This is a genomic window from Paenibacillus sp. p3-SID867 (assembly GCF_025142895.1).
In the GTDB taxonomy this organism is placed as follows: domain Bacteria; phylum Bacillota; class Bacilli; order Paenibacillales; family Paenibacillaceae; genus Paenibacillus_AQ.
Map to the genome: position 1 here is coordinate 230,685 of NZ_JAMBDM010000003.1, position 57,671 is coordinate 288,355.

The window sequence follows — 57,671 nt, forward strand, 5'->3', positions numbered from 1 at the left end:
TAGTTAGCGAGGTGCAAAAATTAAATGAGAAAAAAATTGGTTTCTCTATTAGTTATGTTTAGTATCGTGTGGACATTTGCTGTTCCAACTTCAACAATTCATGCTGACAATAACAAAGAAATAGCGGTATTTTCAACTTTAACTCATGGATTTGGATCTGGCGGTACGTAAATGTCTTTAATCTCGAATAGTTGGGTAATGGTAAGATGCTTCCGAGTCATCGGAGGCGTCTTTTATTATATCTTATAGAAAAATTAAAGGCATGTTCAGTTCATCTACTATTGACCTAACGAATGTAAAATAATAGCATGTAATTAATTATTTACTATACTAATATTTGGTTTTCCATCTGGGGGTGTTGTTACTTGGAGACGACAGCCACGATTCGCGGAGAAATAGTTAGATATTTGCAGAATCATCGTATGACGATTAACCAATTTGCCAGGATATCGGGTATTAACAGCGGGACACTTAGTAATATCCTGAATGGGAATCGTCCCATGTCCATGCACCAGTTAGACCGGATAACCGAAGGGATGGGTCTGGAAGAGGGGCATTTCTACGAACTTTACATAACGGAAAGCATTTTTCATACGACTCCGGATTGGCGAAGGCTTGGACCTTTTCTTGAGCGATGTGCAGAACTGGATAAATTGGATTGTTTGCATAGAGCTGCACGAATGACGATGGAAAACATTAACTACGCACCGATGCTTTTTGATATGGCGGAGACCTTATTCAACGAGGAGAAGCGTGAAGCCGCAGCTTTGTTATACGAATGTGTAGCCGAGTGCGAAAAGTTTCAGTATTCCGAGCGATTAGCTCTTTGTCAGTATCGATTATTCGTAATCGGATTAGGTGAGAATCAGGAAGAGAATTTACAAAAAGCAGTATACTTTGAACCCTATATCGATAGATTGGATGATATGTATCAATTGGATGCATATGTTAAGCTGATTAATGTGAATATATCTTTACAGCGGTGGGATAAAATTGATGCTCTTGGCAAAAGGATGGGACATAAAGCCATACTTCATTATCAACAAAATAGAAATATGTTTGGTACTTACGAATATCCAAAGAAACCCTTTATATTTTACATATTATATTCGTATTTAATTCAGGCCTCTTCGCATCAAGAACGTGGAGATTACGATAATGCATTTTATTATGTATCATTATATGAAAATCCTGATTGGATAAACAAACCTAGCGAGGAAGAATCACTGATTATGGAGCAGTTCAAGGAATGGGCTGAGGCTAATCGATATATGTACGGTTTATTGAGTGGACAACCAGATGCTTTAAACCGGTACGTAGATTATGTGGACTCAAGGGAAGACGAGATTTTTTTGGCGCTATGTAATATTATGATCGCAGCCAATCGCTACCAACTACATATCGATCATATATTGGATCGGTATAAGGAGCATTTGGTTTTCAAAGAGCGGCAAAATCAGCTCGGAAAGGTTAACTCTCAAGTTACCTTAAACCGGTACACCCGCCTCCTCGCCGAGTTAGGGATATACTATTTAAATGCTAAACAGTATGATCGGGGGTTATCCTATATCCTGGACAGCCTCGAGTATTCGATCAGAACCAAAAGTGATAACGGGATGCTGCGGTGCATGGGAATCTTTGAGCAGTTCCGTCAGTACGCATCCGAGGAAATACAGAAACGGTATAATGAATTCATTCGTGATGTCCAAAAGTTATCCGTGTATGCTTGGAGCCCGCTTGTGTAGGGCTCTATACGTGCGTCTACAGGTTAATGTACAACGCTGAATAGGCGACAGACTGGCCCTAAAAGCTGCCATGAAGCTTCCCGAGGCTATAGCCTAATATCCGGGTTTGTGATAAACTCGGATAAGTTTATTTTTACATATCGCTTGAAAGTAAGGAGTTCATGTCATGACATCAAGAACATCAATAGATCAAAACACAACTTCCGCCGGGCGCACATGGATGATGTTTGCAGGTATCATCCTGATTGCCATTAACCTGAGAGCGGCGATTACATCGGTCGGCCCGCTGATCGGGATCATCCGCGACGATACGGGAATCTCGAACACGTTGGCGGGTATGCTCACTACACTGCCGCTATTAGCCTTTGCTTTATTGTCGCCAATGGCACCGGCCATGGCTAAAAAATGGGGGCTGGAGACTACTCTTTTACTAAGTATGGTGGTGCTGACATTCGGCATCGGCATCCGCTCGATATCATCCCCTTATACGCTGTTAATCGGTACCGCATTTCTCGGAATGGCTATAGCCGTTGGGAACGTGCTGCTTCCAAGTTTAGTCAAGCGGGATTTCCCGCGGCATATCGGATTGATGACGGGGACGTACTCTGCCTCGATGAACCTGCTCGCCGCGATCGCATCCGGGATCAGCGTTCCGCTGGCTACCCAAGCTGGGCTTGGTTGGCAAGGGGCTCTATTAATCTGGGGTTCGTTATCCGTCTTGGCTCTGATCGTATGGATCATCCAGCGCCGGAGCTCCGGAAGAACCGCTGAGGTCAGTTCGGCTGCTGCCAAACATCAGAGTGTGCTGAGGTCACCGCTTGCTTGGTATATTACTTTATTCATGGGTCTTCAATCGTTTACGTTCTACGTGAACATCTCATGGCTGCCCGAGATTCTAAGAAGCCAAGGCATGGATTATAGTGCCGCGGGCTGGATGCTCTCGATTCTCCAATTTGTCAGCCTGCCATTCTCCTTCATTATTCCTGTTCTGGCTGGCCGGAATCCCAATCAGCGTATGCTGGTGACGATCTCTGCCTTGTCTATGCTGACCGGATATGCAGGCTTATTTTCTGGCCTGACTTCATTAAATCTGCTATGGGTGATGCTGGTAGGTATTTCAGGCGGGGCCAATTTCAGTTTATCCCTGATGTTCTTTACCCTTCGTACGAAATCGGCTCAAGAAGCTGCCGCTTTATCCGGTATGGCCCAGTCGCTGGGTTATTTATTGGCTGCAGTAGGTCCGCTGCTCATCGGTTTCCTGCATGATGCAACAGGGGGATGGAAGGTGCCTCTGGCGGTACTATCCGCCATTGTCGTTGTATTGTACATTTTTGGTTTTGGCGCTGCGAAACCAGGGTATCTCTCCGTGCCGAACGAAACGAAGCCGGAGGCTTAACGTTATACCAGTCACATTATAGTGACGCATACATTCAATATGAACATAAGAGCGATCCATGGACATAAGTTCAGTTGGGTCGTTCTTTTTTTAGTACATGTACCGGAATTTCACACGATATCACTCAAAATTCTTTAGATTTTACATAGCGTTTACATAAATGGGTAGATTGATCATGAGAGTTTGGTATACTCTGAAATTTGATAAAGATGACCTGTATACTTAAGGGTTAACGGGTTTACGATTTCTATTACATGACACTAAGCATATGGGGAGCGATGAATATTGAATCCGGAGACAGACAAAGAACAAGTTCAAGTTCAAGTTGGCAATAGGCAGCCCTCTGGCAGGTGGCGTGCCCTCGGCGAAACCTGGTGGACCGCTCTGCAACTGGGGCTTACATCGTTTGGCGGACCGATCGCACATCTTGGATACTTCCACCAAACTTATGTGCGCCGCAAGCAATGGTTGGACGAAAAAAGCTATGCGGATCTGGTGGCCCTGGCCCAATTTCTTCCCGGACCCGCCAGCAGCCAGGTGGGTATTGGAGTTGGGATGATGCGAGCGGGCATCTGGGGCGGCATCGTCGCCTGGCTTGGCTTCACATTACCGTCCGTGCTCATGCTTATGATCTTCGCCTATTTGATGCAAACCTTCGATCCCGGCTCGGCAGGCTGGATTCAAGGGCTGAAAATTGTCGCAGTGGCCATCGTGGCGCAGGCGGTTCTGGGTATGGCAGGAAAGCTGGCCTCAGGCCCTGTAAGGGCTGCTATAGCTTTAATAGCCATGGCAGTCGTTCTGCTGTGGCAGAGTCCCATTTCTCAAGTGACGGTCATTGCTCTTGCCGGCATATCAGGACTGTGGTTGTTCAAGCGTCAAGCGAACGAAGAAGCAGCACCCGAGATAAAGATGCCGATCGGACGGAGAGCCGGACTCTTTTGCTTGGGCATGTTTGTTGTGTTATTAGTGGGTCTGCCGCTCCTTAAAGGGTTGACCGATAACGGTTGGGTAGCCATGGTGGACAGCTTCTACCGAGCCGGATCGCTTGTATTCGGCGGAGGGCACGTCGTTCTCCCACTGCTGGAGAATGAGACGGTGCTGAACGGCTGGATGTCTAAAGAGGATTTCCTGACGGGTTACGGAGCAACACAGGCAGTACCCGGTCCGTTATTTACTTTTGCCGCTTACCTCGGGGTCTTGATTCAGGGGATTCCTGGAGGTGTCGTGGCTACACTGGCTATCTTTTTGCCTGGATTTCTGCTTATCGTAGGGGCCATGCCTTTCTGGAACAGCATCCGCAGAAACCCTAAGCTGCAAGGCTTGCTGACAGGCATGAATGCGGCAGTGGTCGGGATTCTATTGGCTGCTCTGTACCATCCCATATGGACATCCTCCATCCACAGTCCGCTTGAATTTGTGATTGGTGCGGGGCTGTTCGGGATGCTGATGTTCTGGAAGAGCCCTCCGTGGCTTGTTGTGATTGCCGGTGCATTAGCCGGACAGCTTCTCCTGTGATTCATTGGTTTGGACCTCGGCGCTTTGTGCCGGGGTCTATTTGATTTTACAGGAGTAAATCACGGCAGATTGGTTAAATATTTAGGGTGTACCTCTCTTCTTGAAGTAGATCTTGAAGCAAAGAGTTCCTGCGTTTATTTCGATATAGAAATGAGTGGATAAACCTACATGTTGGATACCGAAGTGAAGGATTGCATTATCATTGGCGGCGGAATTGCAGGTCTGCAGGCGGCTATACAGCTGGGGCGGTATTCTGCCTATGATGTCCTGGTGATCGACCGGGGAACGGGGCGGTCCACCATCTGCAAGAGCTACCGCAATATCCTCGGATGGCCAGATGGGGTCTCTGGTGAAGAGCTCAGGGGGCGGGGACGTCAGCAGGCGGAATCTGTCGGGGTTACATTTGCGGCCGATGATATCCGGAAGGCGGAGCGGGATGAAGCGGAGTATTTTGTGTTAACCGGTAAAGAAGGAGTTCGGTACAGGACCAAAACCTTGCTGCTCGCAACAGGCGTGATGGACCGTTTTCCCAAGCTGCCAGGCCTGATGTCCACGCTGGGCACATCCGTCTTTGTATGCCCCGATTGCGATGGTTATGAAATTCAAGATCGCAAGACCGTCGTAATGGGATCGGGCGATCCCGGTGCCAGCATGGCCGTGCTGCTATCGGAGAGGACCCAGGATATCATCTACATCAATCATGAGGGGGAGCCGGCTTCTTCCGAGCATATGTCCCAATTGGCGGATCTCGGGATTCCGTATATAGAGAAAAAGGTATCGGAAATTCGTGAGGAGGGCGGCATCCTATCGGCCGTTGTGTTGGAGGATGGGAGCATCGTGCCCGCGGAACGGGGGTTCATATCTTTTGGCGGGAATATGATCTATTCCGAATTGGCCGAGCAGCTGGGGGCAGAGCTGGAGCACAACCGTCATGTCAAGACCGATCCAAGGTCCAAAATGACAAGTGTCGAGTTACTCTGGGCGGCGGGTGATCTGGGCGTCCATTCCGAATTAACCACCGTGGCGATGGGGGAGGGCGCGACGGCTGCGATCTGGATTAACAAGACACTGAAGAAGATGACTAGCGGAGCCGTTACATGATGGTGTTATTGAAATAGATCAGAACAATTCATAAAACCTCGGTACATCCAGTCGATGGAGTAATAAAAAACCCGCCTGATCAAAACGGCAAGTAGTGAGAATGGCCGTGGATCAGGGCGGGTTTTGTTGTCTTCTGAAAAAGTACGCCGATCCGCGTTTACAGACCGAATCGGGTGATATGATCTTCGAGCCTATATTTTTGCAATAATTCGGTTTGCTTGGGGCCGATCAGATCAAAATGAGGGTAAGCCAATCGGTAATGGATATATTCCGGATTAAGTCCGTTGGATACACACCAGTCCTCAAGGCGCTGGATGTTCGAGCAGCCTACTTTGGTTACGGTATTAAACTCCGGAAACCGCTTGTCGTACCAATAATGGGTCAAAAAAGCGATGTCTCCTTGTGCAACCTTCTGCTTCCATTGCTGCAATTCCTGTCTCGAGATGCCGAATGCCATGTTTGTCTCATCCTTATAAGTGTATTCATGCTTCTCATTATATCAGCATATACTTGACTGCACCTACTTGTTTTCCTAGGATGGCGCTGCCATATACAAGCGTTACATTTTACCGTTGATCGGATGGATATCGAAGAGGGGGATACGATATGATACTGGAATCAGCGATTCTTTATATCAAACCAGGGCTGGCAAGCGAGTTTGAAAGTGCTTTTCGGGAAGCATCCGGCGTTCTGTTATCGAAAAAGGGATATGTAAGCCATGAGCTTAACAAGTGCGTGGAGAACCGGGATGAATATATATTCCTCGTCCGCTGGAGCGGGATTAAGGATCACCTGATCGGCTTCCGCGGGCATCCGGACTATAAGCTATGGAATGCGTCTCTGGAGCCGTTTTATGCCCGGCCGCCTGAGGTTAAACATTATATCGATATCCGGATCGATCGTCGCGAGCAGGCTGAAGCGGAGCTGACCAAACTATTGATTCCAGAAAGCAGGACGGATTCGACTTCATCCCAGGAAGAAAGGACGGCAGAATAATCATACTTTTAAATATCGGATGATCCGTCCATAGGGTGCACTTTCGGAAGCTGTCCTTGGACAGCTTCTTGCCGTATTTGAAAGGACGGGGGAGCCGAATATCCGGCAATTGATCTTATTTTGTCCCGAATAACAGGAATTATGGGATGTCATGACGAACTTTGTTGTAAAGTTAAACTACATAAGGAGTGGTTACAATTACTATAGATTATCATGGCGTTCGCCGTCTTGCCGACGACATTCGAGCAAACGTTTCCAAAGTTATGGTAGGTAAAGAGCAGCTGATTGACAGACTATTTATTGCCATGGTCACTTCTGGTCATGTTCTGTTGGAGGATGTGCCGGGTACAGGCAAGACATTGCTGGCCAAATCCATCTCGAAGTCGATTGATTGCACGTTTAAGAGAGTACAGTTCACGCCGGATTTGCTGCCGTCGGATCTGAGCGGCATCTACTTCTATAATCAACAATCAGCGACGTTTGAATTCCGTCCGGGTCCTCTGTTTACGAATATCCTTCTGGCCGATGAAATCAACCGGGCGACACCTCGTACGCAGTCCAGTTTATTGGAGTGCATGGAGGAACGCCAGATCAGCATTGACGGTGTAACCCATCAGCTGAAAGAGCCGTTTTTGGTGATCGCGACGCAAAATCCGCTGGAACAGCAAGGAACGTTTCCGCTGCCGGAGGCGCAGCTGGACCGCTTTCTGTTCAAACTGAATATGGGATACCCTACCTCAGAGGAAAGCGTGAATATTCTGAAGCGATTTAAAGATGATCAACCCTTGGAGTCTCTAATGGCGATTGCAACGTCTGAGCGGATTGTACAAGCCAGACATATCGTCAGCAAAGTACATGTCAGTGATGTGATATTATCCTATATCGTTGCGCTTTCCGAGCATTCAAGACGGGATGAGGCGGTTGCCTCGGGCGTAAGCCCAAGGGGCTGCCAAGCCTTATTGAAGGCGGTGCAAGTACAAGCCGTCCTGAAGGGCAGGGAGTTTGTTACCCCTGATGATGTGAAGGAATTGGCTGTGCCGACATGGGCGCATCGGCTGAAGCTTCGAGGGACGCTCCACAGCCGCGGCGGTGCGGCCGCAGCGGAAGAAGTGATCGAACGGCTGCTGCAGCAGGTTCCCGTACCGACAGAAGAAGGCATTTCGTCGTAGGGGGCGGATGGCGATGGGAGCCTATTGGATATTGTTAATCGCCGCTGTGGTCATCGTTGTGCAGGGCAAGATTTTCAAACGGACGGCACTCAAAAAGCTCAACTACAGCCGTTCCTTCAAGGTGTCAACCTGCTATGAGGGAGATTCCGTGGAATTGATCGAAATCATTGAGAACCGCAAAGCGCTGCCTGTGCCCTGGTTAAGGGTAGAATCCCAATTCCGCTCGGGGCTGGCATTTGATAATCAATTGAACCTGGATATCAGTGAGGGGCAATTCAATCAGAACCACAAGAGCTTCTTCAGTCTTCTGCCATGGACCAAGATCCTTCGCAGACATCGGATTACCGCTAAGCGCAGAGGTCTGTACAAGCTGGGTACGGTATCGATGACGACGGGGGATCTGGTCGGAATGGAGTCGATTGTCCAGAGCAAGACGTTGTCCGGCGGCATTATCGTGTACCCGATGCCGATGGATGTGTCGGACATGGCCCTCCCGGTCCAGACCTGGATGGGCGAAATGCTGGTTCGAAGATGGATCTTGGAGGATCCTTTCCTGATATCGGGCGTGCGCGAATATCGGGACGGCGATCCGCTGAAGGATATTCAATGGAAAGCGACCGCACGGACGGGCATCTTGCAGGTCCACAGGCGGGATACCACAGCGGACAGCCGACTCTTGATCTATCTGAATATAGAAGATCATGAGCAGATGTGGAGCAAAGCGACGCGGCCCGAGCCGATCGAGTATGGCATCCGTCTGGCAGCGGGTATTACAGCTCATTTATTATCGCAGGGCATGGAGATCGGAATGGGGACAAACGGAACGCTTGGCGAGGATTCAACCGATGAAGCATTCGTCCCGGTTGCAGGCGGCATGACACAGCAGCATCTAATATTTGAAATGCTGGCGAGACTGGAGCTTACCCGAAAGGCTTCTTTTCATGATTATTTGGCCTCTGAACTGTCCCGGCATGAAGAGGCCAGAGATATCCTCATTCTAAGTACTTACGTCAGCCCCAGGCTGGAAGAGATGTTTCAGCGTTTTCGGGACCATGGGCACACGATTCAGGTATTTCCTCTCGGTGAAGCGCCATCTCCTGCGAAGGAGGTGTCTGCATGACCTCTCGAGACACTGGATTTATAAAAACGTTCTTGCAGGGATTCGTGGAATGCGTGCTCTATTTTCCGGTACTCTTTATTCCGGCATTCTATCTGCTGCCTGAATCGCACCGATGGGTATGGCCTGCCCTAGTATTAGGCGGATACTTACTTGGCTACACAGGTGCGCGATGGTTCAAGCTGGACCGTCAGTTTAAGGCAACCTTATGGGCGTGCCTGGTTTCCATTACGGCAGCCATCGCATTTGTAGGCGTTGATATTACCCTTGCATATTTCATCCCCCTTATATTTATTTCCAGTTATCGTGGCAGCCGAATGGAGCAGGCAAGCTGGAATCTGATGTTTCCGGGGACGTATTTCTTAATAGGATTGATTTTGTTCGGGGTCAGCAGTTTTATATTAAGTTTTATGGATTCATTCCAGGGTGGTATATCCTCTCTGACCTGGATGGGGGCAGCGGCGTTAGGATTGACTCTGTTGCTTGTCAATCGGCAGTTGGTGTTGGATGAAACACTGCCAGGCAACGATCAGCCCGTGTTGGAACGGCGGGTTCTGCGCTACAATCGCTGGTTTATCCTCGTATTGCTGCTTCTGGTTGCGGTGGTCGCCTTCTTGCCGCAGCTGCAGCAATGGGTTTCTGATATGGCGAGAGGGATCGCTGCATGGATCTCCGGATGGTTCAGCCCCGGTGCAGAGCAGACTCCGGAACCGCCTTTGTCGTCGGAGCCTCCTCCCGAAATGTCGTTTTTTGATGAAGAAACCAAGCCGCCGAGCCCATGGATGAAAGTATTGGAGCAAGTGCTGATCTATGGCGTGTTCACCGTGATCGGGATCGGAATGATATATGTTTTGTTCAGGTTTAGCAAAGTACTGCCTAAACTATATAGAAGATTCTCTGCATGGATGAACAGGAGGATGAACAGACAGAACGTTCAGCCCTCGTTAGGTTATGAAGATGAAGTGGAGAATATTGAACACGACCCGGCATCCAAACGACTAAAACGGATGTTGTCCGGTATTCGTATCGGCGGAAAGTTTCGGGCGGGAGAAGGATCGGAGCATTTGAATGAGAAAATTCGCCGAATGTATCGGATGATACTTTCCCGAAGTATCAGGGAAGGCTATAATTGGAAAGCATCGCTAACGCCGCGGGAAACCGAAAGCGATCTTAAGGAATGGAACGGACGGAAGGATCGTATTCCACAATCCTTGATTGAGCTTTACGAGGAAGCCCGATATGGTAACCGTACCATTACGGAAGAAGAAGTTGAACGGGTACAATTGGATAGGAAGCATACATGAGGAGTGAACATCTTGTCGGTACAAAAAGAAAGCAACGCTGTTATTCACTACGGAGATCCCGCGGTAACCGGGGGAGTCTCCGTCTTTGATAAGGAATTTGACAAGCTATTTTATTATGATGGAACGGATCTGGGTTTAACCTACCAACCTGAAGAGTCCACGTTTCGACTGTGGGCACCGACGGCTAGCGAGGCATACATTCTGCTGTATCCGGATTGGCAGTCAGCAGAAGCACGTCGTTTCGCGATGACTCGTGATGTGAAGGGAACTTGGCTGCTGAAAGTAGGTGAGAATCTTCAAGGCATGTTCTACACCTACCAGGTACTCATCGGGGATCAATGGAACGAAGCTGTCGATCCCTATGCTGCTGCAGTAGGCGTCAATGGAGATCGTGCTTACATCTTGGACATGGCCTCGACCGATCCTAAGCACTGGACAGAAGACAAACCGCCGCTTCCTAGCCCTCTAGATGCCGTGATCTATGAGCTGCATGTTCGTGATTACACCATTCATCCGGACAGCGGAGTGAAGCATAGAGGCAAGTTTAAAGGTCTGGCGGAGACAGGTACCCGAGGTCCCGGAGGGATTCGTACAGGGCTTGATCATATTGTTGAGCTTGGGGCTACGCATGTAGAACTGCTCCCGATCTACGATTTTGCGACGGAAAGCGTGGATGAAACCAGGCTTCATGAGCCGCAGTACAATTGGGGATACGACCCGAAGAACTACAATGCTCCCGAGGGCTCTTATTCTACGGATCCGTATGTGCCGGAAGTTCGGATTCGTGAATTGAAGCAGTTGATTCAGACATTCCACGATCAAGGGCTACGGGTCATTATGGATGTGGTGTATAACCACGTATATGACGGGTATCTGATCAATTTCACGAAGCTGGTACCCGGATATTACCTGCGTTATACGAAGGACGGCAAATTTTCCAACGGATCCGGGTGCGGTAACGACACGGCATCCGAGCGTCCGATGATGCGGAAATTCATTGTGGAATCCGTTCTGCATTGGGTGAAGGAGTACCGGGTTGACGGTTTCCGATTTGACTTGATGGGATTGCTGGATGTGGAGACGATGAATGAAATCAGGACGCGCCTGGACGAGATTGATCCGTCGATCATCACGATCGGCGAAGGCTGGGTCATGAATACCGAGCTGGATGAGAAGAAGCGAGCGAATCAGCAGCAGGCAGCCATGATGCCTCGAATCGCGCATTTTAACGACGGTTTCCGTGATGCGGTTAAAGGAGATATTTTTCATTTTGAATATAAAGGCTTTGTGAGCGGCGGCAGTGGATTACTTCATAAAGTGAAGCAAGGCATCGTGGGCGGCATCCCGTATTCCAAAGATGTTAAGGCGTTTGCTTCTGAGCCGGATCAGTGCGTAAATTACGTGGAGTGCCATGATAACCATACCCTATGGGACAAAATTATGCTGTCGACCAAAGGGGAAAATGATGCGACACGTCGCGATATGCACCGGCTGTCATCGGCCATGATTCTAACCAGTCAAGGAATCCCTTTCCTGCACGCCGGTCAAGAGTATTACCGCTCCAAGAACGGAGTGGAGAACAGCTATAATGCTAGTGATGAAGTGAATCGGCTGGACTGGGGTACGGCATCGGAGCACCAGGATGGAGTGAAATACATTCAACGGCTCGTTCAGCTCCGGAAGAATCATCCGGCATTCAGATTGAGGGATGCCGCGTCGATTCGTAAGCATCTTCGGTTTGAACCATGTCCTGAGCATGCTGTCGCTTTCACGCTTCGTGATCATGCGGGCGGTGATCCAGAGAAACATATCTTTGTGCTCTATTATGCCGGACGGAAAGAGTCCTCCCTTGCTTTACCTGAGCTGGGCGAATGGAAGATTCTGCTTGGCGAAGAGCATATTACGCGTTTAACCCGGGATTCCCTTGTTGTAGAAGGGATCGGTGCGGTTATCTTATCCTGTTAAATCTATACCGGCAGCGAATATTACCAAGAAATGAATAATGCCTGATTCTATGATCATCTGATATGCTGATGGTATCAGATGATAGAATAGAATCGAGGCGTCCCTTTGAAGAAATATTTCCTGTCACTTTGTTTGCTGTTGTCATTTTCATCGTTTTTTGGCCATTTTCAGGCATCAGCGGCTCAAGCTCCAAGTCCGACCGATTTTCACGATATCTCGGCAAGCTTTGCCAAAGACGCGATCCAGCGTCTGGCCAAGAGAGGTATCGTAAGCGGGGATGGCACAGGAGCTTTTTTGCCGCGAAATCCGGTTACCCGGGCTGAATTTATTGCCATGATTGCCAGAATGCTCAAGATGGAACCCGTTCCAAATGATTTGTCCGCGTTTCGGGATGTTTCCAAATCCGCATGGTACTACGGCTGGATTCATGCAGGACTTAATCTATCCATTGTTGAGGGGAATGGTTACCGGTTCTACCCGAATGCTTCCATAACAAGGCAAGAGGCTGCCGTGATGGTGATTCGTGCTATGAAAGAAAATGGATACTACAACGGAAATACGACCAACTATTATACGGATTCTGCTTCCATCGCGGAATGGGCTTGGAATGCGGTGGGTAAAGCGACGGATACAGGCTGGCTGCAGGGAAGCAAGGGACAGTTCAGACCACAGGACGCAATCACCCGGGAAGAGACGGCAATGCTGCTGGACCGGGTCTTGCAGTCGGGAAATGTGCTGACCCAAATTAACCTTCAAACTCCTGCAAATGTTCATATGGGCTGGTTGTATAATGGTACGACCCAGCAATACATCACCTATGCCAAACGGGCCGGCTTGAATGTTCTGGTACCGCGCTGGTACTACATGGAGGCAAACGGTAAGGTGACGGACCATACCGACAAGGAGTTGTTGAATTGGGCTCGCAACAACAGTCGGCAGGTGTGGGCTATGGTGGGGAACCGCGGGAATGCGGAAGGAACTCACCAAGTACTGAGCAGCGCTCAGGCCCGGAAGTCTGTCGTTGATCGTATTGCAGCGAATGTATCCCGGTATCGATTGGACGGAATCAATATTGATTTTGAGAACGTCATGCCTCAGGACCGGCAGAATCTGACGGCCTTTATCACGCAATTATCCATAGAGATGAGGCGGCTCGGAGCCAAGCTATCCATCGATGTTTCACCTGATCTGAATACGGATTGGACGGCTGCATTCGATTACGCAACCCTTGGCACACAAGTGGACTATATGGTGCTCATGAGTTATGACCAGCACTGGGGCGGTTCACCAAAAGCGGGCTCCGTTTCCTCGCTCCCTTGGAGCGAATCCGGACTGAGCAAGCTGCTGACCCAAGTTCCGGCGAAGAAGAGCATCATCGCGTATCCGCTGTACACGAGAGATTGGAAGATCGCTTCGTCGGTATCCTCGCAGGACATCAGTTTGGCTGAGCAAGGACATCGCATTCGCCTGAACAAGGCTTCATTCACATGGAATGAGAGCGTGGCGCAGTATGAAGCAGCTTATAACAGCGGCGGCATTCCGCATCGCATATGGACCGAGGAATCACGCTCTTTATCGATGAAACATCTCATGGCCGCCAAATATCAGATTGCCGGTTATGCCTACTGGTATCCGGGCGCTGAGACGACGGACGTATGGCAGGCCATTCATAACGCGGAGCGTTATGCTTATTATTCGTTCCGGATCTAAACATCAGACATGTTGGAATTAAGACCAGCCTCGAAGAGTGAGGTTGGTCTTTTTTTTACTTGTAAAAGGGTCATTCCGTGATACAATAGTTGAAATTTAGATAGAATATATTTCCTGTAGGAGTGATCACATGACCGTTCATGCCGAGGAACGTTTGAAGCAGCTGGGTATCAGCCTGCCTAAAGCAGGCTCGCCAGCAGCCAAGTATGCCAACTATGTTATTGTTAACGGGTTGATGTATGTTTCAGGTAAGGGTCCCTCAGGACAGCCGAGAGGGAAGCTCGGAGAGCATTACACAACAGAACAGGGGTATGAATATGCCCGTCTGACCGGGATTGAAGTTCTGGCCGTATTAAGAGAAGGGCTGGGATCACTTGATAAAGTGAAGCGCGTGGTCAAGGTGCAAGGCTTTGTTAACGCAACAACCGACTATGAGGAGCATCATAAGGTGTTGAATGGATTCTCGGACTTGATGCTTGAGGTATTCGGGGATCAAGGAATTCACGCCAGATCCGTATTCGGAGCCGTATCCTTACGGGATCAGATGCCCGTCATTGTAGATTCGATCTTTCAAGTGGAGGAATAGGCATGGGACTCGTATTAAGGGAGCTGCAGGTGCTGGAGGATGAAAGTCTGCTGTTCATGGTCCAGGAAATCGGCCAGGGCGGGAACGGATTCGTTAATGGTCTAAATAGCGGGAGCATGGAAGAGTTCGCTTCCAAGGTGCAGCGCAATTACGAAATGGCGAGAGGCATCGATCTGCCGGAGCAGTATGTTCCCCAGACGATATATTGGTTATACGATAACGACAAGCCCATAGGATATGGTAAGCTGAGACATCGCTTGAATGACAATCTGCTAGAGCTAGGGGGACATATCGGGTATGTCATCCGGCCGTCGGAGCGAAGGAAAGGATATGGCACGCGGCTGCTGGCGGAGTTGGTCAAGAAAGCCAATGAGAAGAACATAAGCCGGGTCCTTCTGACCTGCGATGAAGCCAATCTGGCTTCCCGCAGCATCATTGAATCGAATCACGGTGAGTTAAGTTCCATTACGAACGGGACCTGTAAATACTGGATTGAAACGGCTGCTGGGCACAACTAGGCCGAAGAAATGCCAAACAAATCATGTGCTTGGAGAGAAATAAGTAGAAGGAGAGGAGAGCTCCTCAATTTCTACTTATCTCTTCAACCAGTCGAACATTCGGTTGATCGCCGCTGCATGCTGCGGCGATGGGAAATGATGCCCAAGCCCTTCGTACAGATGGGCTTCCGGCTGGTGCCCCTGTTCTTGAAGCTTGTCCAGCATCCGGTAACTATGCTCCACCAGAACCTGCTCGTCCCGCGTCCCATGGACAAGCAGGACGGGACATCGGATACGGTCTGCATAATGGATCGGTGATCGAAGAAGATACTGCTCAGGTACTTTGGCAGGCGTTCCGCCAATGACGCGTTTCATCATTCTGCGCAGATCTATCCGTTCTTCGTAGGTTTGTGCCAGATCGGAGACGCCGCTCCAGAGAATCATTTTGGATACATGTGGTGACAGAGCGGCAGCCACGGCAGCATTGATTGCACCGCGGGAAAAGCCCAACAGATGAATACGACGGTTATCTATCCAGGAAATGCTCGATAGCCATTCAATTGCGGAGATCACATCCATCGTATCGGCACCGCCGAATTCATCCCTGCCCTCGCTGCCTTCATTCCCGCGATAGGCCGGAGCAAACACGGCATATCCTTGCGCAGCGAATTCTTCAACCCACTTCAACCTTACAGCGCCAACCCGTCCAATGCCGCCGCGGCAATACAGGACCAAAGGAAGCTTAGGCTCAATTACTGGCTTAGGTGGTTCGTGTGAAACAGGATCCAAGTTCAAGGAGCATGCCAGCGTGCCGGTTATTGTAACGCCGTGAATTGCGTTGAACGCTTTGGACATCTCATGGGCGACCGTACGGGGCAGTTGCGGCGGCAGACCAAGATACCCCATGACATGCAATCCCTCTGAGACATAGTCAATATGATAGATCATCGATGTGCTTCCTCCCGTGCTTATATCATCATGTTGTATCGAATAAGGGCGCTATTATCTGATAGTTGGAATCAAGTAAGTATAGTATGTTCTTTCCGTTGAAATCAAGAATAGGATGTAAGAAATTACAATTTGCCAAACAGCTAAATATCTGATAAATTATTATTTCGGGCATATCCAATGCTCATTGTCATGGCGGTCGTGGCGAAGGGGTTAACGCACCGGATTGTGGCTCCGGCATTCGTGGGTTCAAGTCCCATCGATCGCCCTCAAAGTAAGTATACATAATGAGAAGGAGAGCCGAGAGGCTCTTTTTTTCGTGGTTATCACCAAGCAGATATAGATGCCAGGTCCTTCATAAGATGATATAATAATGTGCAAATCGAGGTGAATGAACATGGCAAAAAAGAAACAAAAGTCCCCCTTGCCGCGAACCGAGGCTGCCGATAAACCCGCGACTTTAAAGGATATGCTGGACCCTCAAGTTCTGGCGAAGTTGAAGGCAACAACCGAATCCTTGAAAGCCAATGAAGCCGAGCGGCTTGAGAAGGAAAGGCAGGAACGGGAAGCTGTGCGCAAGGCTGAACAGAAGCGGCGCGACAATGATTTTGAATATTTACTGGAACATAGCGAGATGGATTGGAAAAAATACAAGTGACAGGCAGCGTTATGCTGTCTGTTTTTTTATTATCGCGGTCTGTCTTCTGTGATCGTACGGCGGGAACGGGAGATGTTGTTCTGTAACGCAGGACCTTTCAACTTACTTGGATCGGTTGTATAATAATGGAACCTATACATTGGACATACATACGGAGGAAGATGAAAGGATGGATATGGAGCATAGGCAGACTTTAATGATCGGGATTGGCGGAGGTTCGGGGAGCGGTAAGACAACGCTAAGTCTTAAGCTCAAGGAGAGGTTAAGCGAGTACCGGGTGGCGATCTTCCATATGGATAAATATTATAAGTCCATTAGACCCTTGGCCAAAGCGCCCTTCACCAATCAAATATTTGAGGATTTTAACCATCCGGATGCAGTCGATATCGAGTGTCTGACCGAGGATTATAATCACGCCGTCCATAATGGCAAATACGACATAATTGTCATTGAAGGATTTCTCCTGTATCAATTCGAATCCCTTCGGAACTCACTTGATTTGAAGCTGTTCGTAGATTGTCCCGCGGATGAAAGAATGCTTCGCAGAAACCGGTGGTTTATAGAAAAGGGGCATAGCGAGGAAAGTGTGCTTCAGGAATATTTGCAGCTTGTGAGATACAGGCACGATGAATATGTTGAGCCTACCCGTTGGCATGCGGATCTGGTGTTGAATAGTTCCCTGAAGGGAAATCATGGTTTTGAGGTTGTGACGGATTGGATTCTTGCCAGATTAGAGGAGAACACCAAACCCGCTTAGATAACCGGCGTGTTCGTACTCGGTATCCTGAACATTCTTGCAAGACCTTTCCATATTCATGTGAAGTGTTGATGTCATGCTGAAAGCGGGTTACAATAAGTAAGTTAGCATTAATGCTCGCTAGGAGGCGAAAAGAATGAAAGTAGAAATATGGTCGGATTTTATGTGTCCGTTCTGTTATATTGGTAAACGCCGTTTCGAATCGGCTTTGGAGCAATTCCCTAATAAAGATCAAGTTGAAGTGGTTTATCGCAGCTTTGAGCTTGATCCCGGTGCATCGTATAAAGCCGGGGTTTCCATGGACGAGATATTGGCATCCAAATACGGCATGAGTATCGAACAGGCCAAGGCTGCGAACGCCAACGTGACCCAGCAAGCGGCAAGCGTCGGGCTAACTTATCACATGGATCGCGTCATCCCGGCCAATTCGTTTGATGCACACCGCCTGGTTCATTTTGCATCCGGGCATGGTAAAATGAAAGAAATGACGGAGCGGTTGTTCCGTGCACACTTTACAGACGGCCAGAATCTTGGTGATAAGAATCGATTGGCCGATCTGGCGGCTGAAGTCGGCCTTGACCGCAATTTGGCTGCGGCCGCGCTCGAGAGTGACGATTTCCAGTCCGAAGTAAGGGCAGACGAAGCAGCTGCAGCAAATTTGGGAATTCGGGGAGTGCCATTCTTCGTGTTGGGAGGCAAATACGCCGTGTCCGGTGCGCAGCCACTGGAAGTGTTCACAGACGCTTTAGATAAAGCTTATCGTGAAGCGAATCCGCTAGTGATGGTGAATGACTCCGACAGCAGCGACGGCATGTGCGCCGATGGCTCTTGCGATCTGCCGGGCAGCGCGAAATAAAACATACACAGCAAGTAAGAGCCCGAAGCATCAGTAAGCGATCTTCGGGCTCTATTTATCCAGTTAAGAATGCACTAGTTATAATACATAGGAGGCAATATGCGGCATCTTCCATCTGAGGAACTTATCCAACGAATTCAAGCTTCGGAAACGGATTATATGTTGGATCGAATGAAAGCAATCGAAGGTCGGACCGGAAATCCCGAAGGGATCGAAATGAAGCGCTTCGGCCATGCGCTGTGTTTGTACAGCAAGACGATGCCTTGGCTTTCTTTTAACACGGTGAAAGGACTGCGTTCAGAGGATCTATATAACTTGGACGATATCATCGACTTTTATCAATCGAAGGATCGCAAATTCCAGTTCGAAATCGTACCCGGCCTGGTAAATCAGGAATTCCTGGCTGCGCTTGCCGAACGCGGATTCTATCAATCTGCTTTTCATAATTCCATGTATATGAACCCGCAGGAGCTGGAGGGGGTGCAAGGTAATGGAATTGTGATCAGAGCAATAGACAAAGATGAATTTGAGGATTATGCTAAAGTTCATTGCCGTGGAACAGGATTGCCTGATCAAGGAATTCCATCTGTAGCCTCGAATAACCGTGTATTGTATTCACGGCCGGGATGGAGCTTCTATATGGCTTATGTAGAAGATGAGCCGGCCGCAGCTGGCGTTATGTACGTAAATCAATCGACAGCGTCACTAACATTTGCCGCAACACTCCCGGAGTATCGTAGACAAGGCTTGCAGTTGGAGCTGCTTCGCAGGAGAATACAGGAAGCGAAGCTTGCAGGGTGCGATCTTGTTGTCTCGCAGTGCGCTTTCTTATCACAGAGCCATCGTAACATGGTATCGGTCGGCATGAAGCTGGGTTATGTTCGGACGACGTGGACCGAGCGCTAACCTGTAAGTTCAGAGGAGTGAGGCAGGTGGAAACAGCCATGCAAGAAAACATGGATTTTCTTAACTTGGAATACTTACGTCTGGGCTCCGATAAACAGAAGCAAGCAGCCATGGTTATAGACGAGCTTAGACTATGGGATCATCTGAAACCCTATAACCCGATATTGGTGGGCACGATTCCTATCGGGATTGACATCGAATCAAGCGATCTCGATATCATATGCCATGTGACGGATTTTGCCTGCTTTGAACGAGAGCTCAAGACGCGTTATATCGAAGATGTTACGAATTTCACGTGCTCATCCCGTACCGTCAACAACGTGGATCGATCGGTAGCGCGATTTCGGTACAAAGGATGGGAATTCGAGGTTTTTGCACAGCCATTACCTTCAACGAGTCAGAATGGTTACCGTCATATGATTGTCGAATACAAGCTTTTGAAGCGGCTCGGTGAAACTGCAAGACAAGGGATTATCGAGCTGAAGAGGTCGGGTTATAAGACGGAGCCTGCCTTTGCGAAGCTGTTGCGTATCACGGGCGATCCTTATGAGGAGCTGCTCCAGATATATCATTGGCCGGAGGATCGACTTGACACCTATATTAAATCTTATATGGACAAGGAGAATGGATATGAGTGACAAACAGCAGCTGCTGAATGAGTATTCCGCATGGATCGGCAAAGTGAGAGAGTTCGCGGTACAGGAAGAGGGATTCTGGAACACCCCGATGGCAGAGGGGAAATGGACCGTACGTGATGTGGTGTGCCATATCATGCGGTGGGATGAGTATTTTTACAATGAAGCCATTTTCAAAATTTCCACAGGGGATGTTTTGACTGTCCGCCATATAGATTATGACACTTTCAATGAAGAGTCGAGACAATATGCCACGACGTTATCAACGGAAGCGCTGGTGGATCAGACGATAGCCGCAAGGGAGAAACTGATTCGGGCGATCGAAGCCTTGCCTGAAACGGCATATGAGATGCGGTATACGGACGGGGACGGGCATCCCTTTGAGGTGGCGCAATTTATGCGGGATTTCATCTGGCATGACAACCACCATCTGGCTCAGCTGAATCAGGTGCTTCAGGTCGGCTAGTCGGCAAACTTAGCAGAAATGGGTGAAGTCATTGATTGGCTACTTGGACATCATGTCTTACTTTACAGAGAGCAACCTGGAATGGTTATTGGACCAATTTAGAGCATTAGGCCCGCTGCCGGGCATCCTTCTGACGTTCCTGAAATCCTTCATTCCACCGATGCCCACGATCGTGATCGTGGGTGTGAATGCGGCGGTGTATGGGCTTTGGGCAGGGTTCCTTTACTCCTGGATCGGTATGGTGGCAGGATGCTTAACGACCTTTCTCATCGTGCGCAAAATCTCCGGTGCACCCCTGATCGAACGCTGGGCAAAAAAACCTAAAGTTCAGCGTGGTATGCGCTGGATTCAGCGCAACGGTTTCAGTTACGTTTTCCTGCTTGGCATACTTCCCGTTGGACCGTTTGTCGCGGTCAATGTGGCCGCCGGGCTGGCCAGAATGAACCTGATGTCCTATCTGATGGCTGTTACCTTGGGCAAGGGGATTATGGTGTTCTGTGTCTCTTACATCGGTGCCAACCTGTCCGATTTTATTACGGAACCTTTTAAATTGTTCGGAGTCCTTGCCTTTATCGTACTGTCCTTATGGGTCAGCCGGAAGCTGGATTCATACTTTATAAGAAAACAATCGGTACACGATCAACAAGCAGAGCTTGAGTCCAGTTGAATAGCATGATTGAAAAGGAGCAAGCGTTATGACCAAATTGGCCTCATCCATTCTGGAAATGATTCGAATGATGATCATTATGATGATCTTTGTCATGGTTCTGGGCAACATAGAACATCAAATACTGAAGAGCTGGATACCCTGGAATGGACTATATTGGCTGTTCCTGTTCGCGGGGAATGTATTGTGGTTTCTTGTACTCTACCGGAATCGCCTGCAGTTCAGCGGCTGGTATCGTTCAGCCGCGACCCAGCACAAGCTGTCCAGAAATACGACGAGGATTGTCATGGCGATGGGCATGGTCCTTATCGGTGCGCCCATAATGATCACGTGGTTCATTGAAATAGTTTTAATCCATTGGTCATAGGTTAAAACGTTCGGATATAAAGGGGCAGTTCCAAAGGTGTATTGACCTTTGGAACTGCCCTTGTTTGATAATTACAGCCTTGTTCGTTTATACAACGTCACGAAGAGACAAGAGAGAAGCAGCAGTACGATTGATACGCCGGCGTACAAGGCCTCCTTGGCACTTCCTTGTTCCTCGGCAGCCCCGTTTGACCCCTCGCCCGGCCGGCCCATTCCTGGGCCTCCCTGCATTTGACCGCCAAACTCGCCGCCGAATCCGTTCCCCATCTGCCCCTGAGGGAAATCCTGCATCTGGCTTTGCCCATTCTGGCCGGGAGTCTGAGGCATGGTTGGTTGATTGTCATCGGAAGGGGGCTGCTCCGACGATTGGGTTTGATCTTCAGGGAGCTCCGCTGCATTTGGTGATGGTTCCGTAGTTACGGCTGGAGCAGCATCAATCGCTGTTTTTTCGTTGGAACTGCTAGTGCTCGATCCGACAGACGATACGACGGACAAGGAAGGTTCGTCCCCTTCAAGCGCGGTGTCAAGATCTCCTTCAGCTTTGCTATTGGTAACGTCGGCGCTACTTCCCGACGCGTCGTCAGAAGAATCATGGGCAGCACTGTCGTTGTAGGCAGGCGTGTTCCCGCCAGAGATGCCTCCGGCCGGGGCATCGTTAGGGGGAAACGATCCGGCTCCATTCGTCTCGCCGCCAGGTCGCATGCCGCGACCACCGCCGGGACCCATACCGCCACCGCTGCCGCTTCCATCGCCAGCGGAGGGGAGCGTTCCATCCAGCTGCTGCTGGAGGTTATCCATTGATTCTTGAACGTATGAGGTGAGTGTCGGGATGGATTGCTCATACTCCTCATAGGAATAGAAAGGTCGTGGGTCTTGCTTTACGTGCTCGGAAATCAAGTCTTGTAATTGCGCAACTCGTTCATTGAACGTTTCCTGCTGCATGTAGCCCTCCAGCATCTCCGAGAGGATGGCGTGATAGCGTTCCTTATATTCGTCAACCTCGAGCAGCTTGGCAATCAGGGGCCGTTCCGCCAAAGCCCCCTGGGTTGGCTCGTCAATGAGGATGCTGGAGCCCCCAAGCCCCCCGAATGCCATATTATAATCCCAAGGGAGGACGGAGAAAATGCCGTTGTTCTCATATAAATAATAGTTCTGTTTGTTCGATCCCAGATAACTGTCCATATTGGAGGCAACCACGTTCAAGGCAACGTACTTGAGCACATTATCGACATCCAGCACCTTCTCATAATCGGTGCCGTTATTAAGCTCATCCAGCATGTCGATCAATATATCGTCATTGGATGATTTGGATTTCATGACAAGCCCGGTGTAGGAATCGGGATCATTGCCAAGCCACGTCAGATCGCTGCCTGCCCCGGTCATTTCTGCCTTGTACAACGCGCCGTAGGAATTATTGAAATGACGCTGCAGATAGGAGTCGCCAATCTGTTCAATCGCGAGGTAGAACCCCCATAATTCATCGTTAACATATACGTTGACGTAGGAAAAGCCGGGCGTCGGCAGTCCTACGGAATCCGCCAGCTCGTAGGTCAGGAATTCCCGCATATACGAGGCGTCGCTGTAGTTGTTGTTCAGATTGATTTTGCTGATTCCATTCAAGGTCTGATTAAGGTATTCGTCAAAGGATATTTTGAAGCTGTAGCGGTCGGAGTCCGAATTCACCACGCTGCGCAGGCTTAAATTGCCTTTGGTGCGAATGCCGACATGATCAAATTGCATGCCGTTGTAATTGACGGATGCTTCTTTATATTCTTCAGCGCTGGCGTTGTCCAGCATATCCTGAAAATCAGCTTCGTTAATCGTGATTTTTACATCAATAACCTTATCTTTCGGAAAAACCGTTGAATCCATTTGCTGCTCCTGCTGAGCATCGCTCTCGGTGCTGCTTACCGTCCCGGCGGCCGTGGGTGTCCACTCGCAGCCTGAGATTAGTAGGATTATGGCCGTCATTCTTTTTTTTATCATCTCTGACCACCGCCTGACTTAGGATACATAGTCGCCACTGTAACTGATCAGAACCGCGTTATGAACACCTGGCAACTGGGACAGCTTGTTCACGAACTGGCCTTCGGCGTCGCGCAGCCTTACTTCCAGTGTCAGCTCGATGCTGCCTGGGGTCACGGTTTTTTGCTTCAGATTATAACGCTTCACGGCTTGACCGATTTGCTCTTTTACGGCTTGCTCGCTCTGTTCATTCTCGCAATGAATCACGAGCAGATAAGGCGTATCCACCGTTGCTTTTTTAATGAAGAAGAACAGGATCAGACCGACTACGATGGAGCCCATGGCAGCCAGCGTGTAGAACCCGGCTCCGGTTACGATCCCGGCAACTGCGGCCCAGAACAGGAAGATCAGATCGGTTGGGTCCTTGATGGGCGTACGGAAACGGACAATGGAGAGTGCGCCGACCATACCGAGTGAGAGCACGAGATTGGAGTTAATGGCTATGATGACAACGGCCGTGATCATGGTCATCCCGATCAGAGACACGTTAAAGCTTTTGGAATACAGCACGCCGCTGAAGACTCTTTTATAGAGCAGATAGATGAATAACCCGATAACAAAGGCAACGGCCAGCGTAATCAGAATTTTGGCGATGCTGATATCGGATACGAAATTTTCCATCACGGATTTTTTGACGATATCCGAAAAATTGGTGGTGCTCGTATTGCTTGAAGTCGATGTGGTATTCATGAATTATTGATCCTCCCATGTGTTATATTTCAGAAATTTACGGCACATCACGTATTTGGAGGCCGATTGACGGCCCAGTCCTTCCAGTTGCAGCGCGATTTTGATGTAATCCGGGATGTATTCGTCATATTTGACCTCGAGTATAATCAGATTCTCATCGATCGCCCGGATGGGCAGCAGATTCCGATTGAACAGATCCGTGGAGTGCAGGCCGGTTCGAAGCTCCTTGTCAAACGTAATTCGGACATTTCCGTTGGCGCAGACATACGGCTCGCGGACATAATCGACAATGACCTTGGGCCGCAGCAGCTTATGCTTCATCTCGTGATACAGCTCCATCATCAATGGCTTGTCCGGCTGATAGAGACATTCGTATTGACCGGCCATGATCTGATCGGCCATCTCCCTTGTGAGCGGCTCCTTCAGCTTGGCAATGTAATCCCGGAATTTGATTTTTTTCTCAAAATGAATGGTGTTGTCGGTTACGTTGTAGATACGGATGCGGTATTTCACCCGGTCCCGAACCCCAGCAAGCTTCTCGTATAAGGCTTTGTTGTTGATATCGTCAAAGTACAAGCTTCGAATGTGATATTCCCCGCCGGGCCCTGCATGCTGATCGCAGGTCACCAGATTTCTTAATCGTTGACGGATGATTCGGTACTGGTGAATATTCACAAAAAATTTAAGCTCGTTCCGGTATTTTAATTGGGTTGTCATGGTTCCACCTCGTTTCTCTCTATCATTCGTGTGCTTGATTGCTTACGAAATCTATCCTATCAATCGTTCCTGATATCTTTCTTAAATGCGGCTGAATGTAAACTGAATGTTTTCGCTATGTAAAAATCGAAGTATCGAAGCAAGACAAAATTCATGATTTGATGGGATCCGACTTGTTCGTGGAGGCAAGCTAAGAGGTCCCGCTGCCGTAACAATTGTGGTAGGATGAAAATATATTCGCAAAGAGAATGGACGATGCGTCATGATATATTATGTGGTAGCGCTTTGGAGCGCGGCGGCTGTGCTGCTGTTCAACCAGCCTCGGAGCGAGGTGAACCGCTGGGCGGCTTTTTTTCTGTGGAGCGCAGGCATCGGCGGTTTGACAGATTTGCTTGTGCCTGCGGGGTTTATCGCGGCCCGGTACGAGCCGTGGATTCAATTTCTCAACCATACGTTGACACCGTACGGCGTGTTAATATTTTGCATGGTGTATACCCGGAGGCCCGAGGATCATAAGAGAATGCGCGATTTCAAATAGGTTTGTTTCTGCCGGTGCTCGCGATGCTGGCCCAGGTGCTTTTGACGGAAGCTTACCGAATTCATTATGGCTGGTTATTCGTGTGGACGGTTCCCTATTATGTGGCCGCATGTGCCTTGCTAATTCGCGCGTTGTCGCACGAGATGAATCCGCAAAAACGCAAAGGCATGTGGATCACCACCTGGATTATGGTGCCTACCCTGCTCGGCGTGATGCTGCTGATTAATGTGGGAAATCTGATCTCGCCCGGTTATGATTCATTCCGGTACGTGTCCCTGTTCATTCTGTATTCGCTGGGCGTTGCCGTCATTTGTACCTTTGTGTACGGCGTCCTGGGTGTACGCCTGAAATTCGAGCGCGATCCGCTGGATCGCACGATGCAGGCCGTCAGCTCGGGGACATCGATGCTGAATCATACCATTAAGAACGAGATCGGGAAGATTGCGATGAGCACGGAAAATGTAAAGCGGCTGCTGCCACAGGACAACGGCGTTGCCATCGAACAGCTTGAAGTCATAGCGAATTCATCCGAGCATCTGCTTGCCATGGTGGGACGCATGCAGCAGCAGATGAAGGCGTTTAAGCTGGTGGAGCAGCCAGTCCGCGTGGATCAGCTGCTTGCAGAACTGCAGCTCCGCGAGCAGGATCTGCTGCGCAGGCATGGCGTCGAATTGAACGTAATCTGCCGCCAGCGGCCGTGGCTGCTCGCGGATACCGTCCATTTGAAGGAAGCGATCAGCAATCTCATTCGCAACAGCGTGGAGGCAATGCCTGAGGGTGGGCTGATTACGATAACGATAACGGCTGACCGCAAAGGAGCGGCGATTACCGTTAAAGATAACGGGACCGGCATTCCAAGAGCGCAGCAGGAGCTTGTGTTTGAACCTTTTTACAGTACCAAGGGCAACAATAAAGATAACTTCGGGCTTGGTTTGTCGTATGTTTATAACGTGATGAAGAAAAGCGGTGGTTCCGTAAGTCTGGAGAGCCGCGAATCGGTTGGTACGGAGATTTCGTTATATTTTCCGCGTAGTAAAATCATTCGTTTATCCGGGAGGGAAGAAGCTTGAACCGCATACAAATCTTCTTGGTAGAGGATGATCCGGATTGGGTTAAATCGATGACCGTTTTTCTGAATGCGCAGGAAGACATGATCGTTGTCGGCACGGCCGAGTCGCCCGAACAAGCGATTGCGATGGCGCAAATTCTCTCCTTTGACATCGTGCTTATGGATATTCAGCTGACTGCAGGCCGACTTGACGGGATATACACGGCTGCCGAAATTCTTGAGCGTAAACAGCAGGCCAAGGTCATCATGCTGACCTCGCTGGGGGACGAGCTGGTGATCATGCAATCCTTTACGGCTGGAGCCGTCAATTATATTGAGAAGCCAAGGTTTAAGGAGCTTCCGGCAGCGATCCGAAGCGCCGTGCTTCATCCGGGGTCGATGGAGGTGCTGCTCAAGGAATTTGCCCGCCTCAAGCGCGAAGAGCAGCTTCGCGGCTTAACGCCTGCGGAGCGTGAGGTGTTTGATCTGTTGGATGAAGGGTACACCCATTCCCAGATGGAGCAGAAACTGTTCAAAACCGAGAGCACGCTCAAGAACCAGATCAATAAAATTTTAAAAAAGCTCGGGGTAAGAAGCAGCAAGGAAGCCGTGGAGAAGGTCCGCCGGAAAGGGATTGTAAGAGAGAATGACAACTAGCACCGGTGCGGATTAAGACTGGATCATATCGAAGGATCGGAAGAGGTACTACGAAACGTAGTACCTCTTCTTGGTATGTTCTACAAAAGTGAGGTCTAACGGCGAGTCCCCGGCGGCTGTAAAATGACTTGTAGATAGAGAGGTGTCCGGCTTAAGAAACTAGGGGACATCCCGAGGGGAGCTAAGCGCATGAAGAGAAATCCGATCTATGTTGAACTCGATATCCAGACGGATATGGATAAACTGTGGACGTTGACGCAAAAGCCTGAGCTGCATCAACAGTGGGATCTGCGATTTTCCGAGATTCATTATGTACCGGAGGCTGATTCGGATATTCAGCGGTTTTTATATAAAACCCGCATTGGGTTCGGACTGGAAGTGACAGGGGCGGGAGCCACGAAAACGGCTGTTCACCCGAAGACGGGGAAACGGATCTCGGTGCTGCGATTCGGCTCGGATCAGCGCAGCTCCCTCATTCGGGAGGGAAGCGGCTATTGGAAGTATGCGGACAAGGGGAGCGGGGGCATACGTTTCTCTACCCAATACGATTACAAAACGCGGTTCGGCCTGGCGGGCGCCTGGTTTGACCGTTTGTTGTTCCGGCCTTTATTCGGCCTGGCGACGGCTTGGAGCTTTGATGTGCTGCGATTGTGGGCAGAGAAGGATATTCCGCCCTCGGTAACGATCCGGAAGGCATTCATCCATGCCTTGAGCGTGATGATGCTGGTCGTTCTATGGTGTTATGAGGGGTTGGTACCGAAGCTGTTGTTCCCGGAAGCCGGGGAGCTTGATCTGTTGAGGCAGTCGGGCTTGGCTGGAGAGCAGGAGGGGTTGGTGCTAACCTTACTCGGCATGGCCGAGATCGGCGTCAGCTTATTAACGCTGCTCTTTCACAAGAGTCGGTATTGGTACAGGCTGCAAATTATCTTGCTTGCGATCTTGATGCTTGGCGCATGGATAACAGATCCTCAGTTAATGAAGGCTCCGTTCAATCCGTTAACGCTTAGTGGATCCATGATGGGGTTTTGCTTGATGGCTTCGCTGTCCGCTGCAGATTTACCAAGCGCCTACCGCCCGGCACGAAAACCCGTCCCCGGGGATAAATCCCGCAAAGGAGGGGAAAGACGTGACCTCGATCTATGAACAAGCGCTAGGCTCGCAATTTCAAATGCTCCATCCCAAAATTCGGGAGCGGTTCGGGTTTGACAGCAAGGATCACATCGCTTCGATTGGCGAAGGCGTCATGGAAGAGATCTGGTACGCGCCTTGGGCTGCACTGCCTCTCTATATCGGCACGATGCGGCATATTATGTTTCCGAATCGAGGGAAAGGGATCCCGTTTCGGATTGAGAATTATGCTTATCGTGACGAATGGGGAAGAGAAACGGTTACTTGGTGTCGCAGCTTTGATTTTCCGGGTGTCCAAAGGCGGTTTGATGCCACGATGATCTATAGTACGCAGCGGAGCCGAGTTGTGGATTATTTAGGGAATAAACAGCACTTGGCGGTCGATCTCCGGATAGCCGCGGGGGAGAGCGGCGGCATTTGCATTCAATCGGGGGAGCAGAGATTTTATGAGGGGCTCTTGCAGTTTCGATTTCCCCGGTGGTTCACCGGAACAGCCGATGTAAACGAATGGTATGATGACGGGAATCAACGATACCGGATATCCGTTGAGGTGCGCAATCCGATATTGGGGCCTGTCTTCCGGTACAAGGGAAGTTTCCAGGCCCGGACCATTGCTGTGGCCGATGGAGCCGTTCCGCAACATGTAAAACCTCTGCGAGTTGAGGCTAGAGAGTAGCGGCGGTATCGGAGGAGGAGAGGCTGCTGCTCTTGCGCTCACGGAACATTCGGTAGTATAGAAACGAAGATACAACATAAAGCGTTCCGGTAATGCAAAATGTGATCGCATACCCCCAATAGCTGCCGTAAGTGGTGACGAGTTTGGATTGTACGGGTCCCATGGTGGCCCAGCCCAGCATGAAGGCCGTTTGCGTAACCGAATTGGCGATTCCTCTTCGGTGATCCGGTACGCGGTCGATCAGAATCGAGGATTGTATCGGATTGGCGGCATTCATCAAGGCTTGGCGGAACAGGAAGCCGACCGATGCAATGAGGAGTACGTTCGTGAACCCGGTTAACAGCAGGAAGGGCAAGGATAGGACTTGAAAGAGCACAACGGCCCTGACGGCTCCCACCCGATTTACCAGCGTTGGTCCGATCAGCATCGATACAATCGTCATGACTTGTCCGAGTGATATCAGAATGCCGACTGCCGATAACGATACCGAGAAGCGGTTGGTAAAGTACAAATTCAAATAAGGCACGACAAGCCCTGAGCCCAGGCCGATTAATAATTGGGCAAGCGCGAACTGCCCGATGATTTTGTAATCCCCCAAACCGGAGGCGTTTACTGCTCTTCCTGCCTGAGCCGGTTGATGATCAGGAAGCGGTGCATCCAGTGCCTGTATGTCTTCGGCCTTCTGATCGGCTGTGAATAAGAGCGGGATAAATGCCGCCAAGGTAGCCAGGCCGCCTATGAATAGCACGGTTTTCAAGCTGCCGACCTTATTCATACCAACGGCCTGCAGGGCATCCGCCAAGAATCCGCCTCCCATGCTGCCGAGCACTTGAGAAGCAAGGACAAGCGAGGCGTGAATGCTGAAGATCCGCATGCGAGCCGATTTCGCCGTGTTTTCCGCTAGAAAGGGGATAGCCAGCACCTGAAAAAAGGATGCGAACAGACCGGTATATACCGCAAGACCAAGCAAGCTGAACTCGCTCTCCAGAAAAGAGCGCGCGATCAGCCCCGCACCGCTTAACAATGCCCCCAGGACGAGGATTCGCTTACGGCTGCCGCGGTCTCCGATCAGGCCAATCGGAATGAACATTAATGCCGTTGCCAGGGATTGAATACTGACCACTGTTCCATTCATGGAGTCATTATACCCAAGACCTTGTATGTACAAATTGTAGAGCACGCTAAACATGCCGGTACCGATCTGATACAGCACGTTGGCTAGAAAAAACAGCTTGATGTTGCGCGGCCAAGAACGCATTTCTTTTGCCGACTGTTGGATGAAACTCATGATGATACCCCCTAAATTTTACAGCAGCAACCTCTATTCTAGCAGGTTCTACAGAAGGGAGGAAGAAATAATATATCGAAATGAAGTGTGATTGACATGCTATAGACAAAAATATAAAATGTCTATATAAATTACTAAATGAAAAGTGGTGTTTGCATTGGATCCGAACGAGCGTTTCTGGAATGCTTCTATAGATGAACTTAAGCAAGGTTATATCGACGAAGGTCCCGTATGGGTATGCCTCCTGTGCGGCAAGACGATCGAGAAAGGGATCATCTATCCGGACCAGGATGTGTTATATGAGTCAGAACGATACATGACCATTCATATCCGCCGGGAGCATGGCTCCGTATTTCAGTATCTGTCAGGGCTCGATAAGAAGCTGACTGGATTAACCGAGCATCAGAATCGATTGCTGCAGCTCTTCTATCAAGGCATGAACGATAAAGAGGTGCAACAGGAGCTCGGCATAGGCAGTGCTTCGACGATTCGCAATCACCGGTTTGCCTTGAAGGAGAAGGAAAGACAGTCCAAAGTTCTGCTGACTTTAATGGAGCTGCTGAAGGAAAAGGATGACCATGCACCGGCATTTGTGGAGATTCCCAAGCGGGCCAAGATGGTGGATGAGCGCTACAATGTCACCGAAGAAGAGCGGCAAGCGATCCTGGCCAAGGTGTTTCCTGAAGGGACCGATGGTCCGCTGAAGACATTTAAGCTCAAAGAGAAGCAGAAGTACGTCGTGTTGCGAGAAATCGCAGCTCGTTTTCAACCGGACGTCAAATATACGGAGCAAGAAATCAACGATACGATCGGGAGGGACCATCCCGATTATGTGACGATTCGCCGGTATTTGATTGAATATGGTTTTTTGGATCGCAAGGATGATGGAAGCGAGTACTGGTTAACGACGTAAACGCTAAGATTAGGAGGGTTTAACGCGATGAATCGCAGACAGGAACTAAATCAAATGTATAAGGAAATCAAGATCGAAGCAGGCGTGTATCAAATTCGAAACACAAAGAACGGCAAAGTGTTTGTGGCCGGAACGAATAACTTGAAGACCATGAACGGCAAACGATTCGAGCTGCAGATGGGAACGAGCTACAATAAGACGCTTCAGCGGGAATGGAATGAGTATGGCGAGGATGCTTTTGTCTTCGAGATTCTGGAGACCATGGAACCGAAGCAGGATCCGTTCTATGATCTGAAGGACGCGGTCAGCAAACGGGAGGCATATTGGATTGAACAGCTGGAACCTTTTGGAGAAAAGGGGTATAACGCAGAGCGAAAATAAGGCTTTTGTGTGGCGAACCGATGTGCAGCCATGAAATCACAATCCTTTCGTTTGCAATACGCTGTAAGGGTAAGATATGATGAATTTAGCGGCTTTAATCGCTTCCTTTCCTACTTCTTACTACACGAAAGCGAGACGTGAATACGATAATGAGATCCATAGCATGGGTAACCGACAGCACGAGTACGATCGATCCTGACTTCGCCAAGGAAAATCATATTTATATTGTACCTTTGAGGTTGATACTTGGACAGGAGGAGTACAGGGAAGGAATTGATATTTCGGCTGAGGCCTTTTATGAAAGAATGAAAGATGAACCGAAAGTCAGCAGTTCACAGCCTCCAATCGGTGAATTCATCGAATTATATGAATCCTTGAAAGTGAAGTATGATGATATCATCGCCATTCACTGTTCATCCGAGCTCAGCGGTACCTTGAATTCATCTATGCAGGCGGCAGAGATTGCCGAGGTACCCGTGGTTGGCATCGATTCCCAAGCGGGAGCGTTTCCGGTACGTGAAATGATCATGTCCGGGATACACTGGCATAGCCAGGGGGATACCGTGCAGGTGATAAAAGATAAAATCCAGTCCATGGTACAAAATATGTCGTTCTACCTTATTCCGGCAAGTCTGCACCGGCTTCATAGCAGCGGCCGGGTATCCGGCACCCAGCTTCTTCTCAGCAACCTGCTCCGCATTCATCTGCTGCTCCGTTTTGATGAAGGCAAGGTCATTGTGGAAGAGAAAATCCGGACGTTCAAGAAGGCCAAGTCACGAATGCTGGAGCTTATGAAAATGGATTTGCAGAAAATTAAAAAGGTCTGCATCATGCACGCGAACAACGTAGAAGAGGCCGAGGAGATCCAGAAGGAAATCAGCGGAGCCCATCCGGCGTTGAAAACGGAAATCATGACCTTTATTCCCGTTGCGGGTATTCATGCCGGCGAAGGCACCATTGCCATGGCGTGGATTAAATATCATCCTGCATATTCCTAGTTATAGTACAGATCCTGCCTGCAGATACTATCTGCAGGCTTTTGCTTGTGATTCGATTCGATATGATCTTTGATGGTTGTATATGTAGTAGGAGATGGTTCCAAGGAAAGGAATGACGTGAATATGAAGGTGATTATCACGCAAGCTGAAGCGATGCAAAAGAATATATGGGATGATATTATGCTGATGTTCGGAAGAACGGATGAGGATGAAGTGTGGGACACAGAGCAGTTTATATTAACAGAGGAGCAAGCCCGTAAGCTCGGCTTGCTTAAATAGGCGAAGAAGGGTCGCTATTGACGCGGCTCTTTTGTACTTCAAGCGGGCAGCTTCAGCTGGTTTGGACTGTATGGAAATCATGTTATGATGGAAGGACTCTATGGAACAGAGGACGAATATATGTAGTGTGAATTTGAAGGAAGGTGACAATGTTGAGGCGTAAGACAAAATGGATGTGCTTAACGATGCTGGTTGTCATCTTGCTATTGGCTGTGACAGGTTGTCGGGGCGGAGCCGAACCGGGCAACCCCGGGGACAACGGACAAGGAGCTTCGCCGTCGGAGGAAATACAGGAGCCGCAGACCCCGTCTCCAGCTGATGAAGACGGGACTCCGGGTCCATCTGGCAGCTCGGACAACAAAGGCGAGGAAGGGGATCTGCCCGAGAACGGGACTGAAGATGCGGTAACGGAGCTTCTGAATAGCATGACCGTCAAGGAGAAGATCGGTCAGTTGGTGCTGGTTGGAATCGAAGGGACTACCATGGATGATACCTCGCGCAGATTGCTGGAGGATTACCATGTAGGCGGTATAATCCTTTTTAAGGATAATATCGAGAACGCCAAGCAGTCGGCAGACCTGCTGAATGAGCTGAAAAAAGCAAATGCTGCGAATCCGGTTCCGCTCTGGCTGAGCATTGATGAGGAGGGCGGACGGGTTACCCGTTTTCCTGATGAATACGTGAAGCTGCCGTCAAGTGGTAAAATTGGGAGGAGCGATGATCTTACCCTGACCAAGCAAGTTGGCGGTCTTATCGCGCAGAAGGTGTCGGGAGTCGGAATCAATATGGTTTTTGCTCCGGTGCTGGATATTGATAGCAACCCGAACAATCCGGTCATCGGTGATCGATCCTTTGGCACAACGGCCGAAACCGTAAGCACGCATGGAATCGCCTCAATGAAGGGGATACAGGAGAATGGTGTCGTTCCTGTAGTGAAGCATTTCCCTGGGCATGGCGATACTTCGGTCGATTCCCATCTTGGGCTGCCCGTTGTTGACCATGATCTGAAGCGACTGCATGAATTGGAGCTGGTACCGTTTCAACAAGCGATTGATGAAGGAGCCGATGTGGTCATGGTTGCGCATCTGCTGATGAAGAGCATCGATCCGGATACGCCATCCTCCTATTCGAAACCCGTTATCAACGATTTGTTAAGGGAAGAAATGGGGTTTAAGGGTGTCGTTATAACGGATGATATGACAATGGGGGCGATTTCCGGCAGCACAGACGTAGGAGAGGCTTCCGTGAAGTCCGTCGTAGCAGGGAGCAACATGATTCTGATCGGACATGAATATGCATTGGAAGAAGCCGTCATTCAGGCATTAACCGAGGCTGCCCATAGCGGCGTGATCCCGGAGGAGATGCTGAACGACCGGGTGAGGGCAACGCTTGAACTAAAGCACAAATATCAGCTGAGCGATGAGCCCGTGAAGGCTCCCGATGTGAAATCGCTGAATCAAGAAACGAAAGCGGTACTAGATCAGCTTAAGTAAACGTAGCATATGTAGTGTAAGAAGATGAAGCATATAAAAACCCGATCTCAGCCTGAGATCGGGTGAACAGAACTAGAATATATTAGAAGTTGATATAGTGTGAAAAATATGCTAGAATGAAGGATAAATAACTATTGGCTTAATGTCATAATAACCTAATGCTAGATTAGCATGAAAATATGGGATTGTCAACAGGGGGGCATAGAATGGAGAACCGTCAAAGTGCGGATTTTGCATTGGAACGAGAGGTTACGGAAACAGAGAAAGCGGCTAATTCTCCGACAGAGGATTTTTCGGTTCATGACGATCTCTCACTTCCACCAGGCATCAAGATTAGCGATCCGGTTCGCATGTACCTGAAAGAAATCGGTCGTGTTCCCCTCCTTACAGCCGATGAAGAAGTGGAACTGTCCAAACGAATAGAGGAGGGAGATGAAGAAGCGAAACGCCGTCTGGCCGAAGCGAATCTTCGTCTCGTTGTAAGTATAGCAAGACGCTATGCTGGCCGGGGAATGCAGTTCCTGGATCTGATACAGGAAGGCAATATGGGCCTGATCAAAGCGGTGGAGAAGTTCGACTACTCCAAGGGATTTAAGTTTAGTACGTATGCCACTTGGTGGATTCGCCAGGCGATTACCCGCTCGATTGCTGACCAAGCAAGAACCATCCGGATTCCGGTGCATATGGTAGAGACGATTAATAAGCTCGTACGTGTCTCCAGGCAGCTCCTTCAGGAGCTGGGACGCGAACCGACACCGGAAGAAATCGGTAAAGAGATGGATATCTCGCCGGAAAAAGTACGTGAGATCCAGAAGGTATCCCAAGAACCTGTGTCTCTGGAAACGCCGGTCGGCGAGGAAAGCGACTCCAACCTGGGTGATTTCATTGAGGATCAGGACGCATTGGCGCCGGCAGATGCCGCAGCGTTTGAGCTGCTGAAGGAACAGCTGGAGGAAGTGCTGGATACGCTCACCGAGCGTGAAGAGAATGTGCTCCGGCTGCGCTTTGGACTTGAGGATGGACGGACCCGCACCCTGGAGGAAGTAGGCCAGGTATTCGGCGTTACGCGTGAACGCATTCGGCAGATCGAGGCGAAGGCGCTTCGTAAATTGCGTCATCCGAGCCGCAGCAAACGTCTCAAGGATTTCCTTGAATAAATCCTGGGGGACAAATAAAGAGATGATGAATGAATCCTTGGTTACGGTCTACGGGCTGTAATCCAGGGATTTTTTGCTATTTCGCCTGGAGTCTGCTCCAGATTGACACCACCTAAGCAGTTGGATCATAATGATGTAACATCCCCACATTTAGTAAGGAATGTTGTGCCTAATGTGAAGAATAGGGAGTGACATGTCTACGATGACTTTACATACATCTGCTATCGACCGATTGTGCAAGCGCAATGTGGAGCTGTCTGCTTTTTCGACGTATGGGATCGGCGGCTCAGCCAATTATCTGGCCATGCCTGAAACGGCAAATGACCTGGCGGATCTCCTGCAGGACTGCAGGAGACGCGGGATGCCATGGTACATCTTTGGAATGGGCTCCAATATTCTGTTTCCGGATGAACCGAAACATGACCTGGTGTTTATATCGCTCAAAAACCTGGTGGAGCTGCGGGTGTCGGGCGATAAATGGTACGTTTCATCCGGCGCGCCGATGTCGTTGTTGTCCTTGATGGGGTTAATGGGTGGAACGGATTTGCTTGATTTTACTTTTTTGCTGCCAGGCTGCGTAGGGGCCGGCATCTATATGAACGCTAAATATAATGCACGTCAAATCTGCGATATTCTGGACACCGTCTATTATATCGATACGACGGATCCGAACTTAAAGGTACGGTCCATTCCCGTAGCGGACTGTTTATTTGCATACAAGCAATCCATCTTCCAGCAGCATCCGTGGATCATAGTAGGGGCCGATCTTAATATTCCGGTCAGTTCGGAGGAACAGATCAGCATGACGTCTGAACTTCTCACGGAGTGGAAGACTCGCGGAAGCCATCCATCCTCATTGCCATCGTTCTTCTCATTCTTTCTGGGCGAGGTGCACGCGCTGGCAGGAAGGGGAATAGAGACGCCACAGTCGATGCTTGACATCATCAAGTACCGGACGAGTAAACGCCATTTCGACTACCCGTCCTGCGGTTCCGTATTCAAAAATAATTATGATTATGGAGTAGCCGTCGGCTCGCTCGTGGATCAGCTGAATATGAAAGGAACCGAATATGGCGGCGCGATCATCTCTCCGCATCACGGCAACATGATTCTGAACCAGAAGCATGCGAAGGCAACGGATATCCTCTACTTGATGAATCTGATCTCGGAGTCGATTAACAACCATTTTGGATTCGTTCCGGAACCGGAAATTGTATTGGTATAAACACGGTCTGAAAATAATCTCTGTAAAGGAATTGGAATAAGTAGAATTTAACGATATAATCAGATAGGTGATCATCTGTTTATTGATATAAACGATGAAATTTATGTTGCGAGAGGGGCATTATATATGGCAAAAACATTAATTTTTGGACACAAAAATCCGGATACGGACACAATCTGCTCTGCTATTGCTTATGCTGATTTGAAGAACCAGCTCGGCCTTTCCGCCGAGCCCGTACGTCTTGGAGACGTTAACGGTGAAACGCAATATGCGCTCGATTACTTTAGGGTCGAAGCTCCTCGTTTCGTTGAGACGGTTGCAAACGAAGCCCAAGACGTTATCCTCGTGGACCATAACGAGCGTCAGCAAAGCGCAAGCGACATTGATCAGGTTCGCGTGATTGAGGTTATCGATCATCACCGCATCGCGAATTTTGAGACAAGCCACCCATTATACTACCGTGCGGAGCCTGTCGGCTGCACAGCTACCATTCTGAACAAGATCTACAAGGAAAAAGGTATCGCCGTTCGCAAAGAAATTGCTGGCCTGATGCTGTCCGCCATCATTTCGGACTCCCTGTTGTTCAAATCCCCAACCTGCACAGACGAAGATATCGCTGCAGCTCGCGAGCTGGCTGAGATCGCTGGCGTGGATGCAGACAGCTATGGGTTGGAGATGCTCAAGGCAGGCGCCGATCTGAGCGACAAAACCATCGCACAATTGATCTCCCTGGACGCCAAGGAATTCCAAATGGGCGGAGCCAAAGTGGAAATCGCACAGGTTAACGCGGTGGATACCAATGATGTATTGTCCCGCCAAGCCGAACTCGAAGATGCAATTCAAGCGATTATTGCCGACAAAAACCTGGACCTGTTCGTCTTCGTAGTGACAGATATTCTGAACAACGATTCGATCGCTCTTGCACTCGGTAAAGAGTCCAAGGCCGTTGAGAAAGCCTACAATGTGTCCCTGTCGGAGAACAAGGCTCTTCTTAAAGGCGTGGTTTCCCGCAAATCGCAGATTGTTCCTGTCCTGACCGAAGCATTCAATCAATAATTTTTGTGTGAATCTAAACAAGCCTGACCATCGACTGAGGAATCAGCGGGGAGGGCTTGTTTTTTATTTGGGATGTTTCCCGGTTCGACATAGCGTACGATCCTTCATCGTCCCGTATTTAAGCGCTTCCGAAGATTGAAATATTGTAATGAATTTACATCAAATTGACATCCATTTTACCTAGTGGGTCCTTATAATAAAGTTATGAATGATAAAATACATATACGTTTCAAATATCCAGGAATTGGGTTACTAATATGTAATGCGCGATAAGCCGGGTTGGGTTCACGAGCTGAATCCATTTAATAGAAGATGAAGAGGGAGCGATGAGAAGATGAAGAAGTCGGCTTGGAAATTGGGAGCAATGATGCTGCTGGTACTGATCATGATGACAACCGTTGGCGTAGCCTCAGGCAACAATTATGAGCCGGTTCCGAAAGCTTCGAATCAGGAAGCTGTCTATATTAACGGGCTTGAGATCAGAGACGGCAAGGTCTATCTGCAAGTAGATCCGATTGAATGGTACGAGGGCGAGGAAGCAAATCAGGTATTCCGCGAACGGGAGCAGGACCCTGAGATGACGGAAGCACCGGATGGTTATTATATCGTAAATGATACGGAAGAACAGATTGAACTTCCTGTGGCAGATGATGCCGAAGTGCTGCTTCAGTTGTACGATCATACCGGAAGGTATGAGGATGCTCAGATTTCCTGGAACCAGATGGTGAGCCTGGACAAATTCACGAATATCTACGAAAATGATGATATCGTAGACTTGAAATGGTTTCCATTTCATATCACCGTCGAAGATGGCGTCGTAGTGAAGATGATCCAGCAATACGTGCCTTAAATGGATGTTAAATAGAATAAACGGACGATAAAGAGCCGCTTCATGGGTTATTCCCCGATGGAGCGGCTCTTGTGTTTAGAGACAAGAAAGCATAAACATCCGAGGCTTAGCATCCTTATCTCGCAAGATTAACTTCCGCATAAATGCGGTCTGTCTACTGGGAAAGTACGTCGATAGACGTTTTTCTTATTCAATGACAAAAGGTTATGCGTTAAGCGGGCACTTTACCGGCTGTGTTTCATCGGTTTGAGTTTACCATTCACCACATCGCTCACGAACGGAGCAATTCTGGATTTGCGCTCCTCGTATTCTTCCTTCGTCAGTTTGCCTTCGGTCAACTTCTGATCCAGGCGCTTCGTGAGTGCCTGGACTTGTTGATCAATGACGGACTGGACGGGCACGTCTTGCTCCTTCGCGATCTGTGCCAGCGATTTTCCGGATTGGAGCGACTGCTTGAGTGCTTCCGGCGTCGTCTTCAGAAGTTTGGCCAGTTCGTCGCTATCCGAGATCAGCCGGCCATGACGATGATGCATCCGCTGCTTCTGCCACCCGCCTTTGGCATCAAGCAGCTTGTCCGCGGCAGCGGAGTAATCAATGGATTTGCCCAGCTGCTTCGGATGCGAGGAGATTTTATCCTTCAACAGCTCAACGATCTTGGCTTTTACGGCCTCTCTGGATACACCTTGTTCCTTGGCTATTTCCGCGAGTGTCGAGGTTTTGAGTTTATCTCGAAGAACTTGCGGTTCCAGCTTCAGAAATTCGGAGATTGCCTTGAACATATGACCGGGTTTATGTTGCCCGCGTTCGTCCTGGGAAGAAGGAACAGCCGATGATTCTGTTTGCTGTCCGATCGGTTCCGCCGAGACCGAGTCGGGAAGATAAGCGAGGCCCATGACTACAGCGATGGCGACAAGCACCAGCCGCTTCACTGACTTCAAGTGGGTTGTCATTGTTGTTTACCGCCTTTCTTGATGTTGGTCTTACAGTCCATCATTCTTTCCCGCTAAACTGAATTCATCCTTAAAATAACCTTAAAATAGGATGAAAATACATAAATTTCATATCAGGCGATGAAAATTGACCATTCTATGAAACTATCGACTCTTCTATGCTAATATGGTATCATGGAGTCTTGATAACGTACTAAAGCGAAAAAGCAGTATTTGCATCTGATGCGAATTCATTTGCATCCAGAATATAGCTGCGTTTAATGTCTACAAGGGGGATTTTTTGGTGAAAAAGATAGCATCAGTATTAGCAGGTTTCATGCTGTTATTAACCGTAGTCGGCTGTTCAAGCTCAGCAAGCGGCGGCAATGAGCTGGTTGTCGGGATCGATGACAAGTTCGCGCCCATGGGCTTTCGTGACGAGAGCAATGAAATTGTCGGCTTTGATATCGATTATGCCCGTGCAGCCGCTGAGAAGATGGGCAAGGAAGTCAAGTTCCAGCCGATTGACTGGAAATCGAAGGAGTCCGAACTTAGCAGCGGCCGCATTGACTTGATATGGAACGGCTATACCATCACCGATGAGCGCAAGGAGAAAGTGTTGTTCACCAAGCCTTATCTGGAGAACAGTCAGGTCGTCGCCGTGCTGGCTGATTCGGATATAACTTCGATCAGCGATTTGGCAGGCAAAGAGATCGGTTTGCAGTCGCTGTCCTCGGCTGCCGATGCGTTAAGCGCCAACGAGATTCACACGCAAGTGAAGAAGATCAATGAATTCCCTGACAATATGCTGGCTCTGAGCGATTTGAAGAATGGACGCGTAGAGGCTGTGGTCATAGACGAAGTGGTGATGAAATACTTCATGTCCAAGGAAGAGGGAATATACAAGATTCTCGAGGAATCTCTGGCACCGGAGCAGTACGGGATCGGGGTTAAAAAAGGCAACGAGGAGCTGCTTCAAAGCCTGCAAAAAGCACTGGACGAAATGAATGCCGATGGTACGGCAGCCAAGATTTCCGAGAAATGGTTTGGCGAAAACAAAGTGTTGAAGTAAGACGTTCCACAAGGATGGTTATTCATCCTTCCATAGGTATTTCAAGAAACCGGACTTTGACCAAAGGCTCCGGTTTTGTGTTCCCTGCCTTGGGTCTACGATATTTTTGAAGAACTTCAAGCAACTCAAGAAGTTTTTCCATTAGGAGTTAAGCGTATATGAGTATGGATTACATTGTGCAAATCGGCAAACCGATGCTGGAGGGTGCACAGACAACGATACTGTTGTTTTTAATTGCTATCGTGGTCTCCATCCCGCTCGGGTTTGTGTTCACGTTAATGGTTCGAAGCGCAATCAAGCCGCTGGCTTGGTTGGCCAATGCCTATATTTATGTGTTTCGTGGTACCCCGCTGCTGCTGCAGCTGTTGTTCTTTTGTTTCGGGCTCCCAGTGCTGCCGGTGATCGGAGAGTATCTCGTTCTGGACCGTTTTGTAGCCGCAAGTTTGGCATTTGTGCTGAACTATGCCGCTTATTTTGCGGAAATCTTTCGGGGAGGCCTCTTGGCGATTGACAAGGGTCAATATGAAGCGTCCAAGGTGCTGGGCCTGAACCGCTGGCAAACGACCACGAGAGTGATTCTGCCCCAAATGTTTCGCGTAGCCCTGCCGGCGGTATCCAACGAATCCATTACGCTGGTAAAAGATACGGCGCTGCTGTATGCCGTAGCGGTTCCGGAGTTACTGCACTTCGCCTATACGGCGGTCAATCGCGATGTTACGATTATGCCGTTTTTCATTGCAGGCGTAATATACCTGCTAATGACGCTCGTGTTAACCATGTTATTTAAGTTTCTGGAACGCCGATTTAAATATGAATAGAAGGACTGTCGTGTAATGGCAATTATCGAAGTAACCCATGTAAAAAAATCCTTCGGCCAGCTGGACGTGCTGAAGGACGTCAGCTTTGAGATTCAGAAGAATGAAGTGATTGCCGTCATCGGACCTTCCGGATCGGGGAAGAGCACCATGCTGCGGAGCCTGGTGCATCTGGAGGAGATTAATGGCGGATCGATCAAGCTGCAGGATCAATATCTCGTGAAGGATGGCGTATATGCCAGCCCGCCGGGGATCAAAGCGATCACATCCCGGATGGGCATGGTATTCCAGCATTTCAACCTGTTTCCTCATCTCACGGTACAGGAGAATCTGGGACTGGCACCTAAACATGTGAAGAAACAGTCAAAGGAAGAAGTCAGGTTAAACAGCTCCGCTCTGCTGAAGAAGGTCGGTTTATCTGATAAAGCAGATGTATACCCCGGGAATCTGTCGGGCGGACAGAAACAGCGTGTGGCCATTGCGAGAGCACTGATGATGAATCCGGACATCATGCTGTTTGACGAACCGACATCGGCGCTGGACCCCGAGCTGACCGGCGAGGTGCTGGCGGTTATCAAGCAGCTGGCCGAGGAGCATATGACGATGGTGATCGTCACGCATGAGATGAGTTTTGCCAAAGAAGTGGCGGACCGAATTATCTTCATGGATAACGGACAGGTCGTCGAATCCGGCACGCCTGATCAAATATTTAATCAACCAAAGGCAGAGCGAACCCGGGAATTTTTAATCCGGGCGACGCGTTGAAGAGAGACTGGCTCAGAGCCCGATCGGAAGATCGGCTTGGGCCGGTCTTTTTTTGGTGAAAAATAAGGCTATTTCGTGAAAGCGTTTAAATTACGGGTTGACGGAATCCGGTTTGGTCGATATCATTGTTTTAAAGATTACTAAACTGTTTCATATAAACATCTATAAAACAACGGTGAGGAGCGGAATAAGTCATGAGTCATGTTATTACCATTCATTCGGATTTATCCAAAGGCAAGATCAACCGCAATATTTATGGTCATTTTTCCGAACATCTGGGTCGCTGCATTTATGAGGGCATATGGGTTGGAGAGGATTCACCGATTCCGAATACGGAGGGGATCCGCAATGATGTACTGGAGGCGCTGAAACAGCTAAATATACCGGTGCTGCGCTGGCCTGGCGGTTGTTTTGCCGACGAGTATCACTGGAAGGACGGCGTCGGTCCACGAGAGAATCGGAAGCAAATGGTCAATACGCACTGGGGCGGCGTTGTGGAGAACAACCATTTTGGCACCCACGAATTCCTCCGTCTTTGCGAGCTTCTGGGTTGTGAACCATACATATCGGGCAATGTCGGCAGCGGCACCGTGCAGGAAATGTCGGAATGGGTTGAATATATGACCTTTGATGGCGTGTCGCCGATGGCCGCATGGCGCCAGGAGAATGGCCGCGAGAAGCCATGGAATGTAAAATATTTTGGCGTCGGGAACGAGAACTGGGGCTGCGGCGGCAATATGCGGCCGGAGTATTATGCGGATCTGTACAGACGCTATCAGACTTATGTTCGCAACTATGGCGATAACAAGATTTACAAGATTGCCTGCGGACCGAACGTGGATGATTACCGCTGGATGGAAACCGTGATGAGAGAAGCACATCCTTTCATGGATGCCATCAGTCTTCACTATTACACCATTCCTGGCGAATTCTGGACAGGCAAAGGCGCCGCTACCGGATTCAGCGAACAGGATTGGTTTACCACGATGAAGAAGGCGCTTCATATGGATGAATTGATTACGAGACATTCGGCAATCATGGACCAGTATGATCCTAACAAGCGGATCGGCCTCATTGTAGATGAGTGGGGGACCTGGTTTGACGTAGAGCCTGGCACCAATCCGGGCTTCCTGTATCAGCAGAATACGATCCGTGATGCTCTGGTGGCGGGTTTAACGCTGAATATCTTCCACGAGCATAATGATCGGGTGGTCATGGCGAACATTGCGCAGATTGTCAATGTGCTGCAGTCCGTCATTTTAACCGAAGGCGAGAAAATGATTCTTACTCCGACTTATCATGTGTTCGATATGTATAAAGTTCATCAGGACGCAGAACGTTTGGCTACCAACTACAGCGGCGCTGATTATGAGATGGACGGCGAGAAGATTCCGCAAGTATCCGTAACGGCCTCGAAGGATCAAGCCGGCAAGATCCATGTGAGTCTGTGTAATGTAAGTCATGCGGAGCAAAGTGACGTGACGATTCAGCTTCGGGGATTAAGCGGAGCGGTGTCCAAGATCGTAGGCCAGCAGCTAGCCTCCGATTCGCTGGACGCTCACAACACCTTTGAATCGCCGGAGACTTTGAAGCCGGCTGATTTCCATGCTTTTGAACAGGAAGGCGACGTTCTGCGTGCCAAGCTGGCACCAATGTCCGTTACCGTCCTCGAGATTACGGCAGGATAAACGAAGGGGATGGCGGATAATCGGTGTAAAGGTTGTCATGACGATTACCGGGTTAACGAGGAACAAATTACGCGCGTCCTATCTTCTCCTATGTTTACGTCTGACCGCTGCGTGCCGGATGGTGAGTATGATGCCCGTCTTCATGCGTGCTTCTCTTGTCCAAAGCTGCAAGGGGACACGACATGCACGCTGTGCGGCTGCATCGTACAGATCACTGCAAAGCTGAAAGACAAGCGATGTCCTTATCCGGGGCAGGACCGTTGGTCGGTTGCCCATAGCGCTTCATAGCCGAGTTATAGTAAGTCTGCTCTCATGGATGGATCATGGGAGCAGGCTTTTTTTAGTATGGGGGAACTTCCGTTATCTTTACAGAAACTCTCAACCTATGTTATGACTATTAGAAAAAAGATCAGCAGAACAGGGTGTGGACATGAAACGAGGAGGCTTTCTATACTACTGGACCGCGCATTCAAGCATTTCGCTTGCAGGCGTTGTCTACATCATGGTACTGACTACCTTTATGTATCAAGAATCCGGATCGGCCTTTATTGCCGCGTTATTCCCGCTGTTTAACGCAGTCGCACGGTTAGTCGCCGGCCTTACGGCTCCGCTTGTGATGGAGAAATTCGGCTTCTCCAAGCTTCTGGTGAGGCTTCAAGTCATGAAAGCCCTGTTGTTAACCGCATTGGTTATCGCATTTCCCTACATATCATCTCAGGTTTCCGTGCTGTGTATGTTTATCTTGTTCATTGCTTTTACCGAAGGATGGGGAAACCCGCTAATTCAGTCCATGGTTCCGAGAGTAGTTGCACCTGACCGGCTGGTTAAGGCTAACAGCTCTCTATCCGTGACCAGTCAATCCTTGCAGATTGCAGGATATACCTTCACGGGCTTTCTCGTTGTACGGTTTGGACATATGCCGACGTTAATCATGAGCTGCGTACTCATCTGGGTATCCGTGTTGTGCCTTTGGATCACAGCACGCTCCATGAAGGAGAAGGAACCGGCTGCGGCGGGAGGAGCGAAACCAGGCTGGGAAGTGATTCGTGAAGGCTGGTTCTACCTGTGGCGAAATCCGACATTAAGAATCGTCACGATGATGGATATGATTGAAGGGATCGCGGGAACCATCTGGGTGGGGGCGATCACGCTGGTGTATGTCAAGGAAGTGCTGCATCAAGGCGAAGCTTGGTGGGGATTCATTAATGCCAGTTATTATATAGGCGCCATTGCGGGTGGGCTGCTGATGCTGCTCCTGTCTTCCTTTATCCAGAAAAATCTAATTCCATGCATGGCCGTAGGATCAGCGGTGTTCAGTTTGCTTACCCTGTGGTATGGCCTAAACAGTATCCCGATCATGGCATTGATCCTATGCATTTCAATGGGACCAGCCTATCAGCTGCGGGATGTGGCGCAGCAAACCGCGCTCCAATCCAGTGTGGATCAAGAGCTGCTGCCGAAAATCTACGCTTCGCGTGATATTTTGCTGTCCACGGTAACGAGTTTATCGATTGCGTTCATGGGTCTAATTGCGGATACACTCGGCATTCGCATGGTGTACATTGCAGGCTCCATCTGTATTGCGATATCCGCAGGGTTGTCGTTCGCGCTTCTGAGACTGCAGAGGAAATCGGCTTTAACGGCAGAAACGGGCGGCAGCAGCTTTTCATAACATGTAAAAAAAGAGCCGTACCACTGGATCAGGATCTTGGGAGACTGATCGTCAGGTGCGGCTCTTTTTATGTTCTAAGATATCAGAAAGTATAAACTTCGGAGGATGTGCTGCCTGATATCGCAAGAAAAACTACCGTTAAACGCGGTCTGTTTTATATGAGAGTACGTCGATTGACATTATTCTTACATAAGGTCGTCGCCTGGATTACCGGCAAACCTTTACGTATCCTTTAGGCTTTGTTTTTCTTGCTAAACAACGAATCGACCGAGAGCAGGCTGCTGCCGCTAAGGGCAAGATGAACGGCCATGGCCAGCAAGGCAATATCCAATTCATAGCCACCCAGGAAGCCCATGCCGAGCTTGGCCTGAAAAATAGCTACGACAAGCACAACGCCAAGAACAAGGGAAGCAATTCTCGTTCCCAACCCAATAATCAATGCAATACCACCCACAATTTCGATAATGGCCACAACGGTCGCCATGAATGCGGGGATTCCCAAACTGGCGAAAAAGCCCTCGATGTTGCCGATGCCGCTCTGGAATTTATCCAAACCGTGAGCCAAAAAGATGACGCCCAGAATAACCCGAATAATGCAAGTACCCATAGAAGAATAGCTACGCATGAATGGTAACAGCTCCTTATTTTTAAGTGGTTATCAACTAACTTTTATATAGCTGAAACTATAGAATGTATCATACTCAATTATGCTTTTGATTGTCAAGTAACTTACTAAAAATAATCAGGTTTCACGACTTAGTGTCTGGGACGGTATTCTGTCGGCGACTGCCCGGTCCAGCGGCGGAATTGCCTTGAAAAATGGCTGGCTGAGCGAAAGCCGAGTTTGTCGGCAATCGCCGTCATTGGCAGATGGGTCGTGACCAGCAGCTCTTTGGCCAGGGTGAGCTTTTGTCGGCTGATATATTGTCTTGGCGATATTCCGTAAACTTGGCGAAACAACTTGCTGCATTGGCTGCGGCTTAAATTCAGCTCTTTGGATACGGCTGCGACAGAGATCTCTTCTGTGAGCCCTGATGACAGCTTCTCTTCAATGGCATGCGCCGCATCGGCTGCAAGCAAGGAAGACGGCTTGTGGGAGCCTGATACTGCCTGTGTCAATGAAGGCAGCTCGACCTCATCCTGCACCTTCAGGAGAGAAAGCACATCGTGGATGATGAGCAATGTATAGGATTGGAGCAGCAGTCTGTCTTCAAAAGTGAGATTGTATTCAGCCCTCGGGTTCTCAGGTTGAAGCGAATGGGCTTCCGGCTGACTGCGTCGAACGATTCCCTCCAGCTCTTGAACGTATGCCTTCAGATTGCTGTGCGCGCTTTCCTGCTGGAGAATGTGGCGGTAAGGGGCAGCGGATAATGAGCTTCGAATTTCCTGATCATCGAGATCAAAATGAACATTAAAGTATCCATATTGCCTGTTGGCCAGATTCGTGGTTTGATGGGGGACTCCGGATTTGATCAGAAGCCATTCTCCTTGCCGCAGCGTAAAAGACTCCCGATGAATTTCCTGCAGGACCTCGCCTTCCAGACAGTACAGCAGCTCAAACAGGTGATGATGATGCCTGGGATAACTCCAGCCGGGCGGCTGGGAATCAAAATGACATCCCGTTACTTGAAGCGTATGAATCATATTGGGAAAGCGAAAAGCGATATCCATAATGGTCATGCTCCTTTTGCTTCGAAAATTCCAATGATTATGCCATATATTGTATCATAATAGGTTCTTCTCGATTCTGAATATTCGGCACAAAAGGTATAAAGAATGCTCCATTTGGGGATTGAGAAGCACGAGCTTTTGATAGATGATGACAATAGCAAGCAAAATGATACGAGCAGGGAGGAAACAGGAAATGAAAGCTGAATTGAAAGCGGTTAATCAACAGTTCGTGCTCGGGGATGAGCCGATCCAGATTCTGTCGGGTGCCGTACATTATTTTCGGATCGTTCCGGAGTATTGGGAAGACAGACTAATGAAGCTGAAAAGTTGTGGATTAAACACCGTGGAAACCTATATTCCCTGGAATTTGCATGAACCCAAGGAAGGACAATTTACGTTTGATGGCATCGCCGGCTTGGAAAGATTCGTCCAAATCGCCGGTGATCTCGGGCTGCATGTGATCCTTCGGCCAAGCCCTTACATATGCGCAGAATGGGAATTTGGCGGGCTGCCGTCCTGGCTGCTGCAGTATCCAGATATCCATCTGCGATGCATGGATTCGTTGTATCTGGAGAAGGTTGACCATTATTATGATGAACTGATTCCGCGGCTGGTTCCGTTATTAACCTCTAATGGAGGCCCGCTGATTGCAATGCAAATCGAGAACGAGTACGGGAGCTACGGAAATGATACGGCATATCTGGAGTATTTGAAGGATGGCTTGATCAAGCGGGGCGTAGATGTATTGCTGTTCACCTCGGATGGTCCCACCGACGGGATGCTGCAAGGGGGAACCGTTCCAGGCGTGCTTGCCACCGTTAATTTTGGTTCAAGAACGGAGGAGGCATTTGCTAAACTGCGGGAATATCGGGCCGAAGACCCTCTGATGTGCATGGAATACTGGAATGGATGGTTTGATCATTGGCTGAAACCTCATCATACCCGGGACGCGGAAGATGCTGCCGCCGTATTCAAAGAGATGCTGGACTTGAATGCATCCGTGAACTTCTACATGTTTCATGGTGGAACAAATTTCGGATTTTATAACGGGGCGAATTATCACGAGAAGTATGAGCCGACGATCACAAGCTATGATTATGATGCCCCACTCTCAGAGTGCGGGGATGTAACAGCTAAGTACGAGGCTATTCGCAGCATGATTGCGAAGCATCAGGGAAAAGAGCTCTCTGATTTTCCAAGTTTGCCTCAGCCCGTCAAGAAAAAAAGCTATGGCTCGGTTCGCATGACGCATTCTGCCGACTTGCTGGAGCATCTGCCGACGCTATCCGAGGCGGTGAAACGTACAACACCTGTACCGATGGAACTGCTGGGTCAAAGCTATGGCTTCATCGTTTATGCAACGGATATTTCCGGACCTCGCCAGGGAGAGTCGTTGCATCTGCAAGAGGTGCATGACCGGGCACAGGTATTCCTGGACGGTAAGTATCAGGGGACGGTTGAACGCTGGAATCCCCAAGCCCTCCAGTTCGATGTTCCGGCAGCCGGCGCCAAGCTTGAGATCGTTGTCGAGAATATGGGGCGTATCAATTACGGCCCGAAGCTGAAGGACTATAAAGGAATCACTGAGGGAGTCCGGATGAACAACCAGTTCCTGTATGACTGGAGCATCTATCCTGTGCCGCTTGACAATCCCAATGCGGCACCGTTTCAACCGCTTACGGGTCCGTTTGAACAGCAGGATCGCCCTACCTTTTATCGGGGTGAATTCTCGGTGGATGACATTGGAGATACGTTCATCCGCTTGGACGGATGGGGAAAAGGGGTTGTCTGGGTCAATGGCTTCAACCTCGGGCGTTACTGGGAACAAGGACCGCAAGCAGCGCTTTACCTGCCTGGACCCCTGCTGAAGCAGGGCCGCAATGAAATTTTGGTGTTTGAGCTGCACCATACCGAAACGGCAAGCATCGAACTTGTTGATCAACCCGACTTGGGTTAATTAGGGTGTGGGTAGGCAAACGATCATAATCAATAAAAGGGAGCCCTCTTGTACTTATAAGAGGGCTCCCTTAGTGTTCAAGGAATCATAGAATTAGACCAACTGCTTCCGGACTTTTAAATAACGGTACAGAAGGATGCCAAAGAGCGAGCATAGGATGGCACACAATCCGATGAAGCCATAGCCCGCCTGAAGCCCGCGCAGCAGCCCGAGCTCTGTTCCGCTGCCGTACATTTGCTTGAAGCCGTTCGTGATCGCTCCGATCGCGTAATTGCCGATAACGCTGCCGATTCCCATCATGGTGACGATGAACGTAATCGCGGTGTCGCTCTCTTTCGGATATCTTTTGGCAATGAGCGCCATGACCGTCGGATAAATCGGAGCAATTCCAATGCCTGCTGCCGCGAACAGGAACGCATAGGATTCTCCGCCAAAGATTGCAATAAATGTGCATACGCCAGTCAACGCGGACAGGATGATGATGGACAGCGTGAAGCCGATCCGGTCCGTTATCGGGCCGAGCAGCAGGCGTGCTGCCGAGAAGCAGAGGAAGAAGGCGGACAGCATCCCGGCAGCGGCCGTAGGTTCCCATTTGTACGATTTTTCAAGAAAGTTTACGAGCCAACCGCCAACTGCCATCTCCGATACGACACCGAAGGATAGGATCATGACGACCAGCCACAGTGCAGGATCTTTAACTAACAACTTAAGCGGGGTTCGTTCCGTTTCGGACAGATCGTCCCCGGGAAACTTGCTCATGAGTGCCGGGATCATCGGCAGCACGGATAACATCAGCATGGCCAGATACATGCCCCGCCAGTCCAGCGTGTAGTTAAACACAGTTACGGTCATAAGTCCGGATGCAATCATCGGTGCCACGGTTGAGCTGATTCCGTAGAAGAAGTGGGACAGGTTCATCATCGTGCCTGTGTTTCGCACAAAGATCCGGGCAGCCAATATGGCGAGACCGATCTCCAGCATACCGTTTCCAATGTACATAAAGAAATAGGATGCGGTAAACATCGGGTAGCTGTGCGACAGGAAGATTAACACACCCGAGACAGCCATCGAACCGAAGGCAGCCATACTGACCCACTTGATCCCGATCTTCCGCGTTAACAGCGCAGTGAAAGAGCAGGCAATCAAGTACCCGAGCGCGTTCAGGGATAGCAAGGTGCCGATCTGCATTTCATCCAGGTGGAAATCGAATTGGATCCTTGGAATGGCGGGTCCCTTAATGTTTTCCGATATTCCAAATATGATAAAGCCCAGAAAGATGGTTGCCAGATGAAGGGTGTAGTCTTTGCTGAATTTAGGTTTTGCTTTCGTTTGAAGGTCTGTATTCACGGTTATTCCCCAATCGTCATCGTTGAATTTTACATTGCACTTGTATCGGATATCATCATATCCAGAGCAAGCCGCTGCAGGCCGGCTATATAGTCATGCTCCCACTCGCGAAGCAGCATTTCGGGCAGATGGCGCTCCGGTACGTAGGCGGAAGCCCGGTCTTTAATGGAGAGCAGGGTGGAGGGCAGGAGGTTATGCTCACACCACAGAATGGCATCCGGATTGAGAATCGCGGTGAAGGCGGCGCTTAATCGGCTTAACGCATCAATTTGCTCCTCATCCGGCTCGATAAGACTGCTCATGACGGCACTTTTACGCTCCAATACATCTTGAAAATTGTTGTCTTTGCTCATCGGTACATAACCGATCTCACCCGTAAAGAACGACTTGCCCCGAACGACGTTTCCATTGATCAGCAGCCCCGCCCCCGGTCCATTGTGTCCGAAATACACGTATACAAGAGAAGCCTCCTCCGTACGGCTCAGATTCTGATAGCCAAGCACGGCCGCATTCATGTCATTCTCCACGATGACAGGAATGGAGAACAGGTTCTCCAGGTAAGATTTGAGGTCGTAATCCTGGAATGTCCCGTACAACGGCACGTGAAAAACGACGCCATCACGAACCGCAGCCGGCATGCCGACCGCAATCGAGCGGATTTTCGGATAACGGTGGATCCAGCTTCTTAGCTGGGAAGCCAGCGCTTCCGGTCCAAGCTGGAGTATGCCGTCTTCAGTTTGTCGTTCGACCAGATCGCCGTTCCAGTTAAAAATGGTGTATACGCTCCGCTCCTTCTCATAATAAACGGCGAGACCCAGCATATAGTCCGGGTTAAAAGCGTAGCGGTTTGCACGTCTCCCGCCGCTGGACTCATCCAGCCCGAGCAGGGTAACTTCGCCTTCCTGCGCCATCTGTTCCAGCACTTTGCTCACCGTTGGAAAGCTGATGCCGAGCCTGTCACTAAGCTCCGCTTTGGTTCCGCTGCCGAGCTCCAGTAGGGAAGCGCGGAGCGCGCGCCGCACGGCGTATTTCATGGATTGCGGTGTGGGTAAAGGTTCTTTGCGCGTATCCATCACCACTCCCCTTCCTTTTTAAATAGGTTTAATAAGTATCTGGTGAAGATTATTGCACATCTGAAATAAGGGTGCAAGAACAATTTTGCTGGTTAAGACGGTTGACAACTGCAAGGCTCCATGAGAAAATGTACGCGCGTACATAAATTGCAGGAGGCTTGATGAATATCGCTAGTCGTAAAGAGGTAGCACAGCTTGCCGGCGTTTCGGAAGCGACGGTATCCCGTGTATTGAACGGGGTCGGACCTATCAAGGAAGAGACCAAGCAGCGGGTGCTGGAAGCGGCGGATCGGCTTGGGTATACCCCGAGTGCGCTTGCCCGAAGTTTTGCCCGCCGAAGAAGCGGTAACCTGGGCGTTGTCATGCCCTACCTGCCGAAAGCCCGCATCTTCTCCGCTTATTATTTTTCCGAAATATTAAGCGGCATTGGCAGTAAGGCGCTGGAAAGCCAGTATGACCTATTGATGCTGTTCCGTGAGCCCGGCGGTTCAATGGACTACTTGAATCTGTTCCGCACCCAGAAGGTAGACGCTTGCATTATTCTTGGTGCCCGGGATGATGAAGGCGAACGTGCGGCCATCAAACAGCTGAGCGAAGCGGATCACCCTTATTGCCTGATTAATCAATACTTTGACGGCGAGGCGTTTCACGTTATGGATGCCGATCATGTGGATGGCAGCTATCAAGCCGTTCATCACTTGACGCAGCAGGGATTTCGGAACATTGCTTTTCTTAATGGGCCGCCTCAGTATTCCAACAGCCGCGATCGGTTGAAGGGGTACAGCCGGGCACTGAATGAAGCGGGAATCGTGCTGGATGAAACTTTGCTGTTCGAAGGTAACTTCAGCCGCAAAAGCGGTTATGCCGCTGCCGAGCAGGTCGCCGGGAAGCTGGACTGTATTGAAGCCGTATTTGCCGCCAATGACCGCATGGCGATTGGACTTCAGCAGGGGCTGCGTGCGCTAGGCATTTCAGAGGAGCGAATGCCTGCTTTTGTCGGGTATGACGATTCGGAAGCCGCCGAGCTGTGCACGCCGCCGCTTACCAGCGTGAGGGTTCCGTTCTATGAACTGGGATGCCTTGCAGCGGATCATGTGCTTCGTATGCTGGACGCCTCCGATCTGCCAGAAGGCAGCGAAACGAACGCAGTGCTCCATCGCCAGCTGCCAACTCGCCTGGTAATCCGTGCATCTTCGCTTCATCGAAATGAATAACTCTTATTTAAGGAGGAATGAAGGATGAAACAATTACGTGTCGGCATGATTGGTTATAAATTTATGGGGAAAGCCCACAGCAATGCTTACCGGAGCCTGCCGATGTTTTTCCCGGAGGCGCTGAAGCCTGAAATGGTGGCGATCTGCGGCCGCAATGTGTCGGCCGTGCAAGCAGCTGCGGATCAATTGGGCTGGAGTGAAAGCGTTACCGATTGGAAGGAGCTTGTCAATCGGGAAGATATCGATCTGATCGATATCAACGCCCCAAGCGATGCCCATAAGGAGATTGCCATTGCCGCGGCGAAGGCGGGGAAGCATATATTTTGCGAGAAGCCGCTTGCCTTGACCTTGGCGGATGCCAGAGAGATGCTGCAGGCGGCGGAAGAAGCGGGAGTTACCCATATGGTTGGGTTTAATTATAGATTTTCGCCAGCTGTAAGACTGGCCAAGAAGCTGGTTGAGAGTGGAAGATTGGGTCAGATTTATCATTTCCGTGCTTGGTTTTTGCAGGATTGGATCATGGACCCGCAATTCCCGCTGGTATGGAGATTGCAGAAGGAAGTGGCCGGATCCGGATCGCATGGGGATCTTGGTGCCCACCTGATCGATCTTGCGCATTATCTGGTCGGTGATATGCAGGAGGTGATCGGAATGAGCGAGACCTTTATCAAGGAGCGTCCCATTGCCAGCGAGATGACCGGGTTAAGTGCAAAAGGAAGCACAGGCGGTCCCATGGGGAAAGTGACGGTAGATGACGCCACGTTGTTCATGACCCGCTTCGAGAATGGGGCGCTGGGCAGCTTTGAGGCGACGCGTTTTGCCGCAGGGCACCGCAGCACCAATTCCTTTGAGATCAACGGCAGCTTGGGCAGCGTCAAATTCGATTTTGAACGAATGAATGAGCTGGAGGTTTACTTTACGTCCGACGATGAGGATGTTCAGGGCTTCCGCCGCGTACTGGCAACCGATCCCGTTCACGATTATATGGAGGCATGGTGGCCGCCGGGACATACGATCGGTTTCGAGCACACCTTTACACATGAAATCCTGGAGCTGTCGACCGCTATTTCCGAGGGAAGGCAGCCTGTGCCGAATTTCGAGGATGGCGTGAAATGTCAGGCTGTGCTGGAAGCCGTGGATAAATCCATTGAAGAACGCCGCTGGGTGCGGTTGTCGGAAATGTAATCAAGTCATTCGGCCAATCCTGGCCGGACACATAAAAAAAGGAGTGCTACGCATGAAAAAGGCTTTGATCGTATGGGGCGGCTGGGACGGACATGAACCTGAGCAGGTTGCCGGCATTTTCGCGGAATTGCTTCGGGCTGAGCAATATGAGGTTGAGGTATCCGACACGCTGGATGCTTTTAATGATGCGGAGAAACTTCAGGCCCTGGATCTGATCGTGCCGGTATGGACGATGGGAGAAATATCGAAGGAGCAGGTGAGCAACGTATCGCTTGCCGTGCAGAAGGGAACCGGCTTGGCGGGCTGTCACGGCGGCATGTGCGATTCGTTCCGCAACAATGTGGATTGGCAGTTCATGACCGGAGGTCAATGGGTTGCGCATCCGGGCAACGATGGCGTGAAGTACCAGGTTGAGATTAAATCGAGCTCCAGCCCGCTGGTGGAAGGGATGCAGGATTTTACGGTGGTCTCCGAGCAGTATTATCTGCATGTCGATCCGGCCGTTGAAGTGCTGGCAACCACTCGCTTTCCGGTTGTGGCCGGACCGCATCTGCTGAACAAAGCGGTTGATATGCCGGTAGTATGGACGAAGCGCTGGGGATATGGACGGGTCTATTACAATTCCCTCGGCCATCATGCCGATATCGTCGATATGCCGCAGGTGAAGGAAATGATGCGCAGGGGACTGCTCTGGGCTGCTGAAGGAAAAGCATTATATTCGGGTTCGGACATGAGTGTGTTTACGGAAGGTCAAGGCTACACAGGCATGGGAGACAGCCAATAAGGCAGAAGGAGACTTGGATCATGAAGAAAGTAAAGGTTGGCATCATTGGCTGCGGAAAAATCAGCGGCATCTATATGGAAAACTGCCATAAGTTCGATATCCTGGAGCTGACGGCGTGTGCGGATATCGATCGTGCCCGTGCCGAGGAACAGGCTGCCAAGTATCATATTCCGAATGTATACACTACCGAGGAGCTGCTTGCAGATCCGGAGATTGAGCTGGTCATTAATCTGACGATACCTGCACTACACGCGCAAATTATGCTGGATGCACTGCAAGCCGGCAAGCATGTGTACGTGGAAAAGCCCCTTGGGGTAACCCGTGAAGAGGGTAAAGCGGTGCTGGATATGGCTGCGTCCAAAGGACTACTCGTCGGATGTGCTCCAGAGACATTTCTTGGAGCCGGTATCCAAACGGCACTGAAGCTGATTGAAGACGGGCGCATTGGCAAGCCGATTGCAGCGACCGCATTTATGATGAGCCGCGGACATGAGCATTGGCATCCCGATCCGGAATTTTATTACGCCGCCGGTGGTGGTCCGATGTTCGATATGGGGCCCTACTACCTGACGGCGCTGGTTCAGCTTCTGGGACCGATCCGTCGTATTAGCGGCATGACCGGAACGGCCCTTACGGAGCGGACGATTACCAGTGAGAAAAAACAGGGTCAGAAAATTCAAGTGGACATTCCTACTCACGTGGCTGGACTTATGGAGTTTCATAACGGCGCGATTGGCACGCTGATTACGAGTTTTGATGTATTTGGAGGCAGCACGCTTCCTAATATTGAAATCTACGGCACCAAGGGCACGATGCTCGTCCCGGATCCCAACGGCTTTGGCGGCTCGGTTCAATATCGATTGACCGGAGAAACCGAGTGGACGGAAGAGCCGCTGCTTCCCGGGTATAACGAGAATACAAGAGGGATCGGCCCGGCGGATATGGCCTACGCCATCCGCAGCGGAAGAGCTCATCGTGCGAGCGGCGAGCTTGCCTATCATGTGCTTGAAGCCATGTGGGGCTTCCATGATGCTTCCGATGAAGGCAAGCGCTATGAGATGGTCAGCACCTGTGATATCCCGGCGCCGCTCTCGCTTGATTTGCAGAAATACACCCTTGATCAATTATAGGATGATTTAAGAAAGCGGCTTAACCCGAAAGGTCCAAGCGGACCACGGAGTAAGCCGCTTTATGCTGTGCACGTATATACGTTCCCCTGTAAACGAACGATCCTGATTATATGGGCCAAGTATAACTTAAGGTCATTCTTTCACGACAAGACCGAATATTTTGGTTAACGGGATGGCTTGATGCGGCGATATGATGCATCCTTGAAGATCTTCCAGGGTCACGCCAATGTTATGAAAGTCCGTTCGGCTTAAGTCGATTCCCGCAAGCTTCGTGCCGGAGAACTGCGACTGGTCGATCTGGCAATCCACAAATTCCACCTTGCTTAATTCGGAATGATAAAAATCCGATTTTATGAGCGAGGTGGATTGGAAGGACACCTGCTTCATGTTAGCAAAACGGAACGTAGCGTAGTCACCCGTACAATGATCGAATACGACATTACGGATGGTGGCTGCCGTCAAGTCGAGCCCCAGAATTTTGCAATGATTGAATTGTACGCGGTACATAATGGCCTCACTGAGATCGACGTTGGACAAGTCGCAGTGGTTAAACACAAGATCCGTTAGTTCGGCATGGTGGAGCGTGACGTGCTGGAACGTAACATTATGGAATATCATTTGATCGAATTGAACCTTGTCGGCTGAAATATAAGACAGGGTCTCGTCCTGACAAGAGGACTGAATGAATGAGGATTCATCGTCAACACCGGCATCGGATAGAATCATAGGCTCAAGCTGCTTGGGGAGCTTGGGTTTCACGATTTTGACTGGGGATGATGGAGTGGCTGTATTGTTGTTAGAATTGCTTTTGCTATTGGATGACATGAATTCTCCTCCAAAAATAGAAATAAGTATAGAGATGATCCTATCGAGTCTATCGACGTACTTTTTCAGAAGACAGACTGTATATAGCGGGAGTTTTGTATAAACCCGGTTTTGTTGTATAGAAGTATATCATGTCCTTATTCGATTGTCCGGTCCCTGGAATTGATGGCTGCGTCCAAGGTTCCGCCGAGCCGATTCGGAGACCATGCCAGCAGACTGACACGACCATTGCCCGTCAGATCGCCAAGGAAAGGTGTCATCCGTTCTCCGGCAACCCAGGGCCCAAACCGTTCTTCCTGCCGCCCGAAGGCGGTCCCGGAGCTATATAGAACGAACCAGTTCCCTGCGGTGTGTTCAACGAGAATCAAATCTTCCAGCCCATCGCCATCCACGTCGCCAAGCATCATGGATATGGATGAACCCATTGGACTCTTGGCGGAATACCAATCTCCCGCGTCCACGAGCTGTTTCCCGGTGCTTAACCAGACCTGGCATGTGCCTGAGTCGGAATTCCACACAACCAGGTCATCCAGCCCATCGCCATTCACATCTCCTATGGAGAGTATCATGCCTTCATCCCGTACGGAAACCTCATGCTGAATTAGGGGAGAATTAAAATCACGCCCGGAGTTATAAGCAATGGCGGCTTTCCCTGTAACAGGGTCCCATAAAAATAAATCATGTCTGCCGTCCCCGTCAAAATCTCCCGTAAGAGCTTTCCAGTCCACGGCTCCAGATTCACAGAGCCAATGACCCGAAGGTACTAAACGGCTGCCTGAGCCCAATGCAACCTCACATATCCCAAGCTCCGCATTCCATACAGCCGCATCGATGCTGCCATCTCCATCATAATCGCCAGCCATCGCAGTCCCACCCGGGTATAGCGGCCAGTCTGCCAACATGGGGCGTATATATCGTATGCCATTATGGATTTTCATGGGGAACCCGACCTCAAGAGCAGCGTCGTACCATAGGTTGTTGGTCTCGTCCCGGACGATCCATCGATCCGGCAGCCCTTGTCTCTTGGCGTGCAGAAACTTAGGGTCTTTCATGGCCATCCTGTCC

The 57,671-nt window shown here is 49.7% G+C and carries 59 protein-coding genes and 1 tRNA gene (2 of these 60 cut by a window edge); 47 read left to right on the forward strand and 13 right to left on the reverse strand.

The window, feature by feature from the left end:
- From M4D81_RS07195 to M4D81_RS07215, 5 genes are all read left to right on the forward strand, one after another.
- Positions 1-62, forward strand: partial view of a helix-turn-helix transcriptional regulator gene (locus tag M4D81_RS07195; protein ID WP_260065310.1) — the 3' portion only. 1,327 nt of this gene lie to the left of the window's left edge; only the last 62 of its 1,389 coding nucleotides appear in the window; the start codon falls outside the window, past its left edge; the stop codon is at positions 60-62.
- 303 nt (positions 63-365) lie between these two features.
- Positions 366-1,745: a helix-turn-helix domain-containing protein gene (locus tag M4D81_RS07200; RefSeq protein WP_260065311.1), complete on the forward strand. Its 1,380-nt coding sequence runs from the start codon at positions 366-368 to the stop codon at positions 1,743-1,745.
- A 166-nt stretch (positions 1,746-1,911) separates the two neighbouring features.
- A complete protein-coding gene (locus tag M4D81_RS07205) occupies positions 1,912-3,141 on the forward strand; it encodes a CynX/NimT family MFS transporter (protein ID WP_260065313.1) in 1,230 nt (409 codons plus the stop codon).
- Positions 3,142-3,426: 285 nt separating this feature from the next.
- The gene (locus tag M4D81_RS07210) at positions 3,427-4,656 is read left to right on the forward strand and encodes a chromate transporter (protein ID WP_260065314.1); all 1,230 of its coding nucleotides are present in this window, start codon (positions 3,427-3,429) and stop codon (positions 4,654-4,656) included.
- 168 nt (positions 4,657-4,824) lie between these two features.
- Complete coding sequence (locus M4D81_RS07215; protein ID WP_260065315.1) at positions 4,825-5,757, forward strand: NAD(P)/FAD-dependent oxidoreductase; 933 nt, start codon at positions 4,825-4,827, stop codon at positions 5,755-5,757.
- Positions 5,758-5,914: 157 nt separating this feature from the next.
- Here M4D81_RS07215 and M4D81_RS07220 read toward each other — a convergent pair whose 3' ends face one another.
- Positions 5,915-6,214 carry a hypothetical protein gene (locus M4D81_RS07220; protein ID WP_260065316.1) on the reverse strand — a complete coding sequence of 100 codons (300 nt, stop codon included), beginning with the start codon at positions 6,212-6,214 and terminating at the stop codon, positions 5,915-5,917.
- A 149-nt stretch (positions 6,215-6,363) separates the two neighbouring features.
- Here M4D81_RS07220 and M4D81_RS07225 point away from each other — a divergent pair, with 149 nt between their 5' ends.
- The 8 genes from M4D81_RS07225 to M4D81_RS07260 all read left to right on the forward strand — a co-directional run bounded on the left by M4D81_RS07225 (position 6,364) and on the right by M4D81_RS07260 (position 15,122).
- The gene (locus M4D81_RS07225) at positions 6,364-6,753 is read left to right on the forward strand and encodes an antibiotic biosynthesis monooxygenase family protein (protein WP_113058760.1); all 390 of its coding nucleotides are present in this window, start codon (positions 6,364-6,366) and stop codon (positions 6,751-6,753) included.
- A 188-nt stretch (positions 6,754-6,941) separates the two neighbouring features.
- Positions 6,942-7,922, forward strand: a complete 981-nt coding sequence (locus M4D81_RS07230; RefSeq protein WP_260065317.1) for an AAA family ATPase — start codon at positions 6,942-6,944, stop codon at positions 7,920-7,922.
- A 13-nt stretch (positions 7,923-7,935) separates the two neighbouring features.
- Entirely contained in the window at positions 7,936-9,042 is a 1,107-nt protein-coding gene (locus M4D81_RS07235) for a DUF58 domain-containing protein (protein ID WP_194543458.1), read from the forward strand.
- Positions 9,039-10,343, forward strand: coding sequence for a DUF4129 domain-containing protein (locus M4D81_RS07240; protein WP_260065319.1), 1,305 nt, complete (start codon positions 9,039-9,041; stop codon positions 10,341-10,343). The genes M4D81_RS07235 and M4D81_RS07240 overlap by 4 nt, the downstream gene beginning before the upstream one ends.
- Before the next feature lie 12 nt (positions 10,344-10,355).
- A complete protein-coding gene (gene pulA, locus M4D81_RS07245) occupies positions 10,356-12,308 on the forward strand; it encodes a type I pullulanase (RefSeq protein ID WP_260065320.1) in 1,953 nt (650 codons plus the stop codon).
- A gap of 105 nt (positions 12,309-12,413) precedes the next feature.
- Positions 12,414-14,018: an S-layer homology domain-containing protein gene (locus M4D81_RS07250; RefSeq protein WP_071220254.1), complete on the forward strand. Its 1,605-nt coding sequence runs from the start codon at positions 12,414-12,416 to the stop codon at positions 14,016-14,018.
- Between the two features lie 130 nt (positions 14,019-14,148).
- Positions 14,149-14,604 carry a RidA family protein gene (locus M4D81_RS07255; protein WP_260065321.1) on the forward strand — a complete coding sequence of 152 codons (456 nt, stop codon included), beginning with the start codon at positions 14,149-14,151 and terminating at the stop codon, positions 14,602-14,604.
- A 2-nt stretch (positions 14,605-14,606) separates the two neighbouring features.
- Entirely contained in the window at positions 14,607-15,122 is a 516-nt protein-coding gene (locus M4D81_RS07260) for a GNAT family N-acetyltransferase (RefSeq protein WP_260065323.1), read from the forward strand.
- A 75-nt stretch (positions 15,123-15,197) separates the two neighbouring features.
- On the opposite strand, the gene M4D81_RS07265 is transcribed toward M4D81_RS07260, so the two are convergent.
- Complete coding sequence (locus M4D81_RS07265) at positions 15,198-16,049, reverse strand: alpha/beta hydrolase family protein (protein ID WP_260065325.1); 852 nt, start codon at positions 16,047-16,049, stop codon at positions 15,198-15,200.
- Positions 16,050-16,244: 195 nt separating this feature from the next.
- Here M4D81_RS07265 and M4D81_RS07270 point away from each other — a divergent pair.
- The 9 genes from M4D81_RS07270 to M4D81_RS07310 all read left to right on the forward strand — a co-directional run bounded on the left by M4D81_RS07270 (position 16,245) and on the right by M4D81_RS07310 (position 21,361).
- Positions 16,245-16,317: transfer RNA gene (locus tag M4D81_RS07270), tRNA-His, on the forward strand.
- 129 nt (positions 16,318-16,446) lie between these two features.
- The gene (locus M4D81_RS07275; RefSeq protein WP_071220257.1) at positions 16,447-16,707 is read left to right on the forward strand and encodes a YqkE family protein; all 261 of its coding nucleotides are present in this window, start codon (positions 16,447-16,449) and stop codon (positions 16,705-16,707) included.
- A gap of 169 nt (positions 16,708-16,876) precedes the next feature.
- Positions 16,877-17,464, forward strand: coding sequence for a uridine kinase family protein (locus M4D81_RS07280; protein ID WP_260065327.1), 588 nt, complete (start codon positions 16,877-16,879; stop codon positions 17,462-17,464).
- Between the two features lie 136 nt (positions 17,465-17,600).
- Positions 17,601-18,320, forward strand: coding sequence for a DsbA family oxidoreductase (locus tag M4D81_RS07285; RefSeq protein WP_260065329.1), 720 nt, complete (start codon positions 17,601-17,603; stop codon positions 18,318-18,320).
- A gap of 99 nt (positions 18,321-18,419) precedes the next feature.
- Positions 18,420-19,226 (forward strand): GNAT family N-acetyltransferase, encoded by an 807-nt coding sequence (locus tag M4D81_RS07290; RefSeq protein WP_260065330.1) that lies wholly within the window; start codon positions 18,420-18,422, stop codon positions 19,224-19,226.
- Positions 19,227-19,264: 38 nt separating this feature from the next.
- On the forward strand, positions 19,265-19,864 hold the full coding sequence (locus tag M4D81_RS07295) for a DUF4269 domain-containing protein (RefSeq protein ID WP_260065331.1): 600 nt from the start codon (positions 19,265-19,267) through the stop codon (positions 19,862-19,864).
- On the forward strand, positions 19,857-20,327 hold the full coding sequence (locus M4D81_RS07300) for a DinB family protein (protein ID WP_260065333.1): 471 nt from the start codon (positions 19,857-19,859) through the stop codon (positions 20,325-20,327). The genes M4D81_RS07295 and M4D81_RS07300 overlap by 8 nt, the downstream gene beginning before the upstream one ends.
- A gap of 52 nt (positions 20,328-20,379) precedes the next feature.
- The gene (locus M4D81_RS07305) at positions 20,380-20,994 is read left to right on the forward strand and encodes a TVP38/TMEM64 family protein (protein ID WP_260065719.1); all 615 of its coding nucleotides are present in this window, start codon (positions 20,380-20,382) and stop codon (positions 20,992-20,994) included.
- A 28-nt stretch (positions 20,995-21,022) separates the two neighbouring features.
- Entirely contained in the window at positions 21,023-21,361 is a 339-nt protein-coding gene (locus M4D81_RS07310) for a hypothetical protein (RefSeq protein WP_260065334.1), read from the forward strand.
- A 71-nt stretch (positions 21,362-21,432) separates the two neighbouring features.
- Here the strand turns inward: M4D81_RS07310 and M4D81_RS07315 are convergent, their stop codons facing one another.
- From M4D81_RS07315 to M4D81_RS07325, 3 genes are read right to left on the reverse strand one after another with little or no spacing between them, the layout of a single operon-like run.
- Entirely contained in the window at positions 21,433-23,346 is a 1,914-nt protein-coding gene (locus tag M4D81_RS07315) for a CotH kinase family protein (protein ID WP_260065336.1), read from the reverse strand.
- Positions 23,347-23,364: 18 nt separating this feature from the next.
- A complete protein-coding gene (locus M4D81_RS07320) occupies positions 23,365-24,075 on the reverse strand; it encodes a DUF4956 domain-containing protein (protein WP_071220264.1) in 711 nt (236 codons plus the stop codon).
- A 3-nt stretch (positions 24,076-24,078) separates the two neighbouring features.
- Positions 24,079-24,792 carry a polyphosphate polymerase domain-containing protein gene (locus M4D81_RS07325; protein ID WP_260065338.1) on the reverse strand — a complete coding sequence of 238 codons (714 nt, stop codon included), beginning with the start codon at positions 24,790-24,792 and terminating at the stop codon, positions 24,079-24,081.
- Positions 24,793-25,054: 262 nt separating this feature from the next.
- Here M4D81_RS07325 and M4D81_RS07330 point away from each other — a divergent pair, with 262 nt between their 5' ends.
- The 5 genes from M4D81_RS07330 to M4D81_RS07350 all read left to right on the forward strand — a co-directional run bounded on the left by M4D81_RS07330 (position 25,055) and on the right by M4D81_RS07350 (position 28,839).
- A complete protein-coding gene (locus M4D81_RS07330; RefSeq protein ID WP_260065340.1) occupies positions 25,055-25,330 on the forward strand; it encodes a hypothetical protein in 276 nt (91 codons plus the stop codon).
- A 2-nt stretch (positions 25,331-25,332) separates the two neighbouring features.
- Positions 25,333-26,400 (forward strand): sensor histidine kinase, encoded by a 1,068-nt coding sequence (locus M4D81_RS07335; protein WP_260065342.1) that lies wholly within the window; start codon positions 25,333-25,335, stop codon positions 26,398-26,400.
- Positions 26,397-27,035, forward strand: a complete 639-nt coding sequence (locus tag M4D81_RS07340) for a response regulator transcription factor (RefSeq protein ID WP_260065343.1) — start codon at positions 26,397-26,399, stop codon at positions 27,033-27,035. Before M4D81_RS07335 ends, M4D81_RS07340 begins: the two co-directional genes overlap by 4 nt.
- 189 nt (positions 27,036-27,224) lie before the next feature.
- Positions 27,225-28,178 (forward strand): DoxX-like family protein, encoded by a 954-nt coding sequence (locus tag M4D81_RS07345; RefSeq protein ID WP_260065345.1) that lies wholly within the window; start codon positions 27,225-27,227, stop codon positions 28,176-28,178.
- A complete protein-coding gene (locus M4D81_RS07350) occupies positions 28,162-28,839 on the forward strand; it encodes a DUF4166 domain-containing protein (protein WP_260065347.1) in 678 nt (225 codons plus the stop codon). The genes M4D81_RS07345 and M4D81_RS07350 overlap by 17 nt, the downstream gene beginning before the upstream one ends.
- Here the strand turns inward: M4D81_RS07350 and M4D81_RS07355 are convergent.
- Positions 28,829-30,127, reverse strand: coding sequence for an MFS transporter (locus M4D81_RS07355; RefSeq protein WP_260065359.1), 1,299 nt, complete (start codon positions 30,125-30,127; stop codon positions 28,829-28,831). The genes M4D81_RS07350 and M4D81_RS07355 overlap by 11 nt on opposite strands.
- A gap of 157 nt (positions 30,128-30,284) precedes the next feature.
- Between M4D81_RS07355 and M4D81_RS07360 the strand changes: the two genes are divergently transcribed.
- From M4D81_RS07360 to M4D81_RS07400, 9 genes are all read left to right on the forward strand, one after another.
- Entirely contained in the window at positions 30,285-31,040 is a 756-nt protein-coding gene (locus tag M4D81_RS07360; protein WP_071220271.1) for a DUF2087 domain-containing protein, read from the forward strand.
- Positions 31,041-31,067: 27 nt separating this feature from the next.
- Positions 31,068-31,421 carry a GIY-YIG nuclease family protein gene (locus tag M4D81_RS07365; protein WP_100537905.1) on the forward strand — a complete coding sequence of 118 codons (354 nt, stop codon included), beginning with the start codon at positions 31,068-31,070 and terminating at the stop codon, positions 31,419-31,421.
- Between the two features lie 149 nt (positions 31,422-31,570).
- Positions 31,571-32,419, forward strand: a complete 849-nt coding sequence (locus M4D81_RS07370) for a DegV family protein (RefSeq protein WP_260065362.1) — start codon at positions 31,571-31,573, stop codon at positions 32,417-32,419.
- A 117-nt stretch (positions 32,420-32,536) separates the two neighbouring features.
- Positions 32,537-32,698 (forward strand): hypothetical protein, encoded by a 162-nt coding sequence (locus tag M4D81_RS07375; RefSeq protein WP_181469803.1) that lies wholly within the window; start codon positions 32,537-32,539, stop codon positions 32,696-32,698.
- A gap of 149 nt (positions 32,699-32,847) precedes the next feature.
- Positions 32,848-34,191 carry a beta-N-acetylhexosaminidase gene (nagZ, locus tag M4D81_RS07380; protein WP_260065363.1) on the forward strand — a complete coding sequence of 448 codons (1,344 nt, stop codon included), beginning with the start codon at positions 32,848-32,850 and terminating at the stop codon, positions 34,189-34,191.
- Between the two features lie 206 nt (positions 34,192-34,397).
- On the forward strand, positions 34,398-35,348 hold the full coding sequence (rpoD, locus tag M4D81_RS07385) for an RNA polymerase sigma factor RpoD (RefSeq protein ID WP_071220275.1): 951 nt from the start codon (positions 34,398-34,400) through the stop codon (positions 35,346-35,348).
- A gap of 202 nt (positions 35,349-35,550) precedes the next feature.
- Positions 35,551-36,573 (forward strand): UDP-N-acetylmuramate dehydrogenase, encoded by a 1,023-nt coding sequence (locus tag M4D81_RS07390; RefSeq protein WP_260065365.1) that lies wholly within the window; start codon positions 35,551-35,553, stop codon positions 36,571-36,573.
- A 126-nt stretch (positions 36,574-36,699) separates the two neighbouring features.
- Entirely contained in the window at positions 36,700-37,629 is a 930-nt protein-coding gene (locus M4D81_RS07395; RefSeq protein WP_260065367.1) for a manganese-dependent inorganic pyrophosphatase, read from the forward strand.
- Positions 37,630-37,963: 334 nt separating this feature from the next.
- Positions 37,964-38,479, forward strand: a complete 516-nt coding sequence (locus tag M4D81_RS07400) for a hypothetical protein (protein ID WP_260065369.1) — start codon at positions 37,964-37,966, stop codon at positions 38,477-38,479.
- A gap of 224 nt (positions 38,480-38,703) precedes the next feature.
- On the opposite strand, the gene M4D81_RS07405 is transcribed toward M4D81_RS07400, so the two are convergent.
- On the reverse strand, positions 38,704-39,429 hold the full coding sequence (locus tag M4D81_RS07405; RefSeq protein ID WP_260065370.1) for a hypothetical protein: 726 nt from the start codon (positions 39,427-39,429) through the stop codon (positions 38,704-38,706).
- Between the two features lie 283 nt (positions 39,430-39,712).
- Here M4D81_RS07405 and M4D81_RS07410 point away from each other — a divergent pair, with 283 nt between their 5' ends.
- The 6 genes from M4D81_RS07410 to M4D81_RS07435 all read left to right on the forward strand — a co-directional run bounded on the left by M4D81_RS07410 (position 39,713) and on the right by M4D81_RS07435 (position 45,420).
- Positions 39,713-40,480: an amino acid ABC transporter substrate-binding protein gene (locus tag M4D81_RS07410; RefSeq protein ID WP_127592358.1), complete on the forward strand. Its 768-nt coding sequence runs from the start codon at positions 39,713-39,715 to the stop codon at positions 40,478-40,480.
- Positions 40,481-40,638: 158 nt separating this feature from the next.
- Positions 40,639-41,298 (forward strand): amino acid ABC transporter permease, encoded by a 660-nt coding sequence (locus M4D81_RS07415; protein ID WP_071220281.1) that lies wholly within the window; start codon positions 40,639-40,641, stop codon positions 41,296-41,298.
- Between the two features lie 15 nt (positions 41,299-41,313).
- The gene (locus M4D81_RS07420; RefSeq protein ID WP_311200614.1) at positions 41,314-42,060 is read left to right on the forward strand and encodes an amino acid ABC transporter ATP-binding protein; all 747 of its coding nucleotides are present in this window, start codon (positions 41,314-41,316) and stop codon (positions 42,058-42,060) included.
- Positions 42,061-42,254: 194 nt separating this feature from the next.
- The gene (locus tag M4D81_RS07425; protein WP_260065371.1) at positions 42,255-43,748 is read left to right on the forward strand and encodes an alpha-N-arabinofuranosidase; all 1,494 of its coding nucleotides are present in this window, start codon (positions 42,255-42,257) and stop codon (positions 43,746-43,748) included.
- 9 nt (positions 43,749-43,757) lie between these two features.
- Complete coding sequence (locus tag M4D81_RS07430; protein ID WP_260065372.1) at positions 43,758-44,036, forward strand: DUF6171 family protein; 279 nt, start codon at positions 43,758-43,760, stop codon at positions 44,034-44,036.
- Between the two features lie 142 nt (positions 44,037-44,178).
- Entirely contained in the window at positions 44,179-45,420 is a 1,242-nt protein-coding gene (locus M4D81_RS07435) for an MFS transporter (protein ID WP_260065723.1), read from the forward strand.
- Between the two features lie 232 nt (positions 45,421-45,652).
- On the opposite strand, the gene M4D81_RS07440 is transcribed toward M4D81_RS07435, so the two are convergent.
- On the reverse strand, positions 45,653-46,045 hold the full coding sequence (locus tag M4D81_RS07440; RefSeq protein ID WP_260065373.1) for a DoxX family protein: 393 nt from the start codon (positions 46,043-46,045) through the stop codon (positions 45,653-45,655).
- A 131-nt stretch (positions 46,046-46,176) separates the two neighbouring features.
- Positions 46,177-47,091 (reverse strand): AraC family transcriptional regulator, encoded by a 915-nt coding sequence (locus tag M4D81_RS07445; protein ID WP_260065375.1) that lies wholly within the window; start codon positions 47,089-47,091, stop codon positions 46,177-46,179.
- Positions 47,092-47,284: 193 nt separating this feature from the next.
- Between M4D81_RS07445 and M4D81_RS07450 the strand changes: the two genes are divergently transcribed.
- A complete protein-coding gene (locus tag M4D81_RS07450; protein ID WP_260065376.1) occupies positions 47,285-49,048 on the forward strand; it encodes a glycoside hydrolase family 35 protein in 1,764 nt (587 codons plus the stop codon).
- 93 nt (positions 49,049-49,141) lie between these two features.
- On the opposite strand, the gene M4D81_RS07455 is transcribed toward M4D81_RS07450, so the two are convergent.
- Positions 49,142-50,395 carry an MFS transporter gene (locus M4D81_RS07455; RefSeq protein WP_260065377.1) on the reverse strand — a complete coding sequence of 418 codons (1,254 nt, stop codon included), beginning with the start codon at positions 50,393-50,395 and terminating at the stop codon, positions 49,142-49,144.
- 29 nt (positions 50,396-50,424) lie between these two features.
- Positions 50,425-51,468: an ROK family transcriptional regulator gene (locus tag M4D81_RS07460; RefSeq protein WP_071220289.1), complete on the reverse strand. Its 1,044-nt coding sequence runs from the start codon at positions 51,466-51,468 to the stop codon at positions 50,425-50,427.
- 161 nt (positions 51,469-51,629) lie between these two features.
- Between M4D81_RS07460 and M4D81_RS07465 the strand changes: the two genes are divergently transcribed.
- Genes M4D81_RS07465 through M4D81_RS07480 form a run of 4 tightly spaced genes read left to right on the forward strand, consistent with a single transcriptional unit; the run spans position 51,630 to position 55,781 of the window.
- Positions 51,630-52,682 carry a LacI family DNA-binding transcriptional regulator gene (locus M4D81_RS07465; RefSeq protein WP_071220290.1) on the forward strand — a complete coding sequence of 351 codons (1,053 nt, stop codon included), beginning with the start codon at positions 51,630-51,632 and terminating at the stop codon, positions 52,680-52,682.
- 24 nt (positions 52,683-52,706) lie between these two features.
- On the forward strand, positions 52,707-53,867 hold the full coding sequence (locus tag M4D81_RS07470; RefSeq protein ID WP_071220291.1) for a Gfo/Idh/MocA family protein: 1,161 nt from the start codon (positions 52,707-52,709) through the stop codon (positions 53,865-53,867).
- 52 nt (positions 53,868-53,919) lie between these two features.
- Entirely contained in the window at positions 53,920-54,651 is a 732-nt protein-coding gene (locus M4D81_RS07475) for a ThuA domain-containing protein (RefSeq protein ID WP_260065378.1), read from the forward strand.
- Positions 54,652-54,671: 20 nt separating this feature from the next.
- Complete coding sequence (locus M4D81_RS07480) at positions 54,672-55,781, forward strand: Gfo/Idh/MocA family protein (protein ID WP_260065380.1); 1,110 nt, start codon at positions 54,672-54,674, stop codon at positions 55,779-55,781.
- A gap of 132 nt (positions 55,782-55,913) precedes the next feature.
- Here the strand turns inward: M4D81_RS07480 and M4D81_RS07485 are convergent, their stop codons facing one another.
- The gene (locus M4D81_RS07485) at positions 55,914-56,606 is read right to left on the reverse strand and encodes a pentapeptide repeat-containing protein (RefSeq protein WP_071220294.1); all 693 of its coding nucleotides are present in this window, start codon (positions 56,604-56,606) and stop codon (positions 55,914-55,916) included.
- Between the two features lie 137 nt (positions 56,607-56,743).
- Positions 56,744-57,671: the 3' portion of a DUF2334 domain-containing protein gene (locus M4D81_RS07490; protein ID WP_260065382.1), read on the reverse strand. It continues 899 nt past the right edge of the window; 928 of the gene's 1,827 nt are visible here — the last part of the coding sequence; its start codon lies off the right edge, out of view; its stop codon occupies positions 56,744-56,746.

Bases quoted from the DNA above. Each gene is read 5' to 3' on its own strand.
- M4D81_RS07460 (WP_071220289.1), bottom strand. From the start codon at position 51,468: ATGGATACGCGCAAAGAACCTTTACCCACACCGCAATCCATGAAATAC.
- M4D81_RS07240 (WP_260065319.1), top strand. From the start codon at position 9,039: ATGACCTCTCGAGACACTGGATTTATAAAAACGTTCTTGCAGGGATTC.
- M4D81_RS07445 (WP_260065375.1), bottom strand. From the start codon at position 47,091: ATGGATATCGCTTTTCGCTTTCCCAATATGATTCATACGCTTCAAGTA.
- M4D81_RS07310 (WP_260065334.1), top strand. From the start codon at position 21,023: ATGACCAAATTGGCCTCATCCATTCTGGAAATGATTCGAATGATGATC.
- M4D81_RS07205 (WP_260065313.1), top strand. From the start codon at position 1,912: ATGACATCAAGAACATCAATAGATCAAAACACAACTTCCGCCGGGCGC.
- M4D81_RS07440 (WP_260065373.1), bottom strand. From the start codon at position 46,045: ATGCGTAGCTATTCTTCTATGGGTACTTGCATTATTCGGGTTATTCTG.
- M4D81_RS07295 (WP_260065331.1), top strand. From the start codon at position 19,265: ATGCAAGAAAACATGGATTTTCTTAACTTGGAATACTTACGTCTGGGC.
- M4D81_RS07315 (WP_260065336.1), bottom strand. From the start codon at position 23,346: ATGATAAAAAAAAGAATGACGGCCATAATCCTACTAATCTCAGGCTGC.
- M4D81_RS07475 (WP_260065378.1), top strand. From the start codon at position 53,920: ATGAAAAAGGCTTTGATCGTATGGGGCGGCTGGGACGGACATGAACCT.
- M4D81_RS07435 (WP_260065723.1), top strand. From the start codon at position 44,179: ATGAAACGAGGAGGCTTTCTATACTACTGGACCGCGCATTCAAGCATT.
- M4D81_RS07255 (WP_260065321.1), top strand. From the start codon at position 14,149: ATGACCGTTCATGCCGAGGAACGTTTGAAGCAGCTGGGTATCAGCCTG.
- M4D81_RS07430 (WP_260065372.1), top strand. From the start codon at position 43,758: ATGGCGGATAATCGGTGTAAAGGTTGTCATGACGATTACCGGGTTAAC.
- M4D81_RS07225 (WP_113058760.1), top strand. From the start codon at position 6,364: ATGATACTGGAATCAGCGATTCTTTATATCAAACCAGGGCTGGCAAGC.
- M4D81_RS07365 (WP_100537905.1), top strand. From the start codon at position 31,068: ATGAATCGCAGACAGGAACTAAATCAAATGTATAAGGAAATCAAGATC.
- M4D81_RS07330 (WP_260065340.1), top strand. From the start codon at position 25,055: ATGATATATTATGTGGTAGCGCTTTGGAGCGCGGCGGCTGTGCTGCTG.
- M4D81_RS07325 (WP_260065338.1), bottom strand. From the start codon at position 24,792: ATGACAACCCAATTAAAATACCGGAACGAGCTTAAATTTTTTGTGAAT.
- M4D81_RS07465 (WP_071220290.1), top strand. From the start codon at position 51,630: ATGAATATCGCTAGTCGTAAAGAGGTAGCACAGCTTGCCGGCGTTTCG.
- M4D81_RS07425 (WP_260065371.1), top strand. From the start codon at position 42,255: ATGAGTCATGTTATTACCATTCATTCGGATTTATCCAAAGGCAAGATC.
- M4D81_RS07470 (WP_071220291.1), top strand. From the start codon at position 52,707: ATGAAACAATTACGTGTCGGCATGATTGGTTATAAATTTATGGGGAAA.
- M4D81_RS07285 (WP_260065329.1), top strand. From the start codon at position 17,601: ATGAAAGTAGAAATATGGTCGGATTTTATGTGTCCGTTCTGTTATATT.
- M4D81_RS07485 (WP_071220294.1), bottom strand. From the start codon at position 56,606: ATGTCATCCAATAGCAAAAGCAATTCTAACAACAATACAGCCACTCCA.
- M4D81_RS07320 (WP_071220264.1), bottom strand. From the start codon at position 24,075: ATGAATACCACATCGACTTCAAGCAATACGAGCACCACCAATTTTTCG.
- M4D81_RS07370 (WP_260065362.1), top strand. From the start codon at position 31,571: ATGAGATCCATAGCATGGGTAACCGACAGCACGAGTACGATCGATCCT.
- M4D81_RS07345 (WP_260065345.1), top strand. From the start codon at position 27,225: ATGAAGAGAAATCCGATCTATGTTGAACTCGATATCCAGACGGATATG.
- rpoD (WP_071220275.1), top strand. From the start codon at position 34,398: ATGGAGAACCGTCAAAGTGCGGATTTTGCATTGGAACGAGAGGTTACG.
- M4D81_RS07480 (WP_260065380.1), top strand. From the start codon at position 54,672: ATGAAGAAAGTAAAGGTTGGCATCATTGGCTGCGGAAAAATCAGCGGC.
- M4D81_RS07220 (WP_260065316.1), bottom strand. From the start codon at position 6,214: ATGGCATTCGGCATCTCGAGACAGGAATTGCAGCAATGGAAGCAGAAG.
- M4D81_RS07355 (WP_260065359.1), bottom strand. From the start codon at position 30,127: ATGAGTTTCATCCAACAGTCGGCAAAAGAAATGCGTTCTTGGCCGCGC.
- M4D81_RS07305 (WP_260065719.1), top strand. From the start codon at position 20,380: ATGTCTTACTTTACAGAGAGCAACCTGGAATGGTTATTGGACCAATTT.
- M4D81_RS07275 (WP_071220257.1), top strand. From the start codon at position 16,447: ATGGCAAAAAAGAAACAAAAGTCCCCCTTGCCGCGAACCGAGGCTGCC.
- M4D81_RS07400 (WP_260065369.1), top strand. From the start codon at position 37,964: ATGAAGAAGTCGGCTTGGAAATTGGGAGCAATGATGCTGCTGGTACTG.
- nagZ (WP_260065363.1), top strand. From the start codon at position 32,848: ATGTTGAGGCGTAAGACAAAATGGATGTGCTTAACGATGCTGGTTGTC.
- M4D81_RS07300 (WP_260065333.1), top strand. From the start codon at position 19,857: ATGAGTGACAAACAGCAGCTGCTGAATGAGTATTCCGCATGGATCGGC.
- M4D81_RS07235 (WP_194543458.1), top strand. From the start codon at position 7,936: ATGGGAGCCTATTGGATATTGTTAATCGCCGCTGTGGTCATCGTTGTG.
- M4D81_RS07290 (WP_260065330.1), top strand. From the start codon at position 18,420: ATGCGGCATCTTCCATCTGAGGAACTTATCCAACGAATTCAAGCTTCG.
- M4D81_RS07260 (WP_260065323.1), top strand. From the start codon at position 14,607: ATGGGACTCGTATTAAGGGAGCTGCAGGTGCTGGAGGATGAAAGTCTG.
- M4D81_RS07215 (WP_260065315.1), top strand. From the start codon at position 4,825: ATGTTGGATACCGAAGTGAAGGATTGCATTATCATTGGCGGCGGAATT.
- M4D81_RS07395 (WP_260065367.1), top strand. From the start codon at position 36,700: ATGGCAAAAACATTAATTTTTGGACACAAAAATCCGGATACGGACACA.
- M4D81_RS07415 (WP_071220281.1), top strand. From the start codon at position 40,639: ATGAGTATGGATTACATTGTGCAAATCGGCAAACCGATGCTGGAGGGT.
- M4D81_RS07450 (WP_260065376.1), top strand. From the start codon at position 47,285: ATGAAAGCTGAATTGAAAGCGGTTAATCAACAGTTCGTGCTCGGGGAT.
- M4D81_RS07420 (WP_311200614.1), top strand. From the start codon at position 41,314: ATGGCAATTATCGAAGTAACCCATGTAAAAAAATCCTTCGGCCAGCTG.
- M4D81_RS07280 (WP_260065327.1), top strand. From the start codon at position 16,877: ATGGATATGGAGCATAGGCAGACTTTAATGATCGGGATTGGCGGAGGT.
- M4D81_RS07390 (WP_260065365.1), top strand. From the start codon at position 35,551: ATGACTTTACATACATCTGCTATCGACCGATTGTGCAAGCGCAATGTG.
- M4D81_RS07265 (WP_260065325.1), bottom strand. From the start codon at position 16,049: ATGATCTATCATATTGACTATGTCTCAGAGGGATTGCATGTCATGGGG.
- M4D81_RS07405 (WP_260065370.1), bottom strand. From the start codon at position 39,429: ATGACAACCCACTTGAAGTCAGTGAAGCGGCTGGTGCTTGTCGCCATC.